Here is a 55674-nt window from a genome sequence, read left to right as displayed (position 1 = left end):
CCGGCTTGCAGCTTGCCGCATCCGGTCCCCATTTGCCCTCTGTCTCCAGCGGATAACCCGCGCGCAACGATGCAACGAAGCCGGCAGCGGTGAAATCCGCGCTGCCATTGCAGATGAATTGCGACAGCATGCGCCCGCCGCCGGAATAACCGGAACCGTAAAAGCGCTCCTCATCCACGCAGAACTTGCCTTTCACCATGGCAATTGCATCGCGAATGAAGCTCACCTCATCCAGCCCGCCGGGACGGGTGGTAACACCAGGAACATTCCAGGCATGGGTGCCGGGCAATTCGCCATTGAGGCTGCCCGCCAGCGCCACCACCATCAGGCCGTCGCGCTCGGCAAGCTTGTCCCAGCCGCTGCGGTTCAACTGGCCGTGCGGATTGCTGTTGGAGCCGTGGAAATCGAACACGACAGGCACCGGTTTTTTTCCGTCATAGGCCGATGGAACGAAATAAACGCCTTCGCGTTTCTGACCACTGGAGAGAATGGAAAAATCATGCCTGCCCGGTTCCACGCCGGGTTGAGCAAGCTGACCGCAGGTCGAGGCCGACGCTGCGACACTCGCGCTCGCGCAGATCGCAAGACCCAGAAACAGGGTACGGGCGGAGCGGAACAGCCGGGCAGCCCGGCCAAGGGCAAAGTCTTGATGCATTGACACGCCTTTATTGGGCACGGTTTCCCCGACGATACGTCGGACGCGCGTGGAATGTAAGGGATCAACTGTCGCGGCGTGCGAATAGACTTCGTCTGTGTCTCGCATGCAGCATTTCCGCTGCCAATATCACAGGCGTTTATTCAATGAAATGCTAAAATTGCGCATAAAAGCCATGCAGACACGCATAGACTTTCAAAATATTAATCGGCCGTTTGCACGCCGTGATCGGCGTGCGTGGCTACTAGTCTCGATTTATACTGTGAGATGGCGACGCGCCTCGGGCGTATCCAGCGTTTCGGCAAACCCCTCATGCACAATTTCGCCCCGGTCCATGATGTAGACATAGTCGGCAAGCTCACGGCAGAAATCCAGATATTGCTCGACCAGCAGGATCGCCATACCGGTGGAATCCCTGAGATATTTGATTGCGCGGCCGATATCCTTGATGATCGACGGCTGAATGCCTTCGGTCGGCTCGTCGAGAACGAGGATTTTCGGCCGCGTCACCAGCGCCCGGCCGATGGCGAGCTGCTGCTGCTGGCCACCGGACAGGTCGCCGCCGCGTCTGCCCAGCATGGATTGCAGCACCGGAAACAGGCTGAAAATATCGTCGGGAATGAAACGCTCCTTGCGCGGCAGCGGCGCATACCCGCTTTCAAGGTTTTCCTGCACGCTGAGCAGCGGAAAGATTTCACGCCCCTGTGGCACGTAGCCGACACCGCGCTTGGCGCGGTGGTAAGGTGCCAGCCCATCCAGTGCCGCCCCTTCAAAGCTGATCGACCCGCCACTGATGGCATGCTGGCCGGTGACCGCGCGCAACAACGAGCTTTTGCCCACGCCGTTTCGGCCGAGAACACAGGTGATCTTGCCCATCTCCGCTTTCAGCGACACGCCCCGCAGGGCTTGCGCTGCGCCATAGTGGAGGTTGATGTTTTCGACGTTCAGCATGGTGCAACTCCATTGATGCTTTGGTGGGCGGCGCTACCCCCCTCTGCCCTGCTGGGCATCTCCCCCACAAGGAGGGAAATCAGATGCCGTTCCCGCTCGTCCCATCGCCTACTGGTCTTGGGGCAGGGTGTTAGCCGCTTGCCGATCTCCCCCCTTGTGGGGGAGATGCCCGGCAGGGCAGAGGGGGGTAAAGCCGCAGACGCTTCCATCACCGCCCCAGATAATTCTCGATCACCTTCGGATCGCTGGACACAAAATCGATCGACCCTTCGGCCAGCACCGAGCCCTCGGCAAGACACGTCACCTTCACGCCCAGCTCGCGGATGAAGCCCATGTCGTGCTCCACCACCACGACCGAGCGGGTCTTGGCGATTTCCTTCAGAAGCACGGCGGTTTCGGCTGTCTCCGCATCCGTCATGCCAGCCACCGGCTCGTCCACCAGAAGCAGCTTCGGCTCCTGCGCGAGCAGCATGCCGATTTCCAGCCACTGTTTCTGGCCGTGCGAGAGGTTGGCCGCGAGATCGCCGCGGCGGTGGCTGAGACGCACGGCGGCGAGGATTTCCTCGATACGCGCCTTGTCCTCCGCTGTCAGCCTGTAGAACAGCGTGGCGAAGACGCCGCGTTTGCGGTTCAACGCCAGTTCCAGATTGTCCCAGACGGTATGGCTTTCAAACACCGTTGGCTTCTGGAATTTACGCCCGATGCCCAGCTGGGCAATATCCGCCTCGTCCTTTTTCGTGAGGTCGATGCTGTCTTCGAACAGCACCGTGCCGGTATCCGGCCGGGTCTTGCCGGTGATGATATCCATCATCGTGGTCTTGCCGGCACCATTCGGACCGATGATGGCCCGCAGCTCGCCCGGCTCAACCACGAAGGACAGGGAATTGAGCGCCCTGAACCCGTCGAAGGAAACGGAAACACCGTCGAGATAAAGCAGGCTTTTGGTTCTGTTTTCGGAAACCGTGTTCATATCAGCCTCACTCCGCCGCCTGTTGCGCCGCTGTTGCAGCACTGTCATTGCCCGGTTGTCCGGCCGCACTTGCCGCCCGCGCAACACGCTTTTCGCGCCGGCCGACCAGATAATGCTGCACGGTGCCGACGATGCCCTTGGGGAAGAACAGCGTCACCGCGATGAACAGCCCACCCAGTGCAAACAGCCAGAATTCGGGGAAAGCGCCGGTGAAATAGCTCTTGCCGCCATTGACCAGCAACGCGCCGATGATCGGCCCGATCAGCGTGCCGCGCCCGCCGACTGCGGTCCAAACCACCACCTCGATGGAGTTGGCGGGGGAGAATTCGCCGGGATTGATGATGCCCACCTGCGGCACGAACAGCGCACCGGCAATGCCCGCCATCATGGCCGAGACGACGAAGGTAAAGAGCTTGATGTTTTCCACCCGGAAACCGAGGAAGCGCACCCGGCTTTCGGCATCGCGCACGCCCACCAGCACTTTGCCGAATTTGGAATTGACGATGCCGGATGCAATCAGCAGCGAAAGCGCCAGCATCACGGCCGTCATCGCAAACAGCACGGCACGGGTACCATCCGCCTGAACGGAAAAGCCGAGAATATCCTTGAAATCGGTGAGACCATTGTTGCCGCCGAAACCCATGTCGTTGCGGAAGAAGGCAAGCAGCAGGGCGTAGGTCATGGCCTGCGTGATGATGGAGAGGTAAACGCCGTTGACGCGCGAGCGGAAGGCGAACCAGCCGAACACGAAGGCGAGCAGGCCGGGCACCACCAGCACCATCAGTGCTGCAAACCAGAACATGTCGAAGCCATGCCAGAACCACGGCAGTTCCTTCCAGTTGAGGAACACCATGAAGTCAGGCAGCACAGGATGGCCGTAAACACCGCGCGTGCCGATCTGCCGCATCAGATACATGCCCATGGCATAACCGCCGAGCGCGAAGAAGGCGGCGTGGCCGAGCGAGAGAATGCCGCAATATCCCCAGACCAGATCAAGCGCCAGCGCCAGCAGCGCGTAGGCCAGATATTTGCCGAGCATCGACATGATGTAGGTCGGGATGCGGAACGCGCTGTCAGCCGGCAACAGCAGATTGGAGGCGGGCACCAGCACGGCGATGGCCAGGATGATGCCGATGGCGATGGAAATGCGCCGATCGAGCGCGCGCAGGAGGAAGCCGGTAATCATGCTTCGATCGCCCTTCCCTTGAGTGCGAAGAGACCACGTGGCCGCTTCTGGATGAACAGGATGATGAGAACGAGCACGAGGATCTTGCCGAGCACGGCGCCCACCGTCGGCTCAAGGAACTTGTTGAGCACGCCGAGCGACAGCGCACCCACGAGCGTTCCCCAGAGATTGCCGACCCCGCCGAACACCACCACCATGAAACTGTCGATGATGTAGCTCTGGCCGAGATTGGGCGAGACATTGTCGATCTGCGACAGCGCCACGCCGGCAAGGCCGGCAACGCCGGAACCGAGCGCGAAGGTGAAGGCATCCACCCAGGGCGTGCGGATGCCCATGGAAGAGGCCATGCGGCGGTTCTGGGTCACAGCGCGCATCTGCAAGCCGAAGGCGGAGCGCTTCAAAAGCACCAGCAGCGCGAAGAAGACGGAAAGCGAGAAGCAGACGATCCACACGCGGTTCCAGGTGAAGTTGAGGTAACCAACGCTGAAGGAGCCGGACATCCAGCTCGGGCTGCCGACCTCACGGTTGGTCGGGCCGAAGATGGAACGCACGCCCTGTTGCAGGATCAGCGAGATACCCCAGGTGGCGAGCAGCGTTTCCAGCGGTCGCCCGTAGAGATAGCGGATGACGCCGCGCTCCATGATGAGGCCGACGCAGGCTGTGACCAGAAAGGCGGCCGGCAGGGCAATCGCCAGTGACCAGTCGAACAGGCCGGGGAAATGGCTGCGGATCAGCTCCTGCACCATGAAGGTGGAGTAAGCGCCGATCATCACCATCTCGCCATGCGCCATATTGATGATGCCCATGACGCCGAAGGTGATGGCAAGTCCGATGGCGGCGAGCAGCAGCACGGAACCGAGCGACAGGCCGTACCAGATGTTCTGCGCGTAGTCCCAGATGGCAAGGGAACTCTCGATGCTCGAAATCGCCTCGTCCACATCCGGCTTCAGGCTCGGATCAACCGTGGGCGTCGCCGCCATCAGAATGCTGATCGCATCGCGCCCGCCAAGCGCCTTGATGGTGGCGATCGCTTCTTTCTTCACCTCGAGGGGGCGGTCGGAAGAAAGCAGCGAGACAGCCCGCGCCTCCTCCATCCGCGTCCGCACCTCTTTGTCGGTTTCCTTGGATATGGCCGCTTCCAGCAATTCCAGATTTTCGGCACTGGGGGCTTTCAGAACCGCATCGGCGGCGGAAAGCCGCACCGAGCGTTCCGGACTGAGCAACGTCAGGCCGCCCATCGCGGCGCGGATGACGCGACGCAGATTGTTGTTGACCCTGATCTTGGTAACCGCCGCCTTCGGCGCTTCGCCAGCGCTTTCGCCGGTCAGCGGATCGATGAGCGTGAAATTGGAACCCGACGGCTTGGTCATGAACACCAGATTGTCGGCCTTGCGCACGTAAAGATCGCCTGATGCAAAAGCCTCAAGCGCCGGCACCACCCGCGCGTCGCCGGTGGCAGCAATCTGGCCGATCAATGTTTCGGCCTGCTTGAAGTCAGCCGTGCCGAGCTGGTCTATCAGCGCCTTCGGATCGCTCTGCGCGAGGGACTGGGCGGCGATCCCCAGGGTGAGCCAGAGGAAGATGGCTCCGAGAAAAGATCGGATCGTCATGTCGGGTTCCTTGGAGCGGTTTGCGACTCTGCGGTTGCGTGTGGCACGACCTGAATATGCGGCTTCACCCCCCTCTGCCCTGCCGGGCATCTCCCCCTCAAGGGGGGAGATCGACCCGTGGCAAGGTCCCGTCCATCTCGACGTTCAAGGATGAAATGGCGGGAGAGCATCTTGCCGATCTCCCCCCTTGAGGGGGAGATGTCCGGCAGGACAGAGGGGGAGTAATTCTGGCTCAGTTTGTAAACAATCCGCCCCTCCAAAGAGGGGCGGCGTTCGTTTCCTTATCAGCTACCCTTGCCGCCGCACTTGCCGGTGGCCACGTTGAAGTTGCCGCAAGACATCGGCTTGCGCCAATCCGAAATCAGATCCTTCGAGTCAGGCAGATAATCCGACCATTCGTCACCCACAACCTGTGGCGTCTGCTGCACGATTTCGAACTGCCCATCGGCCTGGATTTCACCGATCAGCACCGGCTTGGTGATGTGGTGGTTCGGCATGACGGTGGAGTAACCGCCAGAAAGGTTCGGCACGGAAACGCCGATGATGCTGTCAAGAACTGCGTCCGTATCGGTCGTGCCTGCGGTTTCGACGGCCTTAACCCAGGCGTTGAAACCGATATAGGCGGCTTCCATCGGGTCGTTCGTCACGCGCTTGTCGTTCTTGGTAAACGCATGCCAGGTTTTGATGAATTCGGCGTTGACCTCGGTATCGACAGACTGGAAGTAGTTCCAGGCGGCAAGGTGGCCGACCAGCGGCGCGGTATCGAGACCGGCAAGCTCTTCTTCACCGACCGAGAAGGCGACGACCGGAATGTCCTCGGCCTTGATGCCCTGGTTCGCCAGCTCCTTGTAGAAGGGCACGTTGGCATCGCCGTTGATGGTGGAGACAACGGCGGTCTTCTTGCCGGCCGAGCCGAATTTCTTGATGTCGGACACGATCGTCTGCCAGTCGGACTGGCCGAACGGGGTGTAGTTGATCATGATGTCCTCTTCCTTGACGCCCTTCGACATCAGGTAGGCCTTCAGGATCTTATTTGTGGTCTGCGGGTAGACATAGTCAGTACCTGCCAGAACCCAGCGCTCGACGCCTTCGGTCTTGGCGAGATAATCGACGGCCGGAATGGCCTGCTGGTTGGGCGCTGCACCCGTGTAGACGATGTTGCGGGAGGATTCTTCACCCTCATACTGCACCGGGTAGAACAGCAGGGAATTCAGCTCTTCGAAAACCGGCAGCACGGACTTGCGCGACGAAGATGTCCAGCAACCAAAAACGGCGGCGACCTTGTCCTGCGAAATCAGCTGGCGGGCCTTTTCGGCAAACAGCGGCCAGTCGGAGGCCGGGTCGACCACGACGGCTTCGAGCTTCTTGCCGAGAACGCCGCCCTTCTTGTTCTGCTCGTCGATGAGCATCAGCATGGCGTCCTTCAGCGTCGTCTCTGAAATCGCCATGGTGCCGGAAAGAGAATGCAGCACGCCTACCTTGATCGTATCGTCGGCGGCAAATGCGCCATGAAAGGCGGTGGTGGACATGATTGCGCCGAGCAGCGCGGCGCTAAGCGTCTTGCGGAATGTCATCGGAAGAACCCCTCTCCTTGTTTAGCCCTCATGGGGCTTCAGCGGCATCGTTGACCGCTGCTGGAAGGGACTATCGATCTCGCGGGCGAGAAACCGTATACGTCAATTGACGTAGGCGGGGTGGCGAAAGCTGCAGGGGGTGTTGGGGAGAGGGAAATCCCGGCCGGGGCAACCGATGTGAAACCTGGCGTTTCAACTTGCTTCTTTTCCGGCAGGGAAGACGAGAGCAGCAGCGGGTCGATGGTGCGAGGTCGGAGACAGACTGAGAAGTCGTCCCTTTATCCGGCGCTTCGCGCCACCTTCTCCCCGGCAGGGGAGAAGAAACGATCAGCAACGCTTCACATCAGGCGTGCGGCTTGTCGTCCCGCTCTTCGTCGCGGATCGCATCGTCATGATACCAGGAGCCGAAATCGACATGCGGCTGACGTGCCTCGCGCTCCAGATCGCTCAGCCCGATGTTACGGAACTTTGAGAGCCCCGCGCGTCCGCCGACCGGAAATTGAAAGATCGTTGCCGTTTCACGATGAAAGCCAGTTGCCATATCGAACATCTCACTTTGTTTGCATCGAAGCACTTTGGTTGTGAAGCAAACCCGTTAGCTCTGGTTTAGCTCCATCTGATTAAAAAAAAATCACGTTGCGAAAAATATAGGCATTAAATGGTCATTCAGCAAGAAAAACCATTCCGGAAGCGCCGGTTTTTGGGGCAAATGCCGATCCGTCGTTCGCAATCGAAACCATTGCACCGCAACAGGGCATTTTGAGCGATGCCACCCGCTATCTGTTAGGAATCACTGACGAAACATTAGGGTTAGATTTACCTGCCGCAGTGCAGCATGAGCGGTTAATGGCCATATCAGCCCCCTCGGCCCTGAGCATGCCTGAAAGATTTTTCGAAGAATTCGCAAAACATCGCCAATCTGGCACGCGGCATGCATCTATATTGCCAGCCCTTGAACGCGAATGTGCTTCCGGTGGCGAAAGCCACGGCAAGCCTCAAGGCTTCGCATTGTTACCTATGAGAGGTTCGTAATGACTAAGTTCAAACTCGAGTACATCTGGCTTGACGGTTATAAGCCGGTCCCCAACCTGCGCGGCAAGACACAGGTCAAGGAATTCGATGAATTCCCGACGCTCGAGCAGCTGCCGCTTTGGGGTTTTGATGGCTCGTCCACGCAGCAGGCCGAAGGCCACTCTTCGGATTGCGTGCTGAAGCCCGTCGCGATCTACCCCGATCCGGCCCGCACCAACGGCGTACTGGTCATGTGCGAAGTCATGATGCCTGACGGCGTCACCCCGCATGCATCGAACAGCCGCGCGACCATCCTCGACGACGAGGACGCATGGTTCGGCTTCGAACAGGAATATTTCTTCTACCAGGACGGCCGCCCGCTCGGCTTCCCCGAGCAGGGTTACCCGGCTCCGCAGGGTCCGTATTACACCGGCGTCGGCTTCAAGAACGTCGGCTCGGTTGCCCGCGAAATCGTTGAAGAACATCTCGACCTCTGCCTCGAAGCCGGCATCAACCACGAAGGCATCAATGCCGAAGTGGCCAAGGGCCAGTGGGAATTCCAGGTATTCGGCAAGGGCTCCAAGCGCGCCGCCGACCAGATCTGGATCGCCCGTTACCTGCTGCTGCGTCTTTGCGAACAGTACGGCATCGACGTCGAATTCCATTGCAAGCCGCTCGGCGATACCGACTGGAACGGTTCGGGCATGCATTGCAACTTCTCCACCAAGTTCATGCGTGAAGTTGGCGGCAAGGAGTATTTCGAAGCCCTCATGGCCGCTTTCGCCAAGAACTGGCAGGAGCACATCGACGTTTACGGTCCGGACAACCACCTGCGCCTGACCGGCAAGCACGAAACCGCTCCGTGGAACAAGTTCTCCTACGGCGTTGCCGACCGTGGCGCCTCGATCCGCGTTCCGCACTCCTTCGTCAACAACGGTTACCGTGGTTACCTCGAAGACCGTCGTCCGAACTCGCAGGGCTGCCCTTACCAGATCGCTTCCGTCGTTCTGAAGACGATTGCAGAAGTGCCGCTCGCAAAGTCGGCTGCTGCCTGATAACCCAAGACATGGCGTCGCCCGCAACCGGGCGACGCCATTTTTATGTCCACCGAACGGCCGGACCGGACAGGCGACCTTTCGCCCTCTGCCCTGCGTGGAATATTCTTGCCTATGCGCAAACTCGAAGACGTTGCGTGGCTTTGACCAACCGCATCGGCTTTTCCGAAACCGCGACACGGTTTTCGGTCCGATGCTCTAAAGCAAGAAGGTGAGCGATGGGCATTCTCAAAAAATTCTCTCTCGAAAACCGCATCGCCATCATCACAGGCAGCGGCCGCGGCCTCGGTTTCGAAATCGCCAGGGGCTTTGCCGAGGCTGGCGCCCATGTGTGGCTGACCGGCCGTAACGCCGAGGCGCTGGAACAGGCAGCAGGCACACTTCGGCAAGCCGGCGGAAAAGCCGATTATGCCGCTTTCGACATTGCCGATACCGCCGCCGGAACTGCCCTCGTCCACCGCATCATGGACGAATTCGGCCATCTCGATATCCTCGTCAACAATGTCGGCGCACGCGACCGCCGCCCGCTTTCCGAATTCAGCGACGAGGACGTGCTGGAGCTTATCCGCACCGACCTCACCTCCTCCGTCTCGCTGTCGCGAGATGCCGCGCAAGCCATGAATACCAACGGTTACGGCCGCATCATCACCATCACCTCCATTCTCGGCCACATCGTCAGGCCGGGCGATGCGATCTATCCCGTTGCCAAGCAGGGGCTAACCGGGCTGATGCGCGCAATAGCTGTCGAATATGGTGCGCGCGGCATCACCAGCAACGCCATTGCACCCGGCATGTTCGCCACGGAAACCAATGCGGCCCTTGCCGAAAACCCTGACATGGTCGCCTTTGCCAAGCTGCGCGTGCCGCTTGAACGCTGGGGCAGGCCGGATGAAATCGCCGGTGCAGCCCTGTTTCTGGCCAGCGACGCCTCCTCCTTCGTCAACGGCCATGTGCTGACGGTGGATGGCGGCATGTCGGTGCGGCTGTGAGAATGGCAAAACACCTTTTGCGGAAAGGGGCTGGATCCTAGGCATGGCCGCACGGCAACGCATCATCCCCGTCAGGCGCGAATATAACCGCTGGGTCGCCAACCAGACGCTGGAAGATTATGCGCTGCGCTTCACCGCCAAAAGCGCCCGGCAATTTTCGTCCAACCGCATCTCCCACACCGCCATCGGCGCTATTTCCTTTCTGGCGCTGGAAGCGATCGGCGGCGCGATCACGCTGTCATACGGCACCACCAACGCCTTTTACGCCATCATCGTCGCGGCCATTGCCATGCTTGCCGTCGGCCTGCCGATCAGCCGTTACGCCATCCGTCACGGCGTCGATATCGATCTCCTGACACGCGGCGCGAGCTTCGGTTACATCGGCTCCACCATCACCTCGCTGATCTACGCCGCCTTCACCTTCATGCTCTTCGCCATCGAGGCGTCGATCATGTCCGGCGCGCTGGAGCTGGCGCTCGGCATTCCGCTGTGGATCGGCTACATCATCTCCGCCGTCATGGTCATTCCGCTCGTCACCCACGGCGTGCGCCTCATCAGCCGTTTCCAGATCATCACCCAGCCCTTCTGGATCGTGCTGAACGTATTGCCCTTCATCTTCATCGCTTTGATGGACTGGGAAAAATACGACCTGTGGCGGGCGTTTTCCGGCATTCATCACGCCTCCGGTCCGCCGGGCACCGTGGCCCATTTCAATCTGGTGGAATTCGGCGCGGCGTCTGCCGTCATCCTCGCGCTGATGTCGCAGATCGGCGAACAGGTGGATTTCCTGCGCTTCCTGCCCGCCGAGGGACAGAGCCGCCTGCGCCATCGCATCGCGGTCTTTCTGGCCGGTGCTGGCTGGGTCGTCGTCGGCGTGCCGAAGCTGCTGGCCGGTTCCTTCCTCGTGGTCTTGACCTTCAGTTCCGGCGTCTCGGTGGACCGCGCCGCCGATCCGGCCCAGATGTACCTGACCGCCTTCGGCTACATGATCCCCAACCATACGGCAGCCATGCTGCTGATGGTCGCCTTCGTGGTGGTCTCGCAGCTGAAAATCAACGTCATGAACGCCTATGCGGGCTCGCTCGCCTGGTCCAACTTCTTCTCCCGCCTCACCCACAGCCATCCCGGCCGCGTGGTCTGGCTGGTCTTCAACGTGGTGATCGCGCTGCTGTTGATGGAACTCGGCATCTATCGCCTGCTGGAAGAAACGCTCGGCATTTTTTCCATCGTCGCCATGGCCTGGCTCTGCACCATCTCGGCCGATCTGTTCATCAACAAGCCGCTTGGCCTTGCCCCACCGGGCATCGAGTTCAAGCGCGCCCATCTCTACGATATCAATCCCGTCGGCGTTGGCTCCATGGCGCTTTCGGCCACCATTGCGCTGATGGCGCATTTCGGCACCTTCGGCGCACTCGCTGCCTCGCTTGCGCCCTATCTCACCCTCATCGTCGCCTTCATCGCCTCGCCGCTGATCGCCTGGGGCACGAAGGGCAAATTCTATCTGGCCCGCAAGCCGCGCCAGAAATGGCGCGAGCTGAGCGCCATCACCTGCTCCATCTGCGAACACCCGTTCGAGCCGGAAGACATGGCATGGTGTCCGGCCTATGCGGCGCCGATCTGTTCGCTCTGCTGCTCGCTGGACAGCCGCTGCCATGACATGTGCAAGCCGAAGGCCAAGCTCAACTATCAGGTCGCGACGGTCGCAAAATCTTTCCTGCCCCACCAACTGGTTGCAAAACTCGCCACAAGGCTCGGACGTTATGGCATGGCGGCGGCCATCGCCGTCACCGCCATTGGCGGCATATTGGCGCTCATCGCCCATCAGGTCGGCACCGCCTCGCCGGCAACGGCTGACGTGGTCAACCGCACCATCCTCATCGTATTTTTCGTCTTTGCCGTCATTGCCGGCATCGTCTGCTGGTTTCTGGTTCTTGCCCATGACAGCCGGGTGGTCGCGGAAGAGGAATCCTCACGCCAGAACACGCTGCTGTTGAAGGAAATCGCCGCACACAAGAAGACTGACGCCGCCCTTCAGGACGCCAAGGAAACGGCTGAGGCCGCCAACCGCGCCAAGAGCCGCTACGTGGTCGGCCTCAGCCACGAATTGCGCACGCCGCTCAACGCTGTTTTGGGCTACGCCCAGATCCTCGAACGCGATGAGACCATTCCCGCGCCGCGGCAATCGGCCATCAAGGTCATTCGCCGTTCCGCCGACCATCTCTCCGGCCTGATCGACGGGCTTCTGGATATTTCCAAGATCGAGGCTGGCCGCCTGCAGGTCTATTCCAACGAGATCAATATTCAGGATTTCCTCGACCAGATCGTCGATATGTTTCGCCCGCAGGCGCAGGCCAAGGGTCTGGAATTCCGGCATGAACGCGCCCATTCCCTGCCGCAATATGTCCGCACGGATGAAAAGCGTCTGCGCCAGATCCTCGTCAACCTGCTCTCCAACGCCATCAAGTTCACCGACGAGGGCAGCGTCACCTTCGATGTCGCCTATCGCAGCCAGGTGGCGAGCTTCACGGTGTCGGATACCGGGCGCGGCATTGCCGAAAAAGATCTTGCCCGCATCTACGAGCCTTTTCAGCGCGGCGAGGCCGAAAGCGTGCGCCCCATGCCGGGCCTTGGCCTCGGCCTCACCATCACGAGGCTTCTGACCAACACGCTGGGCGGCGAGATTTCCGTCTCCAGCGAAAAGGACAACGGCTCCACCTTCCGCGTCCGTCTCATGCTATCGGCCGTGCACCGGCCAAGTACCGCACCTGCGCCGGAAAAAACCATTCGCTCCTATTCCGGCCCACGCCGCACCATCGTGGTGGTTGATGATAACGAGGATCACCGCGAGCTGATGCGGCAGGTGCTTTCGCCGCTCGATTTCGTGGTGCTGACCGCCCAGAGCGGACCGGAATGCCTGACACTCATCGAAGGCGTGCAGCCCGACCTCTTTCTCATCGATATCTCCATGCCCGGAATGTCCGGCTGGCAGCTTGTGACGAAGTTGCGTGAAGCAGGCCAGACGGCTCCGCTCATCATGCTCTCGGCCAATATCGGTGACGGCACCGTAGCGGGTGCCGGAGAAGACAATCACAACGACGCCATCGCCAAGCCGGTCGACATCCGCCACCTGTGCGACAGGCTTGCGGTGCATCTCGGCCTGAAATGGATTTACGATACCGACCTTCCCCCGGCACCCATCCCCCAGCCGCCGGCGCAGATCGTTCATCCCGGCGCAATTCATATCAAGGATTTGCAGAGGCTCGGCGAAATAGGCTACATACGCGGCATAGAGGCGAAACTCGCCGATCTCGCCCGCAACACGGACAACCTGCCCTTCACGCAAGAGCTTGGCACCTATGTGCAGGCCTTCGATCTGGCCGGTTACGCCCATTTTCTAAAGCGGTTTGAAGAGAACGACAGGGGAGACGGCAAGGCATGAGCGGGCAAGGCGCAGCACTGCCGAGAGACATTGTATTGCTGGTGGATGACAGTCCCGAAGCGCTCGGGTTCCTCACCGATGCGCTGGAACAGTCAGGCTTTTCGGCGCTGATCGCCACATCCGGTCAGGCCGCGCTCAACATTGCCGAACGCATCACGCCCGATATCATCCTGCTCGATGCGGTCATGCCGGCCATGGACGGTTTCGAAACCTGCCGCCGCCTGAAGGCCAACGCCGCCGTGGCCCAGGTGCCTGTCATCTTCATGACCGGGCTGACGGAAACCGAACATGTAGTGCGGGCGCTCGAATCCGGCGGTGTCGACTATCTGACCAAGCCGATCAACATCGATGAGCTGCGCGCCCGTATCCGTGTGCATCTCTCCAATGCCCGCTCGGCGCAGAGCGCCCGCGTGGCGCTTGATGCCGCCGGACGCCACCTGCTTGCCGTGCGCGCCAACGGCGCGATCCACTGGTCCACACCACAGGCAACCCGGCTGGTCAACGCCGCCACCGGCCGTGATGATGGGCTGGAGATTGTCGTTGCCCATATTTCCGGCTGGCTGGCCGACAGGACAACGGTGGATTCCGCCCGCGATGCACCGCTGACGATCACCGAGGCCGGGCGGCCCGCTTTGCAGCTCTCCTTCCTCGGCGCAATGGGACCGGACGAATATCTCTTCCGTCTGACAGCCGCCAACGAGAAATCCGACGACCACCTGCTGAAGGACCACTTTGCCCTGACAACGCGGGAATCGGAAGTTCTGCTGTGGATTGCCAAAGGCAAATCCAACCGCGATATCGGCGATATTCTCGGCCTTTCCGCCAGAACCGTAAACAAACATCTGGAACAGATCTACGTCAAACTCGGTGTCGAAAACCGCGCCTCCGCCGCCGTCAAGGCCGCGCATATTTTGCATCAGGGGTGACGGCTGCATCTGATGTGACACGGTTGGAAAAACATATATTTTCCGCTTAAGCGTAGAGCATCGACTTTTTCGCCGAGCGAGTGCAGCATATTTCTTCTCCCTCGAGGAAAGAAACAAGCGGCAACGCCGCAATCCAAGTCCCCCCCAAGAAACATCACCTTCCATCCAACCCAAACCCCGCGCAGGGAGGTTCCCATGGACCATTTCATTATTCTTTCCGGCTGCTCCGGCGGCGGTAAATCAACCCTGCTTGCCGAGCTTGCTCACCGTGGTTTCGCGACCGTCGAGGAACCGGGGCGGCGCATCGTGACTGAGGAAACGAGAAATAACGGCACCGCCCTCCCCTGGATCGACCTGGAAGCCTTTGCCCGCCGGGCGATCGCCATGGCGCTGGAGGACCGGCAAAAGGCGCCAACGGAAGGCTTCGTCTTCTTCGACCGCGGCCTGATCGACGCCGGCTCAGCACTTCATCATATTTGCGGCGATGGCTTCATCGAAACGCTGCGGCACGCGCACCGCTATAACCCGCTGGTTTTCCTCACCCCGCCCTGGCCGGAGATCTACCGAGGCGACAGCGAGCGCAAGCATGGTTTCGAGGTGGCAGTGGAGGAATATCAACGCCTGCTGCACGACTATGCCCGTCTGGATTATGAGACGATTGTACTGCCGAAAGCCCCCGTCACGGAACGTGCCGATATCGTGCTGGAGAGGCTGGCGGCTGAAGCTGGCTGAAGGTGCGATCGGAGCCAAGTGTTTCGAGCCTTTCCCATCACCGTCACTCCGTCTTTGAGACGGAATCCGTCTGACGTGCGGCTCGGAAAGTGTTTTAGCCCAAGGACTTGGGCTGGCTGGGTGCTGACGCCGGAAATGCCTCGCACCAGAAAACAGAAAGCCCGGTCTTGCGACCGGGCCTCCATATTGCAGTCCAGTAAGACTTACGTCCCCTGCTGGATGTAGGTGAACTTGCCGTCCGGGCCCTTCTTCCACTCGTACATGACGTAACCGGGAAGCTTCGGGTCGCCCTTCTCGTCGAATGAGATATCGCCGAGTGCGGTCGGGAAGGTGCCCTTCTTCAGAGCTTCAGCAACCTTTTCCGGCTCAACGGAACCGGCAGCCTTGGCAGCACCGGCAATCGCCTGCAGGGCGGCGTAGGAGTAGAGCGTGTAGGCTTCCGGGTTGAAGCCGGCGGCCTTGAACTTCTCTACCAGTTCCTTGTTTTCAGGACGCAGCGTCGGATCGGGACCGAAGGTGTTCAGCGTACCTTCGACGGCGTCGCCGGCGATGGAAGCAAGTTCGTTCGAGACGATACCGTCGCCCGAGATGAGCTTCGCCTTCAGACCCTGGTCAGCCGACTGGCGGATGATCAGACCGGCCTCGGTGTGCAGGCCACCCCAGTAGATAACGGAAACGCCGGCTTCCTTCATCTTGGAGATCAGTGCGGAGAAGTCCTTGTCGCCGACATTCACGCCTTCATACATGGCTTCCGTCAGGCCGGCCGCATTGGCTGCCTTCTTGGTTTCGTCGGCAAGGCCCTGACCATAGGGGGTCTTGTCGTGAATGATGGCGATCTTGGCGTCCTTGTAGTGGTCGGCCAGATATTTGCCGGCAATGCCACCCTGCTGGTCGTCACGACCGCAGGTGCGGAAGGTGTTCCACAGGCCACGCTCGGTGAAAACAGGGTTGGTCGCAGCAGGCGTTACTTCGAGAATGCCGTTTTCGGCATAAACTTCGGAAGCCGGAATGGAAACGCCGGAGTTGAAGTGACCGACGACGAACTTCACGCCATCAGCAACGAATTTGTTGGCGACCGAGATACCCTGCTTCGGGTCGGAAACGTCATCGCCGAGAACGATCTTGATCTGCTCGCCGTTGATGCCGCCTGCAGCATTGATATCCTTCGCAGCCTGTTCAGCACCCTTCTGAAGCTGAGCGCCAAATGCGGCGTTCGGGCCTGTCAGCGGGCCGCCGACAGCGATCACGATATCGGCCCAGGCCGAACCGCTGAAGGCGACCATGGCGGTCAGCGCAACGGCGGAAAGAAGAGACTTCTTCATTACTATACTCCCAGTTCCTTTGGATGGGTTGACTACCAGGACCTGTTCAGTACCCACCTTAACCGAACAGGAAACGTTCCACTCACGCGAGTATCGTGCAGCCGGAGGAATCCGGCTGTCAATCTTTCTTTTTATATGAAAATGCCGACGTCCGATCGTAGAGCCAATAGTAGTTATTGACCATCTGGCTCGTCCTGCGCATGCGGAAACCGATGCTGGAAAAAGCCAGAAGAAGAACGACGTCAAACACGTAGTAGAAGCCGTTGATGAACGGCCCGTTGAAAAGCGCGAAATGCAGAAACCGCATCACGAGCCCCAAAGCCAGCGTATAGATCACCACACGCGGGAAATCGCCCCAGCCATCGGCGACGGATCTGCCCGTGCGCCACGCCGTCCAGAAACCAAGAAGAACAACCAGTGCGCGCAGAATATAACGCACGCCGCTATCGGTCTCGAATAAAAGGCCCTGCATCTTCTTTCCCCATCAGCGCCGGGATGCAAATGTCCGGCCCTGCCTTGTTTGTCGTCCCGCCGTTTTTCCGGCAGGCATTTTATTGTTTGCCACCGGCCATTTCCCCTTCGAAAACGGCCGGCGGCGGTTCGTTATCTTGCGCCGCAAAATTTCCGGCGCAAGTAAAATCTTTCAGTGCCGGCCGCCTTCGAGATAGGCTGCGCGTACCTGCGGATCAGCCAGCAATTCCCTGCCCGAACCGCTCATCGTGACCTTGCCGTTGACCATCACATAGGCGCGGTCGGAAAGCTTCAGTGCCGCAAAGGCGTTCTGCTCCACGAGGAAGACGGTCAGGCCCTCTTCCTGGTTGAGCTTCTTGATGGCCTCGAAGATGCCCTTGACGATCAGCGGGGCAAGGCCCAGCGACGGCTCGTCGAGAAGCAGCAGTTTCGGCCGTGCCATCAGCGCGCGGCCGATGGAGAGCATCTGCTGCTCGCCGCCGGAAAGCGTACCGCCACGCTGGCTCTGACGTTCTTTCAGCCGCGGGAACATGACGAAAATCTTCTCGACGTCCTCTTTGAAATATTTGAGGTTGTCGAGATTGGCGCCCATCTGCAGGTTTTCCAGCACCGTCATGCGCGGGAAAATCCGGCGGCCCTCGGGTGACTGGGCAATACGCTTGCGGGCGATGAGGTGCGTCGGCAGGCGGGTAATGTCTTCGCCGTCGAACGTCACCTGGCCAGTGCGCGCCTGCGGACTGCCGCAGATGGTCATCATCAGTGTCGATTTGCCGGCGCCGTTGGCGCCGATAAGGCTGACGATCTCGCCCTTGTTGACCTCGACATCGACACCGGCCAAGGCCCGGATGTTACCGTAGTAGGTTTCGACACCCTGTACTTTGAGAAGCGGTTCACCGGACATCAGGCCACTCCTCCGTCGAGTTCTTCCGCAATCACGTCTTCCACTTCATCATCCTCGACACCCAGATAGGCGGCGATGACCTTCGGGTCGTTCTTCACATGGTCCGGCGAACCGTCGGAAATCTTCTGGCCGTATTCGAGAACCACGACGTGATCGGAAATCTGCATCACCACCGACATGTCGTGCTCGATCAGAAGCAGCGACGTGCCTTCGTCGCGGATACCGCGCAGTAGCGCATTGAGCGCCAGCGATTCCTTCGGGTTGAGACCGGCCGCCGGTTCATCGAGGCACAGAAGTTCCGGCCCCGTGCACATGGCGCGGGCGATTTCCAGGCGGCGCTGCGCGCCATAGGGCAGATCGCCGGCCGGGTCGTCGGCGCGGTCGGTCAGATCGGCCTTGTCCAGCCAGTATTTGGCCTTATCGATCGAACTGTTGACCGCCCTCTTGTAGGCGGGCAGGCCGAGAAGACCGAGAATGGTGTAGCCCGATGCCTTCATAAGCGCATTGTGCTGCGCCACCAGCAGGTTTTCCAGAACCGTCAGACCCGAAAACAGGCGGATGTTCTGGAAGGTACGCGCCACCTTCGCCTTCTTGGTGATCTCGAAATCCGGCAGGCGCTCCAGAAGATGCGCCTCGCCGTTTTGCTGACGCATGGTGATCATTCCCATCGTCGGCTTGTAGAAGCCGGTGATGCAGTTGAAAACCGTGGTCTTTCCAGCACCGTTCGGACCGATCAGCGCCGTGATCTCGCCGCGCTTCGCCTCAAAGGAGAAGTCATTGATGGCCATCAGGCCGCCAAACCGCATCGAGAGATGTTCGACCTTGAGGATCGTGTCGCCAGTTAGATTGGGTGTCATGTTTGTCGTTCCGGAAGCCATCAACCGTGACCTTCCTTGGTAAAGCTGCCGGAGACGGCCTTGCGTTCCCTGAGGAAGGCCGTCGGTTCTCGTGAGCCGACAAAGCCGCGCGGCTTGAACAGCATGACAATGACCATGGCGAGACCGAACAGGAGCATGCGGTAGAGTTCCGGCGTGAAATCAGGCCCGAAGACATGCTTCAGGAATTCCATTTCGCGCAGCAGCTCCGTGCCGCCGACCATGACGAGGGCGGCAATGGCGATGCCCGTGAGCGAACCCATGCCGCCGAGAACGACAATGGCGAGGATGACGGCCGATTCCAGGAAGACGAAGCTTTCCGGCGATACGAAACCCTGACGGGCGGCGAAGAACGAGCCAGCGAAACCGCCAAACATCGCGCCTGTCGCAAAAGCGGTAAGCTTGGTGATGACGGTATCGATGCCGAGCGAGCGGCAGGCGATTTCGTCTTCACGCAAAGCTTCCCACGCCCGGCCGATCGGCATGCGGCGCAGCTTGATGGTGACGTAAGCCGTCAGCATGCACAGAAGCAGGATCACGTAGAACAGGAAGATCTTGTAATAGGCCGACGACATCGTCAGGCCGAAGGCCTTGGCGAAATTGTTCGGCGCGCCGACATCGAAGGACCAGATGCCGAAGATAGACGCCTTGGCGATGCCGGAAATGCCGAAGGTGCCCTTGGTCACATCCGTCCAGTTCAACAGCACGAGACGGATGATTTCACCGAAGGCGAGCGTGACGATGGCAAGATAGTCGCCACGAAGTCTGAGCACCGGGAAGCCGAGAATGATGCCCCAGAAGCCCGCGAGAATGCCGGCCACCGGCAGAAGCACCCAGAAGGAAAGGCCGAGATGGCTTGACAGCAGCGCGTAGGAATAGGCGCCCACCGCATAGAATGCCACATAACCGAGATCGAGCAGGCCCGCGAGGCCAACGACGATGTTGAGGCCCCACGCCAGCATCACATAGATCAGGATCTGGATGCCGAAATTGTCGACGAATTTCAGCGAGCCCTGAAAACCGAACAGCTGCACGGCGACGACGGGATAAAGCAGCAGCAGGACAAGCGCGAGCTTCAGGAAGTGTTTGTGGAAAAAGCCTTTTTCCTCGGAGATTTCCAGAATGCCGCTTTTGGCCTTGGCAAGCTTGCGGCGATCCATCGACGGCCGGATGAAGCCGACCATCAGGAAACGGCCGATGGCGGCGACGCCGACGAAGATCGACAGAAGCCCCCAGCGGGTGCCCCAGATAAGCTGGTTGTTGATGTCCTGATAGGTGACGATACCGACGTAAAGAATGAACATGCCGAGCGAGACGATGCCCGCAAAGATGCCTTCCTTCACCGCCGTTGCCATCAGGCTCGGGCTGGAAGTGTCGTTTTCGGAAGCGATATTGGTCATGGGATCACACCTTCTCGACTTCCGGACGACCGAGAATACCGGTCGGCTTGAAGATCAGCACGAAAGCCAGGATGCCGAATGCCGCGACGTCCTTGTATGCAATGGAGAAATAGGCGGACCAGAGAGATTCGATGAGGCCGATCAGGAGACCGCCGAGAACGGCGCCCGGAAGCGAACCGATACCGCCGAGAACCGCTGCGGTGAACGCCTTGACGCCCGGAATGAAGCCATCGTTGAAGGATGCGACACCGTAATACATCAGATACATCGTACCGGCGACCGCCGCGAGTGCGGCACCCATGATGAAGGTGATCGAGATCGTCTTGTCGACATCCACACCCAGAAGGGCCGCCATCTTGCGGTCCTGTTCCGTGGCGCGCTGCGCCCGGCCGAGCGGAGTCTTGTTGACGATGTACCAGAAGGCGAACAGCAGCACCGACGTCACCGCCATGATGATGAACTGCTTCAGCGAGACGGTGATGGAGCCGAAATGGTAGCTGTCCGTCACCATTGACGGGATCGGCTTGTTACGCGGACCCTGTGTCACCTGGATGAAGTTGGACAGTGCGATCGACATGCCGATGGCGGTGATCAGCGGCGCAAGGCGGAACGAGCCCCTGAGCGGACGGTAGGCCACGCGCTCGATCACCCAGTTCCACAGGCCGGTCATCAGCATGGCGACGACCATCATCAAAATCAGAAGAAGCGCCACCGGAATACCGGCAAAAAACGATGTTGCGATCAGAAAAACGATCAGCGCGGCGAAACCGCCAAGCATGAAAATATCGCCATGGGCGAAGTTGATCATGCCGATGATGCCGTAGACCATCGTATAGCCAATTGCGATGAGGCCGTAGATCGATCCAAGAGTCAGCCCGTTGATGAGCTGCTGGATAAAATACTCCATGTCTTTCCCCTGGGCATGACCTCTAATGAGCCACGCCTCGTTTATGTTAATTATAGGGAGAACCTTTTCGATTAGCCCCCACCTGCAAAATGCATATCGTGTTCGCTAAAAATGTGAAGTCAAAAACGGGCGATCCTGCACAAAATTTGGAATTTCCACATTCGTTGCCGTTTTCCCGATCAGAATAGCCAGGATTTCGGCAGTAAGTGCTAAAAAATTGGCGTTCGAATGCTTATTTCAGTGTTGCCTGACGCATTGTTTGACGGGTGGCGGGCAAAAGAGTAGCGAAATAGAGGGGTAAAGGATCCCCGGCACGAAATGGCAACGGCAACAAGATGATCGACATATTGACGAAAGCGGCGCTGGACGCCGGGCAGGCAATCATGGCGGTCCATCGCGCCGGGCCACACGTATCGTACAAGGACGATTGCTCACCCGTGACCGAGGCAGACCAGCGGGCGGAGGTGATCATTCTGCAGGCACTGGCTGCGCATTTTCCCGAAATCCCGGTCATTGCCGAAGAAGCGGTCTCGAACGGCATTCTGCCGGAGACAGGCACGGAATTTTTTCTGGTCGATCCCCTGGATGGGACCAAGGAATTCATTTCCGGCAAGGATGATTTCACCGTCAATATCGCCCTGATCAGAAACGGCGTGCCGGTTGTAGGCGTGGTTTACGCCCCCTGCCGCGGCCAGGTCTGGACCGGCAAGGACAACAGCGCCGAAAAGCTCGCAATATCAGGCGAAGGCGCGATCCTCGCGCGCCACCCCATCCGCGCACGCCAGCGCGGCGCCTCCCCCGTGGCGCTGATCAGCCGCTCGCACTGTACCGCGAAAACGGAAGCCTTCGTGGCCGAACACGGCCTGAAAGACTGCATTTCCGTCGGTTCCTCACTGAAATTCTGCATGCTGGCGGAAGGTGCTGCCGATATCTATCCCCGCTTCAGCCGCACCATGATGTGGGATACGGCGGCAGGCGACGCCGTACTGCGCGCCGCCGGCGGCAGAACGCTGGATTGCGAGGGGCGGCTGCTTGCCTATGAGGTGAGAGGCGATGGTGAAGATGCACTCGCCAACCCGGATTTCATTGCCGAGGGCGCAATGGCAGCGACGGTGGAAATTGCGACATAAGCCTGCGAGGAGACCGCTAGACCTCCTTCGGTGATCAGGCGTTTTTAGGCGTTCGCTTCGGTGTCTGCGGCTTACCCCCCTCTGCCCTGCCGGGCATCTCCCCCACAGGTGGGGAGATCGAATCGTGGCAAGGTCTCGCAGATCTCAATGTTTGAGAATGAAGCGACGGTAAAGCCGCTTGCCGATCTCCACCCTTGTGGGGGAGATGCCCGGCAGGGCAGAGGGGGGTAAGCCGCATACGCCGAGCCCCAAAATCAGTTCCTCCATATCGATCATACCGGCGTTGAACCGGTATCTCGGAAAATAATTTCATCCCCGCTCATCCCCGCCCCGCCGCGCCGCATCACAATCGCCGGCGAACAGCCACGGAGCGCGGAAGAGACATCATGACTGAACAGACGGCGAGACTTAGGCTTCCTTATATCCTGCCCTCGCAGGCACAGAAACACGTCACCCACAACGAAGCGCTGCAGCGGCTGGACGCGATCGTCCAGCTGGTCGTCAAGGACGTGGTCGCCGCCCCGCCCGACAATGCGCCGGAGGGAGACTGCTTCCTGCTCTCGCTTGACTCCGCTGGCGACTGGGCGGGAAAGGGCGGGAAGCTTGCCTTCAGGCAGGACGGTGCATGGCTGCTGATAGCGCCGCAACCCGGCTGGACGGCATGGTTTGCCAGCGAGGGTAAACATCGCGTCCTACGGGAAAGCGCATGGCGGGACGTGCCGCTGCCTGCCGCGGCGACCCTCGAAAGGCTTGGCATTGGCACACAGGCCGATGTCACCAACCGTCTGGCGCTTGCCGCCCCCGCCAGCCTCTTCACCCACACAGAAGAGAACGGCAACCACCGCATGGCGATCAACAAGGCGGCAAAGGCCGATACCGCCTCGCTGCTGTTCCAGTCCGGCTGGAGCGGCCGGGCGGAAATGGGCCTTGCAGGCAATGACGGTTTTTCGATCAAGACCAGCGCCGACGGCATTTCCTGGCAAACGGCCCTTTTGTGCAGCGGCGACGGCAGGGTCACGATGCCGAACCGGCCCGTGGTTCTGGCAAGCCTGCCTTCGGGCACGACGAGGCCGGCCAACGGCTCGGCTTCGGGGTTTTCAATGCTCTTCATCGATGAGGGTGGTTTCGTTCTCGGCGACGCGGTCGGCACAGGCGGCGGAAGGGAACTCGTCGTTCCCGTGAAAGGTCTCTATCTGGCCACCCTGTCGCTTGCCGTGGTGTCCTCATCCGGGCACCGGGTTTCGCTTGCCGTCAACGGCGCGGCTGGCGGCCTCACTGTAGCGGGCAACGCCTCCAATGCCGACGCCTCGCAGTCGACGACCCTTATCCTGCCCCTCAATGCCGGCGATCGCCTGCGGCTGGTGCATGAGGGAACCGCGGAATTCGCCCACGGCAGCGGGAAAACGTGCCTTTCGCTTGCGGCGCTGTGAGGAAAACAACCGATGGACGATAAAAAACACGATTTTTGGAAAAATTTTTTCCCGACAAAATAAGGCGACTCGAACAGATCGGGCGAAACCGTTCAAATTCTTAATAAATTGTCACGAACTGCTTAGGCAATTTTTAAAGGTACGGGGCTAAAGTTCCCGTCATATGGTCTTGAGTTTGTATAGAGTGTCCAATGACCGAAATGATACGCCCACGAGTTAAATATGTCATCGGCCCCGATGGCAGCCCTCTGACGATTGCGGATCTTCCGCCGTCAAATACCCGTCGATGGGTTATTCGCAGAAAGGCAGAGGTCGTCGCCGCCGTGCGCGGAGGACTTCTGAGCCTTGAGGAAGCCTGCGAGCGTTATACGCTCACCGTCGAAGAATTCCTGTCCTGGCAGTCGTCGATTGCCGATCATGGCCTTGCCGGCCTGCGCACGACGCGCATTCAGCAATATCGCCACTAAACCAGTGCGCCGGCGCGGCAACGCGCCCAAACCGGACTTCCAAAACGCCCCGTCGTATCGACGGGGCTTTCGGTTTGATTTTGGATTTCCCCTGAAAATTGCCAGACACAGCCGGTGACTGTCACCGGTTTGTGTCCACTGCGTTCGCTATCCCGCTGTTTCAATTCAGGCGCAGGCCGTTACAGTGGAAAAAACGAAAAGCAATGCGAAGGCAGAGATCATGGATATCAAGACAACCGAAACCGGATCGCGCGGCGAATATTCGGCAACCATCGACGGCCACAAGGCCGAGATGACCTATTCGCGCACCTCCCCTTCCCTCATCATCATCGACCATACCGGCGTGCCCGATGCACTGCGGGGCAAGGGTGTCGGCCAGGCGCTCGCGGCCCATGCCATCGATGAAGCGCGCAAGGGCGGCTGGAAAATCATTCCGCTCTGCCCCTTCTTCAAGGCCCAGACGCTACGCCACCCTGACTGGGCAGATGTCATTCAGGGGTAACTAGCCAGACGGGCTGAGGCTCGGGACAAAACCTCAAGTTTGTTTTTTAGCGAAAGCGGAGCCCACACGCTCCGTCACCCCGGCCAAGAGCCGGGGTCCAGCCAGCTCAAATCCTTGAGCTTAAGGGAATCTTCCGCCGCGCAGACGCGCGTCGGCTGGATGCCGGATCAGGCCCGGCATGTCGACGGATAATTTTCAGGCTGCCAGCAATCACGCCACCTTCAGCGGCGGTGTTCCTGCATGTATGCTCCTTCGAACTTCGGCCCGAAATTCCGGCGTATCCTCGGCGCCATGCACTGCCACGGCATGTTGAACCGCCGCTTCCATGAGCTCCTCCGGCGTATCGGCTGAGATGGCGATCGAGCATTTGCTGTCGCTCGGGAATTCGCGGCAATCGATATATTGGCGGGCCATTTGTTTCCTCCCCGCTTCTGGCCCACCCGCGTCCGCGCTGGGCGCGCGTGGGACAAGCCTCCGGCTCTTGGTCGGAACTTCACCAAATTACGCCTTTCCCCGGCCCCGGACAATCGAAAACGCAGGGATCCCCTGCATCCCTGCCCCGCAAGAAACCAGCAGGGCAAGACGCTGCGATGCGCCAAAGCAAAAGGCCGCCAACGAGGGGCGGCCTTCCAGAAAAAAGCATGGGCATCCTGTCATTGAAAGCCGCCTCCTGATCCACCGGCAGCCGTCAATGAGGACGATCCTTATATGATCTTGCGCCAATACCTAGGCGCGGGCGCGGATCGCTCCGTCGCGGTTTTCCAGTGCCGCCGCCTTTTCATATTCGGCCTGCACCTCTTCCAGAGAAGCCTCTGCGGCTTCCTGCTGGGTCTTCAGCTCCCGGATCGAGACCTGAAGATTGTCCGCACGCTGACGCGCGGCCTTGGCGAAGGTCGGATATGCGAAGTGGGTCGGATCGGTAATGCCAGACTTGCTCTCTTCCAGCGATATCTGATGCACCAGTTCCTTTGCCATCCGCTCAAACTCGGACATCATCTGCTGCAACTGGTTAAGTTGCCGGCGTTTTTCATTAACCTGAAATTCTTTCAGGCGAACCAGGCTGTCACGCGACTTCATACGCAATACTCCATGGATAGCGAGACCCGGATCAAAAAGGCACTATGCCCCCTCGATCGGCCCGTTTAACCCGCCCGCTCAACCGGCCCGGTTAACCCGTTGTGCCGGAATGATTCCCAAAAGTTACCCGGCGTTAATAAAAAAACGCCGCCGTTAACCTTTCGTTTACGGGCATCGTTAATGATAAACACGATCATTTAAGGGTCGGTAAATGCCAGGTCCAAAAAAACGGGCCCGACGATGTAAGAGTCGATTGAATCACTTAGCGAGATATCCTCACGTTAAGCTTCAATTTTGGCGATGGTGGATTCACGTGCAAAAACAGCGAAATGCCAACTTTGCTTAATAAATTCGATACACCTTGCCAAAGGCAATTAGAATTTGTTAACCATTTGGTGGCAGCCTGCAAATCAGGCAACGTCTGGATCCGCATCGCGCGAGGCAATGATTTACCAATCTGCGGGCGGCAAAGGGGATAATTATGCGGGTTCTACTTATTGAAGACGACAGCGCAACAGCGCAGAGCATCGAACTGATGCTCAAGTCGGAAAGTTTTAACGTCTACACGACCGACCTCGGCGAGGAAGGCGTGGACCTCGGTAAACTCTACGATTACGACATTATTCTTCTCGATCTCAACCTGCCCGATATGTCGGGTTACGAGGTCTTGAGAACCTTGCGCCTTTCCAAGGTCAAGACACCCATCCTCATCCTCTCCGGCATGGCCGGCATCGAGGACAAGGTTCGTGGTCTCGGCTTCGGCGCAGACGACTACATGACGAAGCCGTTCCACAAGGACGAGCTTGTTGCCCGTATTCACGCAATCGTCCGCCGTTCCAAGGGCCATGCGCAATCGGTCATCTCCACCGGCGAGCTGATCGTCAATCTCGATGCCAAGACGGTTGAAGTGGGCGGCCAGCGCGTTCACCTGACCGGCAAGGAATATCAGATGCTTGAGCTGCTTTCGCTGCGCAAGGGCACGACGCTGACCAAGGAAATGTTCCTGAACCACCTTTATGGCGGCATGGACGAACCGGAACTGAAGATCATCGACGTCTTCATCTGCAAGCTGCGCAAGAAGCTCGCAAATGCTGCAGGCGGCGCAAACTACATCGAAACCGTCTGGGGCCGCGGTTATGTCCTGCGCGAGCCTGATGGAGCCACGGAATTTCTCGAAACCGCCTGATCCCCTTCAGGATATGGCAGTTTTTAAAAGACCCGCTGGCGACAGCGGGTTTTTTGTTGCGATTTCATGATTGGATAGTGCCATGGACCATTCTATCCCCACCCTCAGAACGGAACGCCTGATTTTGCGCCCGCAGATCATGGCGGATTTCCCCGCCTATAGAGACTTTATGGCGTCAACCCGCTCCATCGGCGTCGGCGGACCATATGACCTGCCGTCAACCTGGGGCGTTTTTTGTCACGATCTCGCCAACTGGCATTTTTTCGGCCACGGGGCGCTGATGATCGAACTTGGCGAAACCGGGCAATGTATCGGCCAGGTCGGCATCAATCACGGCCCGCTATTTCCCGAAAAGGAACTGGGCTGGCTGCTTTATGGCGGCCAGGAAGGCCACGGTTATGCTGCGGAAGCGGCCTCTGCACTGCGCGACTGGGCATTCGAGACCCTGAAATTGCAGACGCTGGTCAGCTATGTCTCGCCGCGCAACAGCAAATCAGCAGCAGTTGCACAGCGCCTCGGCGGTGTTATCGACCCATCGGCACCACGGTCTGATCCCGAAGACCTTGCCTATCGGTATCATCCGCAAAAAGTGGCCTGAAGGGTCGGGACGTCGCGCAACGGTTCATCGAGACGTCCCGAACACCTGTCTTAATGCATTTCCACGTTCAGGAAGCCGACAATCGCCTCCGCGATCTGCCGGTGGATTGCCAGGCGGTTCCTGCCACCGCCGTCACGGCAGACGAAACCTTCCCCCGGTGAAAGCTCCTCGACGATTTTTTCGCCGTTTGGCTTGCATGTCTGCATGAAGCTGAAATGGCTGGCATCCGGTATTTCGCGATAAACCGTGGTCGCCTTTGGCAGATTGCGGGCGATATATTCCGAATCAGCCTTGATAGCGGCAATCTCGGGCGTTTCCACACCGGCGGCCAGAACCAGAACCGGTACATCGACACGTTTCAGCGTTTCCGGCAGGAAACCGGCAGCCGGGCCAGCGTCGAGCGCAATCACCGCGCGGATGCGAGCATCGCGCAAATCCATCGAAAGGCGTGGATCGGCCTTGCCACCGTTAACGATTCCGACCTTGGCCAGCAACCGTGGTGCCTTGCATTGCGGCAGAACCTTCTCCGCATTGCAGTCTTTTAGCGCGCGATCGGCGCTGTAGCGGGCGCCAGTCAGCTCCATGGCGGTCCAGCCTCCGAGAGAATGGCCGATGACCGCGATGCGTGCCCTGTCGATTTTTCCAGCGAGTTGATCGTTATCGAGCAACGCCGTCAACGTTCGGCTGATGTCGCGCGGGCGTTCCCATAACGGCACGATCTCCATCGCATTCTCTTCAGTGAATGATTCGCCCGCGTGATCCGGCGCGGCCACGATATAACCCTGCTGAACAAGCTCACCGGCGATCCAGTTCAGATTGCGCCAGCTTCCGCCAAATCCGTGTGACAGCAACACCAGAGGACGGGAACCGGCCAGAAACGACGCATCAGGTTGAACCTCGAGACCATAAAAGGCAGCGTTTTCGCCCACTGTCTCAGTTTTTCCCGATGGTGCGGACGGATACCACAATGACAGGTTCAGCATTCGCGTGCCCGAATCATCGGGCAATTTTAGCTGTCTGAAACCAATAGCGTTCTCCGCCATCACGGGCGCAGCGGTGGAGAGGATGGCGATGGCGACCACAAGAAAATAGCGCATGTGAAGCTCCAAAAATTGATCTTGGATCAACCCTTGGTTCAAACCGCCACCGTCCGAGACCTCGAACAGGTTTCAGGACGCCCTGAAACGCGATTGAGACGGCACGGTGGGAATGCGCAGTACTAAACCCCCACCACCCGCTCGAAAAGCCGGATGGGATTGCCCCGGAATGTCGAATCGCGAAACAGGCGGAAGCCGAAACGGGCGGCGATGACGAGCGAGGGGGTGTTGAGCGGGTCGATCATGCAGACGGTCCGCTGCGAAATTCCGCTGCGATCAAACCACCCTGTTGCCGCCGCCACCGCCTCGGTCGCGACGCCCTTGCCGTTCAGATCAGCATCGATTTTCCACATCGCTTCTGGCACGCCATCGAAATCGGTGCCGTTTCCACGGCGCATATGGGCAAAGCCCACCTCGCCGACGATACGCCCGGAGCTTGCCTCCTCCACGACAAAGGGACCGAAGCCGAAGACCGACCAATGGCCGATGAAGCGCAAAAGACGGGCAAAGGCGATTTCGGGGTCCAGCGACGTAATCGATGTGACCCCTTCGATGGGCCGGACATCCGCGCTCCAGAACGCACAATAAAGCGCTTCATCCGCGATGGCGTGCGGCCGCAGGACGAGGCGCGCGGTTGTCAGACGTGTCATGAACCTCTTCCCCAAAAGCAAAAAAGGCCGGCGCGTCGGAAAACGCTACCCGGCCCTTTCGCAAAACTACCTCTGCAACTGAACGATCACGCGGCAACCGTCTTTGCGGTAAACACGATGCGATCCTCATGCACCTTGTATTCCACGGCCATATCGGCCTCCTCCGCCAGAAGCAGCGTGTAATAGGGCTGCACGGAATGGGCGTCGACCGCCTCTTCCAGCCTGCCTTCGTAGATCTCGGCGAATTTGGCCGGAATGCGCATCATCTTGCCCTTGACGGTGATTTCGAATTTGGCGTCACCCTCCGGATCTTCCAGCACCACATCCACATTACCCCCGCGCGGGATCGCGCTGTAGGACACGAGAAAGAGGTTGAGCAAAAGTTTGACACGATTTTTCGCGACGATGGCGCGCGGGCCGTTCCAGGTCACTTCGGCCTTCTTTTCGGCGGCAGCGAAATCCTTGGCGGCTTTTTCAGCCTCGCCGGTATCGATCGAAGCGCCAGCGGAGCCGGACGCGCCGAAAGCAAGGCGGGCGAACTTCAGCCGCACGGATGCGTTAAGAGCGGATGTGCGGATGAGATCCAGCGCATCGTCATCGGTGCCGCCCTCGTCCAGCAACTCGAGGCCGTTATTGATGGCGCCGACAGGAGAGATCACGTCATGGCACACACGACTGCACAGAAGAGCTGCCAGATCGGGACCGGACAGCGTGATATTGAGTTTGCTCGTCATAAAATTCTCTCCTGCGCAAGGGAGGCGCGGACGGTGTGGAAATTGTTAAGCCATAATGACACCATATTTGGTAAACCGATTGTTAATAGGATGGTTTCAAAATGCCAAATGCCTTAACAGGCCACCCTGGAGCGCCCTGCGTCCGTTCGGACGTATAAAGGATGCTCTGGAACTTTGAATCTTCGCATGGGCCCTGCCGAAAATCGATTCGGATTTTCGGGCTGATGCACCAACGAACAGACGGACGGACATGACGATGCGCCTTACGAAAACCCGCACCATTGCACGCCTCGGACTGGGAAAGATTTTTGCGCTCCTTGCCAGCCTTTTGATGTGGGCCGCACCGGCCTCGGCCCAGAACAGCGATCAATATTCTTTTCAGGAAGTCGTGGATGCAGGCCACGGATTCTTCGGTGAAACCACCGGCGGCCTCGCCAAGGTGGTGGAACGCGCCTTCCAGCAATACGGTCTTCCGAACGGTTATATTCTGGGGCAGGAAGGTTCCGGCGCTTTCGTCGCGGGCCTCACCTATGGCGAAGGCACGCTTTATACCAAGAATGCCGGCCAGCATCCCGTCTTCTGGCAAGGCCCGTCGCTCGGCCTCGATTACGGCGGCCAGGGCACCCGCGCCATGATGCTGGTCTACAACCTGCCTTCGGTCGATTCGCTTTATCGCCGTTACGGCGGCGTCAGCGGCTCGGCCTTCATCGTCGCCGGCGTCGGCATGACCTATCTGAAAAGCAGCGATGTCACGCTGGCACCCATTCGCACCGGCATCGGCGCGCGCCTCGGCATCAATGTCGGCTACCTGAAGCTCACCCAGGAACCGACCTGGAACCCCTTCTGACGCTGAGATGGGGAGGCACTCTTGCGGCTCCCCGCGCAATTGCCTTGGCGATACCCCTCCCAACGGTTGCAATAATAGCGTAACGTGCTCTCGCGCTCCTCTTTCCGAATGCGCGCGTATCTGAGTTTCGGAGACTGTCTCGCGTGATTGAATATGCCATTCTTTTCGGATTGGGTTTTCTCACCGCAACCCTGCTGGCCTTGCTGATCGCGCCCGCGATCCATCGCCGCATCGTTGCCTATACGGAAAACCGGCTGCGCGCGACAATGCCCATCAGCCCCCAGGAAGTTCGCGCCCAGAAGGACATGGCACGCGCGCTCTATGCCGCCGAAAACGCCAAGGTTCGTCAGGAACTGGACACCGAACGGGAAAAGAACACCTCGCTCCGCCTCGCCAACGAGGCAGCATCCAGCGACGCCTATCGCCTCGGCGAGCAGAACCGCGGCCTTTTGCTGAAAATCGAGGAATTGACGCTGGAAATCGGCGAATTGCGAGGCGCACTCGACGCCAGCGAGGAACGCGCGAGCGCAATACAGGCAAACCTTCTGGAGCAGGAACAGGCCGCAAATGCGCGTGCCGGCCAGATGTCTGAGATCACCGCTCGCCTCACCAATCTGACCCGCGAGCTGGATGATTCGAAAATCCTCGCCGCCACCCGCGATCTGGAGGCCGAGCAGGCAAAACAGACCGCCTCGCGTTTCCGCAAGGAGGGCGAAACGGCGACCCGCGAATTGCAGGATGTCGCTGCCCGCAACAAGGAGGCCATGACGGCGGTTGCGCGCGAAAGCCGCAAGGTCACCCGGCTGGAAGAACAGATCGCCAGTGTCATGGCAAAAAATGCCGATCTCGACACCATGCTGACCCTGCGCAATCAGGAGGTTGCCCGCCTGAAGGAACAGCTTGCCGCAACCGGCGGCCGCGCCGACGACATGATCATTCGTCTGCCCAACCCCGCCGTACTGAACGGGGAAACCGCAAACCAGCCGCAGAAGGCGCCCGTCCCGCCCGAAATCGCGCCCGTTGTCGTGGCAGACATTCCACCGGTCTCAACCGCCATGGAACCGGCAGCGACCCCGCCGGAAGGTCTGGAGCAGGAGATCGAGGATATCCGCAATCAGGGAACGGCACTCACCGAACGCCTGCTAAATGTGCGCGGCACCGGCAACGACGAACCGATCCGTCGCGAAATCGCCCGCATCGCCGCCCAGATGATCGCGCTCACCGCAGCACAGGAGGGCGAGAAATCGCCGATCCCGGGGCTGCTTGCGAAAGCCACCGCCTCGACCGGCCGCGAGAGCCTTGCGAAGCGGGCGAGTGTGTTGATGGAGAAGCGGAAGGGTTGATACCTCTAGGCCTTTACGTGTGCGGCTTACCCCCCTCTGCCCTGCCGGGCAGAGGGGGGTAAGCCCCACGCGCAAAGGGTAAACCTAAACCCGCCCTATCGCCCCCGCCATCTGATAAAGCGCCAGCCCCGAAGCCGTCCCCGCATTCAAACTGTCCAATTGCGGCGACTGCGCAATCCCGGCGGTATGGAACCGAGACAGTACCGATTGCGGCAACCCCTCGCCTTCCGTGCCGATGACCAGCGCCATGCGCTCCGAACGTGGAATATCGCGAATCTCGGTCTCGCCATTCGGCGAAAGGCTCCAGATCGCAAAACCGGCCTGCGAAAGCCGCTCCAGCATCTGCACCGCACCACCGCCGCGATGATAGGGAACCGAGAGAACGGAACCGACGGACACCCGGAGCGCCTTGCGATAGAGCGGATCGCATGAAGTCTCGTCCAGAAACACCGCATCGGCATAAAAGGCCGCGGCGTTGCGGAACATCGCACCCAAATTGTCGTGGTTGGAAATGCCGCAGCCCACCAGCACCAGCGACGAGGCGGGAAGCGCGTCCGTCAACCCGTCCAGCGTAATGTCACGCACCCGGCGGCCGAGCGCCAGAATGCCGCGATGCAGGTGAAAACCGACAATGCCATCCAGCACCGGCGCTTCCGCCACATAGACCGGCACATCGGGCGGAAAATCGGCAAGGATATCCGCGACGCCGGAAAGCCGGTTCTTGAGGATGAGAATGCTTTCCGCCGCAAAGGCACCATCCGCCTTGTGGGCGGCGGCCAGCATGCGCAACACAACCGTGCCTTCCGCGATGAAACGGCCCTGGCGACCGGTGAGATCACGCTCGCGAATATCGCGAAAGGCGGCAATGCGCGGATCGGCCGGGTCTTCGACCGGGATCAGAGCCCGACCGTCCAGGAGCGCATGCACGCCCGCCGGATCAATATCCTCACTGGGCATCGACCGTCACATCGGCGAGAAACCGGCCGGCCGCGACGTTGAAGACCAGCGCCTTGCGGGTGCCGTTGGCAAGCTTGCCGTAAAACAGCATGTCACCGCCGGAATAGCTGACATTGTCGATTGTAAAGCCCTGCGGCAGGCTGGCGGTCACGGCAAGCGGTCCGTTGCCGGTGGGAACCGCCAGATTTTGCGGTACGCTCTGCGTTACAACGGTTTTCGATGGTCCTACCGCCTTGTAGACAACCGCGCCGAACACAGCCATAAGGCTGATGAACATCACGGAGCCCGACACGATCTGCAAACGGATCATCTTGCGGCGAACTTTATCCATGGCCGGATCAAGCGGCTTGTCTTCCTGTTCGTCTTGCTCGATGTGCGTCATCGGGTTCCCTAGAATGCTGATTGATCGGAAAAATAAGAATGAACGACCCCTTTAAACAAGGCGGAGACGCAAGGAAAGTCCTGATTGCCGGCGAAGACGCCGAAGGCCGCATCGATGTGTGGCTGGCGGGCGAAGTTGGCGGCGATCTGTCGCGCAGCCGCCTGAAAGCCCTGATCGAGCAGGGTGCCGTTTTATTGAACGGCACGCCGGTGACCGAGCCGAAAAAGAAGGTGCACCCGCACGACCGCGTCGAGATCGTCATGCCGGAGCCGGAAGACCCCGAACCCAAGGGCGAGGATATCCCGCTCGATGTGGAATATGAGGACGACGACCTGATCGTGCTCGTCAAACCCGCCGGTCTCGTCGTGCATCCCGGCGCCGGAAACTGGACCGGAACGCTGGTCAACGCCCTCATCTATCATTGCGGCGACAGCCTCTCCGGCATTGGCGGCGTGAAGCGCCCCGGCATCGTGCATCGGCTGGACAAGGAAACCTCCGGCGTCATGGTCGTGGCGAAAAACGACAATGCACACCGCCATCTCGCCGCGCAATTTGCCGATCACGGCCGCACCGGCCCGCTGGAACGCGCCTACAAGGCCGTCGTCTGGGGCCGACCGCGCACGCTGCGCGGCACCATTGACGCCGCACTCGGCCGCGGCGCCGACCGCACCAAACGCGCCGTCAAGCGCGAGGACACGGACGATGCCCGCGAGGCGATAACCCATTACGAGGTTATGGAACGTTTTCATGAAAAGGCGGATGCGTCCTGCCTCGCCTCGATGGTGGAGTGCCGCCTGGAAACCGGCCGCACCCATCAGATCCGCGTGCACATGGCCCATATCGGCCATCCGCTGATCGGCGACCCCGAATATGGCGCGGCCTTTCGCACCAAGGCGAACCTGCTTGAGGAACCGGCAAGAAGCACCGTCAACCGCTTTCCGCGACAGGCGCTGCATGCCTATCTCCTGGCCTTCGAACACCCCCGCACCGGCGAGGTGATGGAATTCGAAACAGACATGCCTGATGATATGGAAGAACTGCTCGTCGCCCTGCGGAGCTGAAAATGCCGCACGGCGAGGTCAAAAAAACCACGCCGTGCATCTTGCCGGAAGCCACGGAAAATAAAAAGAGATTAGCGGATAGCGATATTCCCCACATGGTCTTTCTTGTAGACCGCCCCAATTCCGCTTCAATCGTCGCACCTCTTCGAACCCCGGAAAGCTTGAAATCGTCACCGCGAATGCCGTGGCCGGACCTCTGGCTTGCCGAAAGACAGACGTTGCAAGGAACGCCGTTTTATCCGCAGAGCTGAACGGAACCGGCATGACGACGGGATCTATCGCGCATGAACACCGATGAACGCCAGTTTATCTTTCAGGAATTACGAAGCGTCGAAGGCTATATCGACCCACCCGACGCGCTTGTCTTCAAGGCGCTGCTGCAGGCGCAGACAAGGGACGGCCTGAAGGGCGGCATGGCGGAGATCGGCGTCTATTATGGCCGCTCCTATTTTCTGCTGCGCAAATTTGCGCAGCCGCAGGAAAAGGTTCTGGGCGTCGACCTGTTCGAACTCGACCCACCCTCGGACGGAAGCCTCGACCAATATGACCGCCTCATGGAAAACGGCAGGCGGTTGGGTTTTGCGATGGATGAGGACTTGATCATCAAGGGCGACAGCACCCGGCTCGCACCCACCGATATTACGTCGCGGACCGGTCCCGTCAGGTTCTTCAGCATCGACGGCGGGCACCACCTGCACCATGTGCTGGCGGACGCGAAACTGGCGCTGGAGGTGATCGCCCCGTACGGCGTCATCGTCTTCGACGATACCTTCAACCCCGCATGGCCGGAAGTGACCGTTGGCGTCGCCGATTTTCTGCGCACCCACGGCCACAGCCTCGCCTGCTTCGCCATGACGAAATACAAGACCTATGTCTGCCGCCGGGAATTTCACGCTGTCTACGCGGACGCGATTGCCTCTGGCCCCGACTTGCAGACACTCGATCATGTCGAAACGGAGTTTCTCGGCTCCCGGGTCGTTCGCCTGCACAACCCCACCCGCCGGCGGGTCATGTATGAGTTGATGGTGCGCTCCGGTCTCGGTGGTTTTTCGGAACGAATTTACCGTTCGAAAGTTAAACAGGTCAAAGAAGGTGTCGCCGGGACATAACGCATGTGTGAACGCTGTGTTCGCTTGAAACGCGGCGGGTGCATACATATTTGTTACGTGGGTTCGTGCGGGGTCGGTAACGACCCGCCACTAGCGGTGTGCCTTGGGCGAGTAATCGCCAATCGATGAGGGTGCCGTTCCAGACCATAGATAAGGGGGTGCTTTATGGCCCGCAATAGTTTGCCTACAATTACGGCCGGCGAAGCCGGTCTCAATAGATATCTCGACGAAATCCGTAAATTCCCGATGCTGGAGCCGCAGGAAGAGTACATGCTTGGCAAGCGTTACGCCGAGCATGGCGACCGCGACGCCGCTCACAAGCTCGTCACCAGCCACCTGCGCCTTGTTGCCAAGATTGCCATGGGTTACCGCGGTTACGGCCTGCCGATTGGCGAAGTCGTGTCCGAAGGCAATGTCGGCCTGATGCAGGCGGTGAAGAAGTTTGATCCGGAACGCGGTTTCCGTCTGGCCACCTACGCCATGTGGTGGATCAAGGCTTCGATCCAGGAATATATCCTGCGTTCGTGGTCGCTGGTGAAGATGGGTACGACTGCCAACCAGAAACGCCTGTTCTTCAACCTGCGCCGGCTGAAAGGCCGTATCCAGGCGATCGACGATGGCGACCTGAAGCCGGAACACGTCAAGGAAATCGCCACCAAGCTGCAGGTTTCCGAGGAAGAAGTGATCTCGATGAACCGCCGCCTGCATGGCGACGCATCGCTGAATGCGCCCATCAAGGCATCCGAAGGCGAATCCGGCCAATGGCAGGACTGGCTGGTGGACGACCATGAAAGCCAGGAAGCCGTGCTGATCGAGCAGGACGAGCTGGAAACCCGCCGCCGCATGCTGGCCAAGGCCATGGGCGTGCTGAACGATCGTGAACGCCGCATCTTCGAGGCCCGCCGCCTTGCCGAAGACCCGGTAACGCTGGAAGAACTCTCATCCGAGTTCGATATCAGCCGCGAACGCGTGCGCCAGATCGAGGTTCGCGCCTTCGAGAAGGTTCAGGAAGCGGTCCAGAAGGAAGCCCTCGAAGCCGCCCGCGCGCTGCGCGTGGTGGATGCGTAAGGCTCGGTCTTTTTAAGAGAGTGGGGCTGAACTTATCGGCTACGTCATCCTCGGGCCTGTCCCGAGGATGACTGCGGAGTAATTGGCTCGACTGCCATCCCATCTCACTCCCCTTGGTGTCCGGCGTGACGAGAGAGTGAGATTCGTTGCCAGTAAATTTCTAAGCCCGCAGATCGCGAGATCTGCGGGCTTTTCATTTGCAGGACATAAGGAAGAAATGAGGGGACCGGCTTTAGCCGATCCCCAAGATCATCACTGACCGGTAGCGGGCTTTGCAGCCGCCCATTCGCGCAGCGCCGTGTCGAAGGCGGCGATGCCGTCATTGCCCTTTTGCAAGGTCAGAAGCGCACGGCGGCCGTTGCGGTAGGAAACCGGGATGTCGATCCAGTTGCGGCTCTTCAACAGCTCCAGATTGGTCTTCATCGCATCCGGGAAGTCGTTGAGCGCGATCATGTGGAAATCGTCGGTGATCTTGGCCGGAACCGCGATCAGGGCGTTACCACGATCCTGCTCCGTGCTCTTCATCGCGATACGCTGGACGCTGTCGATCGCGCCGCCTTCGAAGCCGGGCGAAACCGAGAAGACGATCTCGATCAGATGGCTTGCTGGAAGCGAAGGATCGGTGTTGCGCTTGAAGGTGATGAGCGCGCTGAGGCCACGGCCAGGAACCGTGATCTGGCCCTGCACCGTTGCGGACGGACGACCCTCATTGTCGTTTTCCTGCTGCAAGGACCAGGAAACGCTGCCCTGAATGGCGGTCGGAACCGTCTGGCCCAGCACTTCCTCGTAGAGGAACATGCGGTCGCCCGTGGCGGCAGCGGCCGCAGCAGGCGGCTGTGCCGGCGGCGTACCAGCCGGAGTACCCGCAGCCGTATTGGCCGGAGCCTCGCCTGCAGGCGGCGGCGCGACATTCTGCTCATAGACCGACTGGCCTTCCGCCGTGACGGGCTGGCCATTGGCGCCCGGCGCCGGCCCCTCGTCGCGCTCGGTCCCGTCGGCCAGAAGCCGCTGGGTGAACTTCGTGCCGGTGACGGACCCGTCATCGGCATGCGGCTGCGCCTGATGGTTGGTAGGGTTTGTCGTCGGCTGCTGCCCGCTGGCAGGCGGCTGCTGGGCAGCTGGCGGTGTGGATGTCGGCGTCTGCGCCGTATTGGCTGGAGGCGTCTGGGTGCCGCCATCCTTCTGTGCCGATTGCACCAGGCCACCGACCATGTCGTTCAGCGCATCACGGTTCAACCAGAGCGCATAACCACCACCGGCAAGAAGCCCGGCGCCCACAAGCGCAAGTACCAGCGAGGCATAATTCCGGCGCGGCTTCTTCTTGACCATGTAAGCGGGCGTCGCGGTACCAGCACCGAGAGCGGGCATTTCGTTCGTCGTTGCCCGGTTGGAAGATGACGCGCCGTCATAACCGATCAGCTCGTCCAGATCGTCCCAGGGCGTGCGCTCCTTGTTGTCCTTGGAGGCACGGTCATCGAAGGGATCGTTATCGGCGCGCGGCAACGCAGGCGTGGCCTTCGGCGGGATCGCGAGATCCGTATCCTCGAAATAGGACGAGAAGTCCTCGACGACAGCAGCCTTTTTCGGGGCCGTGTCTTCAGTCTGCCGGGGTTCGGAAAAATCGTCGTGCCCGCCAAAAATCGGATCGTGATCGGCAGCAGCGCGGTAACCGGCATGCTCGTCACCGTCGCGCCGCTCAGGCTCGAAGCTGACATCCGGGGCCTGATACTGCTGCGCGGAATAACCGGCGACGACGGAATGGTCGTCCCTCTCGTGGTGCACTTCGGTCTCGGCAGCCGGGCGAACATCCTCGCCCTGCGCTTCTTCGAGCTTGCGCCAGTCATCCTCGTCAACCGGCTGCGCCCAATGGGGCGGCACGGAATCATCGGCATGGGGGGCCGCCGCTTCAGGCGCGATATCGTCAACGCGCTCGTCCTCCGGCTGATAGGCCGGCTCTTCATGCGCGCGGGTGAAATAGGTACCGGCTTCCTCATGAGGACCGGCTTCATGAACCGGCGCGACACGGGCCGGTTCGGGTGCGTCGTAAAGCTCCTCCGGCTCACGCGCGCCGTAATGCTGCTCCTCATGCGGGATTAAAGCGGCGACGGGTTCCTCGGGGAGAGGCTCCTCTTCGCGGGCCGGTTCTTCATAAACCGGCTCTGGCTGGACAGGATAAACCGGCTCCGAATGTGCGGGCACAACCGGAGCAGGCTCTTCCTCCACCGGCTCGTACCGCTCGGCGGCATGAACGGCAGGCTCTTCGGCAACGTCCTGCGGATGATAGACAGCATCCACCTCTTCCGCCACGGGGGAGAAAGCATCATCCTCCTCCAGTGCCGGCAAGGCCTCGGCATATTCACTGTCCACCTCGGCTATGGCGGCGTCCAGCTTGGCGATCTGCCGGCGCAACAATTCTTCCGGCGGACGTGGCTTCATATTCTCGAGCTGGCGCACAACCGCACTGCGCGCCTTGTCGTAAACCTTCGCCCGGTTTTCGGGAGTATTGTTCGCCAAGCCATCCACGGCCTTGCGAATGACTGCTACAAAATCCGCCATAAGCACTTTCTCGTCGTGACCGGCGACGTACCGGCCCGATATGGTTTATGAATCTAGATCGCCGAGGACATTAGTCCTCAAACGGATCAGTCACAAGTATGGTGTCGTCACGCTCCGGACTTGTCGACAGAAGCGCGACAGGCGCCCCGATCAGTTCTTCCACCTGACGGACATATTTAATTGCCTGAGCAGGCAAATCCGCCCATTTTCGGGCGCCGACGGTAGATTCTTTCCAGCCTTCCAGCGTGACATAGATCGGCTCGACACGAGCCTGCGCACCCTGGCTTGCGGGAAGATGATCGATTTCCTGCCCGTCGAGCTTGTAGCCGACGCAGATTTTCAGCTCGTCCAGACCGTCGAGAACGTCAAGCTTGGTAAGCGCGATGCCGGTGATGCCGTTGGTGGCGACCGACTGGCGCACCAGCGCTGCGTCAAACCAGCCACAACGGCGCTTGCGGCCGGTGACGGTGCCGAACTCATGGCCCTTTTCGCCCAGGAACTGGCCGATTTCGTCATGCAGCTCGGTCGGGAAAGGACCTTCGCCAACGCGGGTCGTATAGGCCTTGGTGATGCCGAGAATATAACCCAGCGAACCCGGACCCATGCCCGAACCGGCAGCGGCCTGACCGGCAACCGTGTTGGAAGAGGTGACATAGGGGTATGTGCCGTGGTCGATATCGAGCAGCGAGCCCTGCGCGCCTTCGAACAGGATGCGCGCACCGGCGCGGCGCTTCTTGTCGAGCAGCAGCCATACGGTTTCGCTGAACGGCAGGATGCGTTCTGCAACCGAGCTCAACTCTTCCATGATGGTTTCGTGCGAAACTTCAGCAGCGCCGAAGCCGCGACGCAGCGCATTGTGATGCGTCAGGATGCGATCGACCTTGGCGGACAGCGCCTCCATGTCGGCCAGATCCATGACGCGGATGGCGCGGCGGCCGACCTTGTCTTCGTAGGCCGGGCCGATGCCGCGGCGCGTGGTGCCGATCTTGGTGCCGCTGTTGGAGGCGGCGTCTTCGCGCATGCCATCAAGTTCGCGGTGCAGGGAAAGAATGAGCGTGGCATTGTCTGCAATGCGCAGGTTTTCCGGCGTGACCTTTACGCCCTGCACTTCCAGACGGCCGATTTCAGCGATCAGCGCATGCGGATCGACCACGACGCCGTTGCCGATGACGGCGAGCTTGCCCGGACGCACGACGCCGGAAGGAAGAAGCGAAAGCTTGTAGCTGATGCCATCGATGACAAGAGTATGGCCGGCATTGTGGCCGCCCTGATACCGCACGACGACATCTGCCCGCTCGGACAGCCAGTCGACAATCTTGCCTTTGCCTTCGTCGCCCCACTGCGAGCCGACCACCACAACATTCGTCATTTCTTGCTTTCCTGCTCATGGCGCTTGCGCGCCCGATAACCCGATGGGAAACCCAAACCCGCGAATGTATACTGCGTTGTTTTACGGAAAGCGACCCTGTTTCTTATGGTGAATTTTGCTTTTTCCGTGACAAAACGTCGAATTCCGCATTATCTCGCCCCGTGGGGGGACAAGCGCGGACACAAGGCCGCTATTCACCCCTTAGCCTTTTCCCGCCCCTTGAAGAAGCGAAACATCAGCGTGCCTTCGAAAGCCTATCTCGCCCTCATCATCGCCACGCTCTGCTGGGGTGGCAATACCGTTGCCGGAAAGCTCGCCGTCGGCCACATCAGCCCCATGGCGTTTACCTTCCTGCGCTGGGTTTTGGCCGTCGCCATCATCTTCGCCATTTCCGTACCGCAGCTCATCAAGGACTGGCCGGTGGTAAAAAAACGCCTGCCTTACTTCTTCGTGCTCGGCAGTGTCGGTTACACCGCCTTCAACGTCTTTCTTTATACCGCGCTTCAGCACACCTCCGCCATCAATGCCGCCGTCATCCAGGCGGGCATTCCCATGGTCATATTCGTGCTGAACTTCATCCTGTTCCGCACTCGCGTGCTGTTCGGCCAGATCGCCGGTTTCTGTCTCACCATTGCCGGCGTGGCGCTTCTCGCCTCGCATGGTGATCCGGTCTCGCTGCTGCAACTGGAGATGAATGCTGGCGACGCCATCATGCTGCTGGCGGTGCTGGTTTATGCCATCTACACCGTCATCCTGCGCTGGAAACCAATCGTGGACTGGCGCACGCTGATGGCGATCCCAGCCTTTTTCGCCCTCCTAACCTCAGTCCCGCTGGTCTTTTGGGAAATCTCACGCGACAACGTTGTCTGGCCCGATCAGAAGGGTTGGGTGCTGGTGGTCTATGCCGCCATCTTCGCGTCGCTCATCGCCCAGATCCTGTACATCAAGGGCGTGGAGCAGATTGGCGCCAATCGCGCCGGCCTTTTCATCAACCTCGTCCCCGTCTTCGGCACGCTTCTCTCCGTCATCGTCCTCAGCGAAACCCTGCATCCCTACCAGATCGCGGCGCTGGTGATGGCGCTGGCCGGCATTGCCGTGGCGGAACGAAAAAAATCGCCGGCTTCCTGATCCCGTAAGGGTCTGGAAAACCGGCGCAGTCTGGCAGGCATGAAAAGTTCGGGTTAGAGCGCGGTTTCGCGCTCAACCGGAGAGAAAGCGGCGTTGCCGAGCACGATATCGCCCTTGTCTGTGGTGACAACAAGCACCTTTTCGAGCGATCCGTCATCATCAAGCAAAAAGGCAAGGCGCAGTGCTGCGGAAGACCAGCCGGCACCGGCCAGTGCCGTGCGCTTGATCGCGGCACAATCGCCACAATCATTGGCGCTTACCGAAGGCGTTGCCGGAACATCGGCTGAAAAGTCGGAGAAATAATCATCGAGTGCGCCCATGGTGGCGTTCACATCGCGGTTGACGCGCAGCAGTTCATCGCGGCGCTCGCCGGTCAGCGGCGCGGCAATCGTCGAAACGCACTGGCCGGCGGACAGAACGCAGCCATCGAAACCGCCGGGCGCCGAAATACCGATCTGTGTTACGGCGCTCTTTTCGGCTGCGGCAAAGCTGCGGGCAAAACCGGCGGCACCAGCCGCATCGGCATGAGTGGACATGGAAGCAATGGCAATTCCGCAGATGGCGGCAGCAATAATCTTCTTCAGCATTTTCATACCCCGTTTGACGATCCGCCGGCTTGTGCCGGTCTCGATTTCTGTTTTCCGCAGCGGCCCCGTCCTTGCAGGTTGTCCGCTCCTTGTCTGTGATCCCACAATGGCACAGCACTGTTTTCAGCCGCTTTAAGCCGATTGCTACAATTTTATCGGTTTTCATTTTTGTACAGGGGGCAGGCTCTCCGGAAACATAGCCCGCGCCCGTCGCCCCGAAACCGAGGCAACGCTTAGAAGCGATAAAGGGGCCGCATCGCTGCGGGAGTATCAAATGGTGTAGTAGGGTTTTGCAGACGATGCGGCCCCGGCTTCAACATGTGACCCGCCCGCCAAACCGGTTCTTGTTTGGAGGATGAGCACATGCCGGCCGCCTCAACCGTGACATCGGGAAACTCCCCGGTTTTGGCCGCCTGCCCCGCCCACCTTGCGCCGCGCGCACGCTGGATGACCGGGATGGGATAAGCATAAGCGGCTTTGTGAGACCGGGGATGTGCGGGGATGCCGGCAATGCCATTTCCGGAAAAAAACGCCACTCACCCCATGGTTTTGCCGCATCCCGGACACAGGAATTTTCAGCGGGTTAACAAGCGCTTGATCGGCGGCATTTGAATTAACCTTGTCTTAAAACCCGACGTTAATGGTTAGCAATTTAAGAATAGCGGAACGAAAGGGTTCCGCGATGCGTGGCGTGTTTGCCGTTGTTTTACTGATGACTGTTCTGGCCGGTTGCGCAACCGCACCGTCGCAGGTCACCAATGCCTGTGCGATTTTCGAGCAGCGGAACGGCCTCTTCAACAATTGGCGACGTGACGCGAGGGCAGCCGAACGGGAGTTCGGCGTGCCGGTGCCGGTGATGATGGCAACGATCTACACCGAATCCGCCTTCCGCCCCTATGCCCGCCCGCCGCGCACCAAACTCTTCGGCTTCATTCCCTGGACGCGCCAGTCCACCGCTTACGGTTATGCCCAGGCGCTGGACGGTACATGGGAAGTCTACAAGCGCGAAACCGGCCGCTGGTCGGCAAGCCGCACGGATTTCACCGACGCGATCCATTTCGTCGGCTGGTATCACGCCAAGAGCCGCCGCGAAAACGGCATTGCGCTGAACGATCCCTATAACCTCTACCTCGCTTATTATTCCGGCCATGCCGGTTACGCCAAGGGAAGCTGGCGCAACAATTCCGCCGTCCAGAAAGCCGCGCGCCGCTCCGCCAACATGGCGCTGCGTTACGAGGCGCAGTTGCAGCAATGCGGATATCGTTGAGGCGGGTGTAGCAGGATCGTTCTGCATGGATGCGATGCGGAAAGGCGGATCACCTACCCTCACCGTCACCCCGGACTAGATCCGGCATGCCGGTGAGGAAGGAGGCCGGGCAGAAAGCTACTCTCCATAAGGCGCTAGAAACTCCCGCACCGCCTCGATCTCGTTCGAACGGATTTCATGCCCGCCCGGATGCCACACCGTTTTCACCGTGCCGCCCTGCGCTTCAAGGCTCTTTTCCAGCGCCTTCGTCAGCGGCACCGGGCAGATGGGATCGCGTTCTCCGGCCGTGATCAGCACCCGGCGCGAGGATTTGGCCGCAGCCGCCTGCGGCTCGAACGGGATGAGCGGATGCATCAGCACGGCGGCATCAAAAAGCTCCGGCTGTTCGATCAGCACATTTGCGAGAATATTCGCGCCGTTGGAGAAACCGAGACCGATAACCGGACCAGCCTGATAGTGCTCCCGGTTGGCTTTGACGAAATCCGCCAGCTTGGCTGTTGCCCGCTCTAGATCGGCCATGTCGTAAACGCCCTCACCCGTGCGCCGGAAAAACCGCGCAGCGCCATGTTCGGCGACATCGCCGAGCGGCGAGACAATCGTGGCATTCGGCAACAGGCCCGAGCCAAAATCGAAGAACTGATTTTCATCACCGCCGGTGCCGTGCAGCACGACGAAAAGCGGTGCACCCGCAACGCCGGCACGGGATTTATGGAAATATGCATCTTTGGTCATTGGATAATCCTTTCTGAAAGGAGAAATTCAGCGATACCGAACTCACTCTGCCGCAAGGCATTGGGCATCACATGTCGAGCGAGAGGTTTCAGCGTGTCGTCTTCTCCCCGGACGGGGAGAAGAAAAGAGTGGCAAACGTCCTGCCAAAGGATGGCCAGGTCCGATAGGGTTAAACCGCCTTCTCGTCACCCAGCGGCTCCAGCTGCTTTTCCAGCTGGGCGCGCAGATGCGCGTGCTGGGTCGGCAGCTTCAGCGCCTCGCCGAGATGCGCCGTATCCTCATCGCGGTCGAAACCGGGCTCGTTGGTGGCCACTTCGAACAGCACGCCGCCGGGCGTGCGGAAATAGATCGCCCAGAAATAATCGCGGTCGATCACCGGGGTCACCTGATAGCCGGTATCCATCAGCGCCTTGCGGACTTCGAGCTGTTTTTCGCGGTTTTCGACCGCAAATGCGATGTGGTGCACCGAACCCGCGCCGAGGCGCGCGCCGGAGATGTTCGGCATGGTTTCGATGTCGATGACATCAGCACCGTTGCCGCCGGGCATGCCGAGACGCAGCACGCCATCCTGGCGGTCCACTTCCTCATACCCCATGAACTTCAAAAGCTCGGCGGTTGCCCCTTCGTCACGAAGGCGCAAGGAGGCGCCCTGAAAACCGTGGATCGCCTGATCCGCACTGACCCCATTGCCGGTCCACTGCGCACGGGCATCATCCTTGATCTCGACCAGTGCGAAACCATCACCATCGGGACCTGCAAAATGCAGGCGCTTATTGCCGAATGCCTCGTCAGCCTTCAGACCGTCCACGCCGGCCTTGGAAAGACGATCCTGCCAGTAGCCGAGCGAGCCTTCCGGGGCGGAAAACAGCGTTGTGCCCACTTCGCCGGTGCCGGGACGACCACGGGCAATGTGCGGGAACGGAAAATAGGTCATGACGGAGCCGGGCGTGCCGACCTCATCGCCATAATAGAGATGGTAGACATCCGGCGCATCGAAATTGACCGTCTTCTTCACCCGGCGCAGGCCGAGCGTATCGGTGAAAAAGCCGTTGTTCTGGCGCGCACTACCGGCCATGGAGGTGACGTGGTGCAGGCCCTTGATCTGGTTCAACATGATAAACCCCTTTTCGCCCTGGCGGCCCGTTAATCGGGCCAGCCGTGTTCATGGCGTGAAGATGGGGTAAGAAGTGCTGCGGGCATAGACCGGCAACAGGAACGGATTGTTCCCGATTGGTGAACGATAAAACCGACTGTTCAGCCCAGTCGATAGAGGCATGCCTCAATGATCGTCGGCGAGGCCCATGCTCCAGTAACCGACGGCGCGCAGCGATGCCTTGGGGAAGGCGATCTCATCAGTGAGGAAGGATTTCGCCGCCCTCGCCTCGGCCTTCTCGCAGGCAACGAAAACATGCAGGCCGTCATGCTCGCCCGTCCAGGCATGGCCGCGCAACGCCTGTTCGATAAGGCCCGATGTGCCGGCGGGCTTGCCGCGCCGATAAAGCCATGTCCATTCGACATTGGCTGCGCAGACGATCTCCTGCCGTTCCGCCTCGTTGTCGATCTCGGCATAGACGCTGAGCGTCTTGCCAACAGGCATTTCCGCCGCCATGCGCAGCATCACCGGCAGCGCGGTCTCGTCGCCGGCAAAGACGTAACGCTCCGCTTCCGGGCAAGTGCCGCTCGGACCGATGATGCCGAGAACGTCGCCCGGCTTTGCCGTCGCACCGAAATTTGCGCCCGGCATGTCATCGCCCTCATGCATGACGAAATCGATATCCACCTCACCGCGGCCGACATCGCCGGAGCGGATGGTATAGACGCGCCGCGTCAGAAGATCGTCGCCCGCCGGCCAGACGATCGCGCCGGTGGGCGCGAGGTAAGGCCAGACCGCAGCGCGCGCCTGATCGGGAACGAGCAGCAGACGAACATGCATGCCGCCGGTGACAAGCCTTTCAATACCGCTTTCGACGGACACCACGAGACGGCGCATATGCGGCGTCAGATTATAGGCGCGGGCAACCTTGCCGACGAAGAGATTGGGTAGCTCGCGCTGATAGGCGCCGTGTCCGCTCCAACGGAAATCGAGTCCCGTCTTGCCGGAAAACTCAACGATATGCTCAGCCACCATGGCCTTGACCGACGTCAATATATGTTCCGAAACGCAGCTTACCCGGGCGGCGAACCGGCCACCTTCGGCGCTGAAGCTGCCATGGCCATATTCCGCCTTGAAACGCACCGTCGTCCCTTCCCGCTCCATCTCCATATGCTCCGAAAAATGATCCTCGAAAGCATCGACGATCGATGCGGGATCGGGCAGCGAGACAGAGGTTTCTGCAGACAGGAGAGACACGGGCACAAATCCTTCACTTTGTAGTCGAGTATTCTTAAACCGGACCCGACTGCGCTGTAAAGATGTTTGCTGCACTCCCCGTCATGCCCGTCTTGAGCCGGCATGACGGAGGAGGCTGGAAGGTTGCTTAAGCAGTTTCCGGCAATTGCCAGTCGATAGGCTCGCGGCCATGGGATACCAGGAAGGCGTTTGCCTTGGAAAAATGGCCATTGCCGAAAAAGCCGTTATGGGCCGAAAGCGGCGAAGGGTGCGGCGAGCGCAGCACGAGATGTTTTTTCTGGTCCACGAAAGCCGCCTTCTTCTGGGCATAGGAACCCCAGAGCAGGAACACCACATGCTCGCATTCGTCATTGACGGCGCGGATGACGGCATCGGTGAACTTTTCCCAGCCCTGCCCCTGATGCGAGGCAGCGCGCGATTCTTCCACCGTCAGCACGCTGTTGAGCAAAAGCACGCCCTGTTTCGCCCAGCTTTCCAGAAAACCGTGACTGACGGGGCGGATGCCCAGATCGCTCTGCAATTCCTTGTAGATATTGACGAGCGAGGGCGGAATGCGCACACCGGGCTGCACCGAAAAGCAAAGCCCATGTGCCTGGCCAACCCCATGATAGGGGTCCTGCCCCAGAATGACGACCTTGACCCTGTCGAGCGGGGTCAGATCCAGCGCCCGGAAATATTCGGCACCCTTGGGAAAGATGTGCTTGCCAGCAGTTTTCTCGGCAAGCAGGAAATCTTTGAGCTTCTGCATGTAGGGGCTGGCGAATTCGGTGGAAAGAACACGTTTCCAGCTGTCTTCGAGTTTGACGCCTGCCTCTGCCATGTTGTGCCTCTTTGTTACTTGAACCGGTTGCCGCGCTGCAGCACTTCGATCTTGTAGCCATCCGGATCGCAAATGAAGAAATATTTCGCGAAAGGCTGACCTCTATGGTCGGCTTCGATGATCTTGCCCGGAGACAGGCCAAGCTCGATGAAACGCTGATGTTCGGCATCCACATCGGCAACGCTGACCGCGAGATGGCCGTAGCCGTCACCCAGCGCATAGGGCACTTCGCGACCCCGGTTGACAGTCAGCTCCAGCTCGAAATCGCCTTCGGCATTGCTGAGATAGATCAGCGTGAAATTTTCGAACTCGGCACGTTCCGCAATCTCAAGCCCGAAAGCCTGCTTGTAAAACTCCACCGAACGCTTTTCTTCCAGCACCCGGACCATCGAGTGGATCAGCTTGGCCATGGTGTTTTCCTTCTGCTTCTTATCTCGTCGTCGTCCGGTTGTGCTCCGGACATTGCGGACCAAGGGGATAAAGACAGAGTGCCGTGCTTTCAACCCTAAAGACGGATTAAGGAGCAGGGGAAACCGCCCGATCACGGCAAATGTGATGGCGAAACAGTTGGCGCATGACCTGGACATGCGGGCTTTCCGGTCAAAATGGCCCTTACATTTCGCCCCGCCGCTCTATCCTGAGTAGAGAACTCATGATACCGGCATATCCATGCGCCTTCTGTACCTCTGTCTTGGCTGGCTTATGGTCGCGACCGGCATCGTCGGCGCGTTTCTTCCCGTTTTGCCCACCACGCCATTTCTGCTGCTGGCGCTTTGGTGCTTTTCCCGCTCCTCACCGAAACTCGAGGCGTGGCTTCTGACCCACCCCCGATTCGGCCCGTCGCTTCGGCAATGGCGCGAACGCGGCGCAATTGCCCGCAAGGCAAAGATTGCGGCCCTGTCGGCCATGTGTGCGAGTTATGCCGCCTTCTGGTTCCTGAGCGACCCGCCGGCTCTGCGCGCGGCAATCGTTGCCGCCGTCATGCTCGGCTCTGCACTATTCATCGTCACCCGGCCGGAAAGCTGAGGCGACATCACCTTTAGAGCCTTGTCGCATTTCCTGACGGAAAACCGGGTTCCACTTTTCCTGGAAATACTCTAGCGATGCCTCGACTGCGGCAGCACATAAGGAATATGCCGCGCCGGCAGACGTCCGACGACGCCGCCAATGCCATAGACCCTTGCAATCGTCTCGTCGCTGATCGTGTCCAGCGATGGACCGCTCGCCGTTACCCGGCCGCCATGCATGACGATAAGTTGATCGGCAAATTCTGCCGCAAGGTTGAGGTCGTGCAGGATGGCAAGCACGAGACCGCCGCCAATAGCGAAATCCCGCGCCGTTTCCAGCACCGCGATCTGGTGGCCGATATCGAGACTGGCCGTCGGCTCATCGAGAAAGAGAGCCCGCACCTCGCCGTTTTCCACGGGATAGGGCACCTGGGCGAGAGCGCGGGCAAATTGCACGCGCTGCTGCTCGCCGCCAGACAGCATGTTGTAGGAGCGCTGCTCGAACCCGCGAAGCCCGGCCCTGGCGAGCGCCCGGCGGGCCTGCTCTTCCGGCGCGCGCGACCCTTGCGCGACAGCGCCCATGCGCACGATTTCGAGCGCGGTGAAAGGAAAGGCAAGCTGGGTATTCTGCGGCAGCACGGCACGGATGCGCGCAAGCTGAACCGGCGTAAACAACGGCAGGGCAACATCGTTATAGGTCACTGAACCGGCCTCGGCACGCATCTCGCCGGACAGAACCTTCATCAGCGTCGATTTGCCGGCACCGTTCGGACCGATAATGACATTGACCTTGCCGGGCTTCAGATCGACGCAGACCTCGTCGAGCAGACGGCGGCCGGAGCGGATGAGGGTGAGGTTTTCGGCCTGGATCATGACATGTTCCGCATGGAAAATCCGCCGCGGCCAAGCAGCAGGAACAGGAAGACCGGCGCGCCGATCAGCGCGGTGACCACGCCGATGGGCAGTTCCGCCGGTGCCGCAACCGTGCGGGCAAAACTGTCGGCGAGAAGCAGAAGTGCGGCCCCGCCAAGTGCAGAGGCCGGCAGCAGGAAGCGGTGAGATGGGCCAATGGCAAGCCGCAGCAGATGCGGCACGACGATACCGACAAAACCGATGGAGCCGGCAGCCGCCACGCTTGCCCCGCAGGCAGCGGCAACGGCCAGAATGACGACTCGCTTCAGCCGCTGCACGGGAATGCCCATGTGAAAGGCCGCCGCATCGCCAAGGATCAGCGCATCCAGCCCCCTTGCGACAAATGGAATGATGGCAAGCACGACGATGATGAAGGGCAAGGTGGCGAGAACCTTGGCAGGGGTGGCCCCACCAAGCGAACCGAGAGACCAGAAGGTGATGTCGCGAAGCGCCCGGTCATCGGCAACAAAAATCATCAGGCCGGTCAGCGCACCGCTGATCGCCGCAACCGCAATGCCGGCCAGAATAAGCGTCGTCGTGGAGGTGGCGCCATCCCTTGTGGCAATGACGTAAAGCAGCCAGGTGTTCAAAAGCCCGCCGAAAAACGCCATCAGCGGCAGAAAATGCGGGCCGAAAAATACGGCGACGGTTGCAAGCGCACCTTCCCCAAGAGAAATGGCCGCAACCGCAAAAAGTGCTGCACCCGAGGTGACACCGACAATGCCGGGATCGGCCAGCGGATTGCGGAAAAGACCCTGCATCATGGCGCCCGAGACGCCAAGCCCAGCACCGATCAACATGCCGAGCGCCGTGCGCGGCAGTCGCACCGCCTCGAGAATGACTTTATCACGCGCATCGAGTTGATCCGCGCTGCCAGTCAGATAGGCCCAGAGTTCGGAAATGCCCACACCCGTGGGCCCGCTGACGAGCGACACGCCGCAGGCAAACAGCAGGATGCCAACGAGCACGGCAAGGGTAACGACCCCCTGACGGGATCTGTCACCGGCAACCCTGCCCTCCGTGGAACTCAAGGCAGCAAGGCTCACGGCTTCACCACATCAGGGTAGAGCTTGTGCGCCAGTTCACGACCGGCGGCGGGCGTGCGCGGGCCAAAACCGATGAGGTAAAGCCCGTCCATGCTGATCAGCGCCTTCTCCGCAGCAGCCGGCGTGGACTGGAACGCGGGCAGCGCGAAAATCTCATCCGCCTTGCCGGCATGGTCGCCGCGCGCCATGGTCAGAACCACATCGGGCGCGGAGGCGATGACCGCCTCATCCGTCAACGGCTTGTACCCGCTGATTTCCTGCGCGGCATTGATGCCGCCGGCCATTTCGATGATCGCCGCCGCTTCGGTGCCCTTGCCCGCCGCCATGATGCGACCGCCGGCGCTGGAGAGCACGAAGAGCACACGCTTCCTGTTCTTTTCCGGCACGGCTGAGACGTCCTTGGCGAGCACATCAAGCCCGGCTTTGGTTTCCGCGGCCAATGCCTTTGCCTTGTCGGCAAGACCAACTGCCGCACCGACATCTTCGATCTTCCTGGGGATGGCGTCGCCGCTCGGCGGGGTATCGACGGTGATGAAAGGCACCGCACTGGCCTTGAGGATGGCAACGACATCCGCCGGGCCGGACCCGTCTTCAGACAGGATGAGATCGGGCTTCTGCGACAGAATGCCCTCCGACGAGAGCGCCCGCATATAGCCGATATCGGGCTTGGACAGCACGTCCGCCGGATAGCTGCTGGTGCTGTCACGCGCAACGATGCGGTCGCTCGCGCCAAGCGCATAAAGGATTTCCGTTACCGTGCCGCCGACTGCAACGATGCGTTTCGCCTCCGGATTGCCCTTGTCCGAAGCTCTAGCTCCGGGCGCGGCAACGGCGATGACGGCGGGCACGAGGGCGGCGAAAACGAACGAGCGAAGGCTTAAATTCAACATGACGCTATCCTGAAACACAAGCTGGCACGGGCGGATACGGGATTGCCCATCTTATTTAACTTGAGTTATTTGCACATGTTTATAGAAGGCGCAATCGATAAGTGGAGTAAAATTGTTCGCTTTATCGTCAGCCTCTTTCCATCCACGCTTCGGCTGGATATCCTGACTGCAACTGTAAACTTAAAGGGAGACTTCCATGTTTATCGCAATGAACCGTTTTCGCGTCGTACCGGGCTATGAGGATACTTTTGAATCCATCTGGCGCGAGCGTAAATCGCACCTGAGCGAGCTGCCGGGCTATATCGAATTTCACATGCTGAAAGGCCCGAAGGCGGATGACCACACGCTTTATGCCTCGCACACCGTCTGGGCCACCAAGGACGATTTCCTGAGCTGGACCAAATCCGAACAGTTCCGTGCCGCCCATGCCAAGGCCGGTGAGAACCGTGGCAAGGTCGAATATCTTTCCGGCCCGCATTTCGAAGGTTTTGACGTCATCATCCACGAAGACAAGAATGGCGAACGCCGTTCGATTGCCGCCTGAGGCTCGCCGATGAGCATTGCAGCCCAAAAGACCGATGACCGGCAGGCCCGCGCTGCCGCAGCACTTGCCGAAAAGCCTGACGGCATCGTGGAAGCCATTGCCGCCAAGGCAGAGGTGACATCAGCCGAAATTCTGGCGATCCTGCCGCAAGGTGCGGCCGTTTCGGCTGGTTCCGATCAGTTCGACGCGATCTGGAACGAGATGCGCGGCTGGGGCGAAGTCCTGATGATCGTCCAGACCGGCGATATCGTGCTGGAAGTGCCGGGCGACCTGCCGGAGGGCAGCGAAAGCCACGGCTGGTTCAACATCCACGGGGACAGCCCCATCGGCGGCCACATCAAGAAGGACAATTGCACTGGCATCACCTTCGTCGATCGCGGCTTTCATGGCCGACGCTCCTGTTCCGTCTGGTTCATGAATGCCGCCGGCGGCGCCATGTTCAAGATTTTCGTCCGTCGCGACGAAAACAAGGAACTGCGTGGCGATCAGCTGGCCAAGTTCGAAGCGCTGCGGGACAGTTTCCGTGGCTAAGTGAATGGGAGGCTGCTGGTGTGGCCTCCCTCCTTCCTCATCAATCCGCGATGGCTCAGCCCCACTCGTGAGGAAACATTCACCGGTTCATCGCCCGTTCAGTGCCGTTTTTTATCATCCGCTGAAATTCGATCAGCAGCACGGGGCAAGCACCATGAACGACCGCCAGCCACTTCTTTCGCGCCGGAATTTCGCAGGGCTCCTCGCGCTTGCACCGCTTTTTGCAGCGGGCGGTGCGGCTGCCGCACCCGCAAGCCTGCGCGGCAGCGTTTCCTATCGCGAGCGGATCGCCCTGCCGCCGGGCGCGACTGTTACGGTGCGCCTCATCGATGTCTCGCTGGCGGACGCGCCCTCGCAGACGATCGCCGAAACCACCATACGCCCGCGTGGGCAGGTGCCGGTACCCTTCGTTTTGCGTTATGACGACCGCGACATCCGTGGCCGCCGCTCCTATGCGCTCAGCGCCGAAATCCGCGAGGGCGACCGGCTGCTCTTCACCACAACGCGCCGTTACTCGGTTCTGGCCGGTGGGCGTGACGACACCGATCTCGTTCTGGAACGGGTGGCGGCGGCTCCAGGCAGGCCGGAGCCGCAGGCTGGCATTGAGGGGCGCTGGCTGGTGCAGGAAATCCGAGGCGAAAGGGTTCGCGGCCGCCGCGAGGCAACGCTGGAAATTTCCCGCGAGGGCCGCGTTTCCGGCAATGCCGGCTGCAACGGCATCGGCGGCGAGGTGAAGATAAGCCGCAACCGCGTCGATTTCGGCCGGATGATTTCCACCCAGATGGCCTGCGCTCCTGACATCATGCGCCAGGAAAGGCAGTTCATCGAAGCGCTTGAAGGCGCCCGCTCCTTCCGGCTCGAACCGCGCCGCGGCTCGCTGGAGCTGATCGACGGTCGCGGCCGCCCGGCCATGCGCCTGCGCCGCGCCTGAGAGCGGTAACGGCAGGCGGCAACGCCTGCCGCCGCCGTGCTGGCCGTGGAACATTCCATGTCGCTTCCGGCACGGCGCGGCCCCTTTTCCCGTCTTATGACTTTGCTGCACTCGTCTTGGCGCTTTGCTCCGCCACAGAGCTGCGCTATGGAACGCGCCAACTGCGCCGGTTCAAAGTCTTTGAGGGAAAACGAATGACAACCTATGTTCTGACAGTAGCCTGCAAATCGACCCGCGGCATCGTCGCCGCGATTTCCGGTTATCTGGCGGAAAAGGGCTGCAACATCGTCGACAGTTCGCAGTTTGACGACCTCGAGACCGGCAAGTTCTTCATGCGCGTTTCCTTCATTTCCGAAGAGGGCGCGACGATGCAGGCCATCACCGAGGGCTTTCAGCCGGTGGCGGAAAAATTCGGCATGGAAGCCCGCATCTATAGCGACGGCCAGCGCATGAAAACACTTCTGATGGTGTCCCGCTTCGGCCATTGCCTCAACGATCTGCTCTACCGCTGGAAGATCGGCGCGCTGCCGATCGATATCGTCGGCGTCGTCTCCAACCATTTCGAATATCAGAAAGTGGTGGTCAACCACGATATTCCCTTCCACCACATCAAGGTAACGAAGGAAAACAAGCCGCAGGCCGAAGCGCAGCTGATGGACCTGATCGAGACCAGCGGCACCGAACTGGTGGTGCTGGCGCGTTACATGCAGGTGCTGTCCGATAACATGTGCCGCAAGATGTCGGGCCGTATCATCAACATCCACCACTCCTTCCTGCCATCCTTCAAGGGTGCCAACCCCTACAAGCAGGCGTATGACCGCGGCGTAAAGCTGATCGGCGCGACAGCCCATTACGTCACCGCCGATCTGGACGAAGGCCCGATCATCGAGCAGGACACGGTGCGCGTCACCCATGCCCAATCTGCCGAAGACTACGTCTCTCTTGGCCGTGATGTGGAAAGCCAGGTACTGGCCCGCGCCATCCATGCCCACATCCACCACCGCACCTTCATCAACGGCAACCGCACCGTAGTCTTCCCGCCAAGCCCGGGCAGCTACGCTTCGGAACGGATGGGCTAATACGCCACGAAAACAACGTGGAATTATTTTTACCGACCGGCAACCGAGCATCCCATGTGACCGTTTCTTCACTGTAGCCCAACAGCGAGGTCTCTCACATGAAAAAACTCGTCATTGCCGGCGCCGCGTTTCTCATCGCGGCGGGGTCCAGCTTCGCCCAGCAGCCGCCACCACCGCCGGGACCAGCGGACGCTGGTTCAAGGGCGGATGCGCCGCCGCCACCTCCTCCGCCCGGCCCTGGTGGTCCGAGGGAAGCAGGCTGGCGGGACGGCCCGCATGGCAAGAGAATGCCACCCCCGCCCTCCAAGGCAGCGCATTTCAGGATTGAAGACGGCGAGCGCAAAATCGACGTCAAATGTGCCGATGACGAGCCGATGAAGGCCTGCGCTGACATCATGATGCAGATTATCGACAAGATGAACGAATAGGACTGCGAGTCTCATCCAAGGGGACGGCGCAGCAGTGCAGCTTCAGGAAAACTCTACCCGGGCCCTTAAGCCCCGCCCTCCCGCGCCGTCCTCCAGCGTCAGTCGCCCGCCGAACAGCCCGGCGATCTCCTCGATGATCGCAAGGCCGAGGCCGGCGCCGGGGGCGGCGTTGGCTTCGCCGCGGGCGAAGCGCTGGCGCACCATGGCGCGTTTTTCCGTGGGTATGCCGGGGCCGTTATCTTCCACTTCCAGCCAGACGGCACCCGCTTGCCTGCCGACGCGCACGGTGACTTCCGCACCACGCCCCGCGTAGTTGATGGCATTGGAAACGAGATTGCCGATCAGTTCACCGATAAGGAGCGGCTCGGCGAGAATTGTCGCTTCGCCCTCGCCTTCGAAACCGAGATCGATGCCGGCGTCGGCCGCGCGTGGCACGAAATCTGCCGTCACGTTTTGCGCCACCGCCACGAGGTCGATCTCGGAAAAATCGTGTTTTTCGCTCGAACCGGCGGCATCGATATTGGCCATGCGTAGCAGTTGGGCGAGGATGTGTTCGGCATGGGCCACCGAAGCGCCGCCCTTGCGGGCCGCCGCCTGGGCGTCTTCGAGACTTGCGGCGCGGGCGGAAAGCGCAAGCTGGGTGCTGATGATGGCAAGGGGCGTGCGCAATTGATGGCTGGCATTACCGGTGAAATGCCTGAGCGCATCGAGCGCCGATTGCAGCCGCACCATGAAGGAATTGACCGTTTCCACCAGATTTTCCACCTCCACCGGCACGGATTGCCGGATTGGATGCAGGTCGTTGGGGCTGCGCTCGGCAATCGCTTCGCTGAGCCGGTAAAGCGGCCGGAGCGAAATCGTCACCGCGATCCAGACAATGATCGC

Annotated in this window: 57 protein-coding genes (2 of these 57 only partly in view); 25 read left to right on the top strand and 32 right to left on the bottom strand. The window is 60.0% G+C overall.

Features of this window, described 5'->3' with window-relative positions:
- From ACQZ63_RS15170 to ACQZ63_RS15140, 7 genes are all read right to left on the bottom strand, one after another.
- Positions 1 to 655: the 5' portion of a CE1 family esterase gene (locus tag ACQZ63_RS15170; protein WP_019565111.1), read on the bottom strand. 599 nt of this gene lie to the left of the window's left edge; 655 of the gene's 1254 nt are visible here — the first part of the coding sequence; the start codon lies at positions 653 to 655; the stop codon falls past the left edge of the window.
- A gap of 255 nt (positions 656 to 910) precedes the next feature.
- Positions 911 to 1606 (bottom strand): urea ABC transporter ATP-binding subunit UrtE, encoded by a 696-nt coding sequence (gene urtE, locus ACQZ63_RS15165; protein WP_038492022.1) that lies wholly within the window; start codon positions 1604 to 1606, stop codon positions 911 to 913.
- A 208-nt stretch (positions 1607 to 1814) separates the two neighbouring features.
- Positions 1815 to 2576, bottom strand: coding sequence for an urea ABC transporter ATP-binding protein UrtD (urtD, locus tag ACQZ63_RS15160; protein ID WP_111804604.1), 762 nt, complete (start codon positions 2574 to 2576; stop codon positions 1815 to 1817).
- 7 nt (positions 2577 to 2583) lie between these two features.
- The gene (urtC, locus tag ACQZ63_RS15155) at positions 2584 to 3762 is read right to left on the bottom strand and encodes an urea ABC transporter permease subunit UrtC (RefSeq protein WP_003513919.1); all 1179 of its coding nucleotides are present in this window, start codon (positions 3760 to 3762) and stop codon (positions 2584 to 2586) included.
- Entirely contained in the window at positions 3759 to 5372 is a 1614-nt protein-coding gene (gene urtB, locus ACQZ63_RS15150; RefSeq protein WP_113556499.1) for an urea ABC transporter permease subunit UrtB, read from the bottom strand. Before urtB ends, urtC begins: the two co-directional genes overlap by 4 nt.
- A 284-nt stretch (positions 5373 to 5656) precedes the next feature.
- A complete protein-coding gene (gene urtA, locus ACQZ63_RS15145; protein ID WP_003513924.1) occupies positions 5657 to 6946 on the bottom strand; it encodes an urea ABC transporter substrate-binding protein in 1290 nt (429 codons plus the stop codon).
- A gap of 343 nt (positions 6947 to 7289) precedes the next feature.
- Entirely contained in the window at positions 7290 to 7496 is a 207-nt protein-coding gene (locus ACQZ63_RS15140) for a DUF2735 domain-containing protein (RefSeq protein WP_003513926.1), read from the bottom strand.
- A gap of 481 nt (positions 7497 to 7977) precedes the next feature.
- Between ACQZ63_RS15140 and ACQZ63_RS15135 the strand changes: the two genes are divergently transcribed.
- The 5 genes from ACQZ63_RS15135 to ACQZ63_RS15115 all read left to right on the top strand — a co-directional run bounded on the left by ACQZ63_RS15135 (position 7978) and on the right by ACQZ63_RS15115 (position 15098).
- On the top strand, positions 7978 to 9012 hold the full coding sequence (locus ACQZ63_RS15135) for a glutamine synthetase beta-grasp domain-containing protein (protein ID WP_003510168.1): 1035 nt from the start codon (positions 7978 to 7980) through the stop codon (positions 9010 to 9012).
- 218 nt (positions 9013 to 9230) lie between these two features.
- On the top strand, positions 9231 to 10001 hold the full coding sequence (locus ACQZ63_RS15130) for an SDR family oxidoreductase (protein ID WP_113556487.1): 771 nt from the start codon (positions 9231 to 9233) through the stop codon (positions 9999 to 10001).
- A 43-nt stretch (positions 10002 to 10044) separates the two neighbouring features.
- Entirely contained in the window at positions 10045 to 13440 is a 3396-nt protein-coding gene (locus tag ACQZ63_RS15125; RefSeq protein ID WP_112154309.1) for a hybrid sensor histidine kinase/response regulator, read from the top strand.
- Positions 13437 to 14366, top strand: a complete 930-nt coding sequence (locus ACQZ63_RS15120; RefSeq protein ID WP_013636721.1) for a response regulator — start codon at positions 13437 to 13439, stop codon at positions 14364 to 14366. The genes ACQZ63_RS15125 and ACQZ63_RS15120 overlap by 4 nt, the downstream gene beginning before the upstream one ends.
- 195 nt (positions 14367 to 14561) lie before the next feature.
- The gene (locus ACQZ63_RS15115; protein ID WP_113556488.1) at positions 14562 to 15098 is read left to right on the top strand and encodes an AAA family ATPase; all 537 of its coding nucleotides are present in this window, start codon (positions 14562 to 14564) and stop codon (positions 15096 to 15098) included.
- A 203-nt stretch (positions 15099 to 15301) separates the two neighbouring features.
- Here ACQZ63_RS15115 and ACQZ63_RS15110 read toward each other — a convergent pair whose 3' ends face one another.
- The 6 genes from ACQZ63_RS15110 to ACQZ63_RS15085 form a co-directional block, all read right to left on the bottom strand.
- The gene (locus tag ACQZ63_RS15110; protein ID WP_003513936.1) at positions 15302 to 16420 is read right to left on the bottom strand and encodes a branched-chain amino acid ABC transporter substrate-binding protein; all 1119 of its coding nucleotides are present in this window, start codon (positions 16418 to 16420) and stop codon (positions 15302 to 15304) included.
- 118 nt (positions 16421 to 16538) lie between these two features.
- Entirely contained in the window at positions 16539 to 16892 is a 354-nt protein-coding gene (locus tag ACQZ63_RS15105; protein WP_003513938.1) for a DUF6867 family protein, read from the bottom strand.
- Between the two features lie 171 nt (positions 16893 to 17063).
- Complete coding sequence (locus ACQZ63_RS15100) at positions 17064 to 17792, bottom strand: ABC transporter ATP-binding protein (RefSeq protein WP_003513939.1); 729 nt, start codon at positions 17790 to 17792, stop codon at positions 17064 to 17066.
- A complete protein-coding gene (locus ACQZ63_RS15095) occupies positions 17792 to 18670 on the bottom strand; it encodes an ABC transporter ATP-binding protein (protein ID WP_019565106.1) in 879 nt (292 codons plus the stop codon). The genes ACQZ63_RS15100 and ACQZ63_RS15095 overlap by 1 nt, the downstream gene beginning before the upstream one ends.
- Positions 18670 to 20022, bottom strand: coding sequence for a high-affinity branched-chain amino acid ABC transporter permease LivM (gene livM / locus ACQZ63_RS15090; RefSeq protein WP_370647612.1), 1353 nt, complete (start codon positions 20020 to 20022; stop codon positions 18670 to 18672). The genes ACQZ63_RS15095 and livM overlap by 1 nt, the downstream gene beginning before the upstream one ends.
- A gap of 49 nt (positions 20023 to 20071) precedes the next feature.
- Entirely contained in the window at positions 20072 to 20974 is a 903-nt protein-coding gene (locus tag ACQZ63_RS15085) for a branched-chain amino acid ABC transporter permease (RefSeq protein WP_003513958.1), read from the bottom strand.
- Positions 20975 to 21309: 335 nt separating this feature from the next.
- On the opposite strand from ACQZ63_RS15085, the gene cysQ reads away from it, so the two are divergent.
- The 4 genes from cysQ (at position 21310) to ACQZ63_RS15065 (ending at position 24503) form a co-directional block, all read left to right on the top strand.
- Positions 21310 to 22104 carry a 3'(2'),5'-bisphosphate nucleotidase CysQ gene (cysQ, locus tag ACQZ63_RS15080; RefSeq protein ID WP_111796460.1) on the top strand — a complete coding sequence of 265 codons (795 nt, stop codon included), beginning with the start codon at positions 21310 to 21312 and terminating at the stop codon, positions 22102 to 22104.
- 386 nt (positions 22105 to 22490) lie between these two features.
- The gene (locus ACQZ63_RS15075) at positions 22491 to 23534 is read left to right on the top strand and encodes a DUF2793 domain-containing protein (protein WP_111796458.1); all 1044 of its coding nucleotides are present in this window, start codon (positions 22491 to 22493) and stop codon (positions 23532 to 23534) included.
- Positions 23535 to 23725: 191 nt separating this feature from the next.
- The gene (gene sciP, locus ACQZ63_RS15070; protein WP_003513963.1) at positions 23726 to 24001 is read left to right on the top strand and encodes a CtrA inhibitor SciP; all 276 of its coding nucleotides are present in this window, start codon (positions 23726 to 23728) and stop codon (positions 23999 to 24001) included.
- 220 nt (positions 24002 to 24221) lie between these two features.
- Complete coding sequence (locus tag ACQZ63_RS15065) at positions 24222 to 24503, top strand: GNAT family N-acetyltransferase (protein ID WP_065687540.1); 282 nt, start codon at positions 24222 to 24224, stop codon at positions 24501 to 24503.
- A gap of 210 nt (positions 24504 to 24713) precedes the next feature.
- Here ACQZ63_RS15065 and ACQZ63_RS15060 read toward each other — a convergent pair whose 3' ends face one another.
- Positions 24714 to 24917: a DUF1059 domain-containing protein gene (locus tag ACQZ63_RS15060; RefSeq protein ID WP_003513967.1), complete on the bottom strand. Its 204-nt coding sequence runs from the start codon at positions 24915 to 24917 to the stop codon at positions 24714 to 24716.
- Positions 24918 to 25229: 312 nt separating this feature from the next.
- Complete coding sequence (locus tag ACQZ63_RS15055) at positions 25230 to 25580, bottom strand: flagellar export protein FliJ (RefSeq protein WP_003513968.1); 351 nt, start codon at positions 25578 to 25580, stop codon at positions 25230 to 25232.
- A gap of 481 nt (positions 25581 to 26061) precedes the next feature.
- Here ACQZ63_RS15055 and ctrA point away from each other — a divergent pair, with 481 nt between their 5' ends.
- Entirely contained in the window at positions 26062 to 26766 is a 705-nt protein-coding gene (gene ctrA / locus ACQZ63_RS15050; RefSeq protein ID WP_003491823.1) for a response regulator transcription factor CtrA, read from the top strand.
- A gap of 82 nt (positions 26767 to 26848) precedes the next feature.
- Positions 26849 to 27364: a GNAT family N-acetyltransferase gene (locus tag ACQZ63_RS15045; RefSeq protein WP_111784155.1), complete on the top strand. Its 516-nt coding sequence runs from the start codon at positions 26849 to 26851 to the stop codon at positions 27362 to 27364.
- 50 nt (positions 27365 to 27414) lie between these two features.
- On the opposite strand, the gene ACQZ63_RS15040 is transcribed toward ACQZ63_RS15045, so the two are convergent.
- The 3 genes from ACQZ63_RS15040 to chpT form a co-directional block, all read right to left on the bottom strand.
- The gene (locus tag ACQZ63_RS15040; protein ID WP_162686681.1) at positions 27415 to 28461 is read right to left on the bottom strand and encodes an alpha/beta hydrolase family protein; all 1047 of its coding nucleotides are present in this window, start codon (positions 28459 to 28461) and stop codon (positions 27415 to 27417) included.
- A gap of 122 nt (positions 28462 to 28583) precedes the next feature.
- Positions 28584 to 29111: a GNAT family N-acetyltransferase gene (locus ACQZ63_RS15035; RefSeq protein WP_113556489.1), complete on the bottom strand. Its 528-nt coding sequence runs from the start codon at positions 29109 to 29111 to the stop codon at positions 28584 to 28586.
- An 86-nt stretch (positions 29112 to 29197) separates the two neighbouring features.
- Positions 29198 to 29845: a histidine phosphotransferase ChpT gene (chpT, locus tag ACQZ63_RS15030; protein ID WP_003513974.1), complete on the bottom strand. Its 648-nt coding sequence runs from the start codon at positions 29843 to 29845 to the stop codon at positions 29198 to 29200.
- 250 nt (positions 29846 to 30095) lie between these two features.
- On the opposite strand from chpT, the gene ACQZ63_RS15025 reads away from it, so the two are divergent.
- Both ACQZ63_RS15025 and ACQZ63_RS15020 read left to right on the top strand, forming a co-directional pair.
- Positions 30096 to 30692 (top strand): DUF1134 domain-containing protein, encoded by a 597-nt coding sequence (locus ACQZ63_RS15025; protein ID WP_003513975.1) that lies wholly within the window; start codon positions 30096 to 30098, stop codon positions 30690 to 30692.
- Between the two features lie 143 nt (positions 30693 to 30835).
- On the top strand, positions 30836 to 32035 hold the full coding sequence (locus ACQZ63_RS15020) for a coiled-coil domain-containing protein (RefSeq protein ID WP_113556490.1): 1200 nt from the start codon (positions 30836 to 30838) through the stop codon (positions 32033 to 32035).
- Between the two features lie 84 nt (positions 32036 to 32119).
- Here ACQZ63_RS15020 and ACQZ63_RS15015 read toward each other — a convergent pair whose 3' ends face one another.
- Positions 32120 to 32992, bottom strand: a complete 873-nt coding sequence (locus ACQZ63_RS15015) for a TrmH family RNA methyltransferase (protein ID WP_113556491.1) — start codon at positions 32990 to 32992, stop codon at positions 32120 to 32122.
- The gene (locus tag ACQZ63_RS15010) at positions 32982 to 33374 is read right to left on the bottom strand and encodes a hypothetical protein (RefSeq protein ID WP_003513978.1); all 393 of its coding nucleotides are present in this window, start codon (positions 33372 to 33374) and stop codon (positions 32982 to 32984) included. Before ACQZ63_RS15010 ends, ACQZ63_RS15015 begins: the two co-directional genes overlap by 11 nt.
- A gap of 38 nt (positions 33375 to 33412) precedes the next feature.
- Between ACQZ63_RS15010 and ACQZ63_RS15005 the strand changes: the two genes are divergently transcribed.
- The 4 genes from ACQZ63_RS15005 to rpoH all read left to right on the top strand — a co-directional run bounded on the left by ACQZ63_RS15005 (position 33413) and on the right by rpoH (position 36612).
- Positions 33413 to 34435 (top strand): RluA family pseudouridine synthase, encoded by a 1023-nt coding sequence (locus ACQZ63_RS15005; RefSeq protein ID WP_080797816.1) that lies wholly within the window; start codon positions 33413 to 33415, stop codon positions 34433 to 34435.
- A gap of 2 nt (positions 34436 to 34437) precedes the next feature.
- Positions 34438 to 34686, top strand: coding sequence for a hypothetical protein (locus ACQZ63_RS15000; RefSeq protein ID WP_003513980.1), 249 nt, complete (start codon positions 34438 to 34440; stop codon positions 34684 to 34686).
- A 33-nt stretch (positions 34687 to 34719) separates the two neighbouring features.
- The gene (locus ACQZ63_RS14995; protein WP_112402913.1) at positions 34720 to 35544 is read left to right on the top strand and encodes a class I SAM-dependent methyltransferase; all 825 of its coding nucleotides are present in this window, start codon (positions 34720 to 34722) and stop codon (positions 35542 to 35544) included.
- A gap of 165 nt (positions 35545 to 35709) precedes the next feature.
- Positions 35710 to 36612, top strand: a complete 903-nt coding sequence (gene rpoH, locus ACQZ63_RS14990; protein ID WP_003491840.1) for an RNA polymerase sigma factor RpoH — start codon at positions 35710 to 35712, stop codon at positions 36610 to 36612.
- Between the two features lie 252 nt (positions 36613 to 36864).
- On the opposite strand, the gene ACQZ63_RS14985 is transcribed toward rpoH, so the two are convergent.
- Entirely contained in the window at positions 36865 to 39168 is a 2304-nt protein-coding gene (locus ACQZ63_RS14985; protein WP_162763684.1) for a ribonuclease E domain-containing protein, read from the bottom strand.
- 70 nt (positions 39169 to 39238) lie between these two features.
- Complete coding sequence (locus ACQZ63_RS14980) at positions 39239 to 40537, bottom strand: adenylosuccinate synthase (RefSeq protein WP_003513983.1); 1299 nt, start codon at positions 40535 to 40537, stop codon at positions 39239 to 39241.
- A 240-nt stretch (positions 40538 to 40777) separates the two neighbouring features.
- On the opposite strand from ACQZ63_RS14980, the gene ACQZ63_RS14975 reads away from it, so the two are divergent.
- Complete coding sequence (locus ACQZ63_RS14975) at positions 40778 to 41665, top strand: DMT family transporter (protein WP_026330752.1); 888 nt, start codon at positions 40778 to 40780, stop codon at positions 41663 to 41665.
- Between the two features lie 53 nt (positions 41666 to 41718).
- Here the strand turns inward: ACQZ63_RS14975 and ACQZ63_RS14970 are convergent, their stop codons facing one another.
- Positions 41719 to 42252 carry a transglutaminase-like cysteine peptidase gene (locus ACQZ63_RS14970; RefSeq protein ID WP_112514629.1) on the bottom strand — a complete coding sequence of 178 codons (534 nt, stop codon included), beginning with the start codon at positions 42250 to 42252 and terminating at the stop codon, positions 41719 to 41721.
- Between the two features lie 682 nt (positions 42253 to 42934).
- On the opposite strand from ACQZ63_RS14970, the gene ACQZ63_RS14965 reads away from it, so the two are divergent.
- The gene (locus ACQZ63_RS14965; RefSeq protein WP_013636743.1) at positions 42935 to 43519 is read left to right on the top strand and encodes a transglycosylase SLT domain-containing protein; all 585 of its coding nucleotides are present in this window, start codon (positions 42935 to 42937) and stop codon (positions 43517 to 43519) included.
- A 117-nt stretch (positions 43520 to 43636) separates the two neighbouring features.
- Here ACQZ63_RS14965 and ACQZ63_RS14960 read toward each other — a convergent pair whose 3' ends face one another.
- From ACQZ63_RS14960 to ACQZ63_RS14940, 5 genes are all read right to left on the bottom strand, one after another.
- On the bottom strand, positions 43637 to 44251 hold the full coding sequence (locus ACQZ63_RS14960) for an alpha/beta hydrolase (protein WP_113556493.1): 615 nt from the start codon (positions 44249 to 44251) through the stop codon (positions 43637 to 43639).
- 169 nt (positions 44252 to 44420) lie between these two features.
- On the bottom strand, positions 44421 to 45365 hold the full coding sequence (locus ACQZ63_RS14955; RefSeq protein ID WP_112751984.1) for a VOC family protein: 945 nt from the start codon (positions 45363 to 45365) through the stop codon (positions 44421 to 44423).
- 165 nt (positions 45366 to 45530) lie between these two features.
- Positions 45531 to 46607 carry a siderophore-interacting protein gene (locus tag ACQZ63_RS14950; RefSeq protein WP_113556494.1) on the bottom strand — a complete coding sequence of 359 codons (1077 nt, stop codon included), beginning with the start codon at positions 46605 to 46607 and terminating at the stop codon, positions 45531 to 45533.
- A gap of 121 nt (positions 46608 to 46728) precedes the next feature.
- Positions 46729 to 47421 carry a uracil-DNA glycosylase gene (ung, locus tag ACQZ63_RS14945; RefSeq protein WP_025594362.1) on the bottom strand — a complete coding sequence of 231 codons (693 nt, stop codon included), beginning with the start codon at positions 47419 to 47421 and terminating at the stop codon, positions 46729 to 46731.
- A gap of 14 nt (positions 47422 to 47435) precedes the next feature.
- On the bottom strand, positions 47436 to 47831 hold the full coding sequence (locus tag ACQZ63_RS14940) for a VOC family protein (protein ID WP_112682212.1): 396 nt from the start codon (positions 47829 to 47831) through the stop codon (positions 47436 to 47438).
- 259 nt (positions 47832 to 48090) lie between these two features.
- Here ACQZ63_RS14940 and ACQZ63_RS14935 point away from each other — a divergent pair, with 259 nt between their 5' ends.
- A complete protein-coding gene (locus ACQZ63_RS14935) occupies positions 48091 to 48447 on the top strand; it encodes a YbaN family protein (RefSeq protein WP_003514002.1) in 357 nt (118 codons plus the stop codon).
- A gap of 71 nt (positions 48448 to 48518) precedes the next feature.
- On the opposite strand, the gene ACQZ63_RS14930 is transcribed toward ACQZ63_RS14935, so the two are convergent.
- The 3 genes from ACQZ63_RS14930 to ACQZ63_RS14920 are packed head-to-tail and all read right to left on the bottom strand — an operon-like array spanning position 48519 to position 51276.
- The gene (locus ACQZ63_RS14930; RefSeq protein ID WP_065702604.1) at positions 48519 to 49301 is read right to left on the bottom strand and encodes a heme ABC transporter ATP-binding protein; all 783 of its coding nucleotides are present in this window, start codon (positions 49299 to 49301) and stop codon (positions 48519 to 48521) included.
- Positions 49298 to 50386, bottom strand: a complete 1089-nt coding sequence (locus tag ACQZ63_RS14925; protein WP_080797800.1) for a FecCD family ABC transporter permease — start codon at positions 50384 to 50386, stop codon at positions 49298 to 49300. The genes ACQZ63_RS14930 and ACQZ63_RS14925 overlap by 4 nt, the downstream gene beginning before the upstream one ends.
- The gene (locus tag ACQZ63_RS14920) at positions 50383 to 51276 is read right to left on the bottom strand and encodes a heme/hemin ABC transporter substrate-binding protein (protein ID WP_065662143.1); all 894 of its coding nucleotides are present in this window, start codon (positions 51274 to 51276) and stop codon (positions 50383 to 50385) included. The genes ACQZ63_RS14925 and ACQZ63_RS14920 overlap by 4 nt, the downstream gene beginning before the upstream one ends.
- A 196-nt stretch (positions 51277 to 51472) precedes the next feature.
- Between ACQZ63_RS14920 and ACQZ63_RS14915 the strand changes: the two genes are divergently transcribed.
- The 5 genes from ACQZ63_RS14915 (at position 51473) to ACQZ63_RS14895 (ending at position 54789) form a co-directional block, all read left to right on the top strand.
- Positions 51473 to 51820 (top strand): antibiotic biosynthesis monooxygenase family protein, encoded by a 348-nt coding sequence (locus ACQZ63_RS14915; protein WP_003514016.1) that lies wholly within the window; start codon positions 51473 to 51475, stop codon positions 51818 to 51820.
- A 9-nt stretch (positions 51821 to 51829) separates the two neighbouring features.
- Positions 51830 to 52351 (top strand): heme utilization cystosolic carrier protein HutX, encoded by a 522-nt coding sequence (gene hutX / locus ACQZ63_RS14910; protein ID WP_013636749.1) that lies wholly within the window; start codon positions 51830 to 51832, stop codon positions 52349 to 52351.
- 154 nt (positions 52352 to 52505) lie between these two features.
- A complete protein-coding gene (locus ACQZ63_RS14905; RefSeq protein WP_013636750.1) occupies positions 52506 to 53282 on the top strand; it encodes a YbaY family lipoprotein in 777 nt (258 codons plus the stop codon).
- A gap of 194 nt (positions 53283 to 53476) precedes the next feature.
- Positions 53477 to 54361 (top strand): formyltetrahydrofolate deformylase, encoded by an 885-nt coding sequence (purU, locus tag ACQZ63_RS14900; RefSeq protein ID WP_003514019.1) that lies wholly within the window; start codon positions 53477 to 53479, stop codon positions 54359 to 54361.
- Positions 54362 to 54459: 98 nt separating this feature from the next.
- Positions 54460 to 54789 (top strand): hypothetical protein, encoded by a 330-nt coding sequence (locus ACQZ63_RS14895; RefSeq protein ID WP_003514020.1) that lies wholly within the window; start codon positions 54460 to 54462, stop codon positions 54787 to 54789.
- Positions 54790 to 54831: 42 nt separating this feature from the next.
- Here the strand turns inward: ACQZ63_RS14895 and ACQZ63_RS14890 are convergent, their stop codons facing one another.
- On the bottom strand, positions 54832 to 55674 hold the 3' portion of the coding sequence (locus tag ACQZ63_RS14890) for a sensor histidine kinase (RefSeq protein ID WP_065687504.1). 534 nt of this gene lie beyond the right edge of the window; 843 of the gene's 1377 nt are visible here — the last part of the coding sequence; its start codon lies off the right edge, out of view; the stop codon is at positions 54832 to 54834.

It is taken from the genome of Agrobacterium sp. CG160-95 (assembly GCF_053521725.1).
Note: the sequence above shows the minus strand (reverse complement) of the source record. Positions and strands in the feature narration are given on the sequence as shown.

Coding starts and splice junctions, on each gene's coding strand:
- urtE (WP_038492022.1), bottom strand. CDS start 1,606: ATGCTGAACGTCGAAAACATCAACCTCCACTATGGCGCAGCGCAAGCC.
- urtD (WP_111804604.1), bottom strand. CDS start 2,576: ATGAACACGGTTTCCGAAAACAGAACCAAAAGCCTGCTTTATCTCGAC.
- urtC (WP_003513919.1), bottom strand. CDS start 3,762: ATGATTACCGGCTTCCTCCTGCGCGCGCTCGATCGGCGCATTTCCATC.
- urtB (WP_113556499.1), bottom strand. CDS start 5,372: ATGACGATCCGATCTTTTCTCGGAGCCATCTTCCTCTGGCTCACCCTG.
- urtA (WP_003513924.1), bottom strand. CDS start 6,946: ATGACATTCCGCAAGACGCTTAGCGCCGCGCTGCTCGGCGCAATCATG.
- ACQZ63_RS15140 (WP_003513926.1), bottom strand. CDS start 7,496: ATGTTCGATATGGCAACTGGCTTTCATCGTGAAACGGCAACGATCTTT.
- ACQZ63_RS15135 (WP_003510168.1), top strand. CDS start 7,978: ATGACTAAGTTCAAACTCGAGTACATCTGGCTTGACGGTTATAAGCCG.
- ACQZ63_RS15130 (WP_113556487.1), top strand. CDS start 9,231: ATGGGCATTCTCAAAAAATTCTCTCTCGAAAACCGCATCGCCATCATC.
- ACQZ63_RS15125 (WP_112154309.1), top strand. CDS start 10,045: ATGGCCGCACGGCAACGCATCATCCCCGTCAGGCGCGAATATAACCGC.
- ACQZ63_RS15120 (WP_013636721.1), top strand. CDS start 13,437: ATGAGCGGGCAAGGCGCAGCACTGCCGAGAGACATTGTATTGCTGGTG.
- ACQZ63_RS15115 (WP_113556488.1), top strand. CDS start 14,562: ATGGACCATTTCATTATTCTTTCCGGCTGCTCCGGCGGCGGTAAATCA.
- ACQZ63_RS15110 (WP_003513936.1), bottom strand. CDS start 16,420: ATGAAGAAGTCTCTTCTTTCCGCCGTTGCGCTGACCGCCATGGTCGCC.
- ACQZ63_RS15105 (WP_003513938.1), bottom strand. CDS start 16,892: ATGCAGGGCCTTTTATTCGAGACCGATAGCGGCGTGCGTTATATTCTG.
- ACQZ63_RS15100 (WP_003513939.1), bottom strand. CDS start 17,792: ATGTCCGGTGAACCGCTTCTCAAAGTACAGGGTGTCGAAACCTACTAC.
- ACQZ63_RS15095 (WP_019565106.1), bottom strand. CDS start 18,670: ATGGCTTCCGGAACGACAAACATGACACCCAATCTAACTGGCGACACG.
- livM (WP_370647612.1), bottom strand. CDS start 20,022: ATGGCAACGGCGGTGAAGGAAGGCATCTTTGCGGGCATCGTCTCGCTC.
- ACQZ63_RS15085 (WP_003513958.1), bottom strand. CDS start 20,974: ATGGAGTATTTTATCCAGCAGCTCATCAACGGGCTGACTCTTGGATCG.
- cysQ (WP_111796460.1), top strand. CDS start 21,310: ATGATCGACATATTGACGAAAGCGGCGCTGGACGCCGGGCAGGCAATC.
- ACQZ63_RS15075 (WP_111796458.1), top strand. CDS start 22,491: ATGACTGAACAGACGGCGAGACTTAGGCTTCCTTATATCCTGCCCTCG.
- sciP (WP_003513963.1), top strand. CDS start 23,726: ATGACCGAAATGATACGCCCACGAGTTAAATATGTCATCGGCCCCGAT.
- ACQZ63_RS15065 (WP_065687540.1), top strand. CDS start 24,222: ATGGATATCAAGACAACCGAAACCGGATCGCGCGGCGAATATTCGGCA.
- ACQZ63_RS15060 (WP_003513967.1), bottom strand. CDS start 24,917: ATGGCCCGCCAATATATCGATTGCCGCGAATTCCCGAGCGACAGCAAA.
- ACQZ63_RS15055 (WP_003513968.1), bottom strand. CDS start 25,580: ATGAAGTCGCGTGACAGCCTGGTTCGCCTGAAAGAATTTCAGGTTAAT.
- ctrA (WP_003491823.1), top strand. CDS start 26,062: ATGCGGGTTCTACTTATTGAAGACGACAGCGCAACAGCGCAGAGCATC.
- ACQZ63_RS15045 (WP_111784155.1), top strand. CDS start 26,849: ATGGACCATTCTATCCCCACCCTCAGAACGGAACGCCTGATTTTGCGC.
- ACQZ63_RS15040 (WP_162686681.1), bottom strand. CDS start 28,461: ATGCGCTATTTTCTTGTGGTCGCCATCGCCATCCTCTCCACCGCTGCG.
- ACQZ63_RS15035 (WP_113556489.1), bottom strand. CDS start 29,111: ATGACACGTCTGACAACCGCGCGCCTCGTCCTGCGGCCGCACGCCATC.
- chpT (WP_003513974.1), bottom strand. CDS start 29,845: ATGACGAGCAAACTCAATATCACGCTGTCCGGTCCCGATCTGGCAGCT.
- ACQZ63_RS15025 (WP_003513975.1), top strand. CDS start 30,096: ATGACGATGCGCCTTACGAAAACCCGCACCATTGCACGCCTCGGACTG.
- ACQZ63_RS15015 (WP_113556491.1), bottom strand. CDS start 32,992: ATGCCCAGTGAGGATATTGATCCGGCGGGCGTGCATGCGCTCCTGGAC.
- ACQZ63_RS15010 (WP_003513978.1), bottom strand. CDS start 33,374: ATGACGCACATCGAGCAAGACGAACAGGAAGACAAGCCGCTTGATCCG.
- ACQZ63_RS15005 (WP_080797816.1), top strand. CDS start 33,413: ATGAACGACCCCTTTAAACAAGGCGGAGACGCAAGGAAAGTCCTGATT.
- ACQZ63_RS15000 (WP_003513980.1), top strand. CDS start 34,438: ATGCCGCACGGCGAGGTCAAAAAAACCACGCCGTGCATCTTGCCGGAA.
- ACQZ63_RS14995 (WP_112402913.1), top strand. CDS start 34,720: ATGAACACCGATGAACGCCAGTTTATCTTTCAGGAATTACGAAGCGTC.
- rpoH (WP_003491840.1), top strand. CDS start 35,710: ATGGCCCGCAATAGTTTGCCTACAATTACGGCCGGCGAAGCCGGTCTC.
- ACQZ63_RS14985 (WP_162763684.1), bottom strand. CDS start 39,168: ATGGCGGATTTTGTAGCAGTCATTCGCAAGGCCGTGGATGGCTTGGCG.
- ACQZ63_RS14980 (WP_003513983.1), bottom strand. CDS start 40,537: ATGACGAATGTTGTGGTGGTCGGCTCGCAGTGGGGCGACGAAGGCAAA.
- ACQZ63_RS14970 (WP_112514629.1), bottom strand. CDS start 42,252: ATGCTGAAGAAGATTATTGCTGCCGCCATCTGCGGAATTGCCATTGCT.
- ACQZ63_RS14965 (WP_013636743.1), top strand. CDS start 42,935: ATGCGTGGCGTGTTTGCCGTTGTTTTACTGATGACTGTTCTGGCCGGT.
- ACQZ63_RS14960 (WP_113556493.1), bottom strand. CDS start 44,251: ATGACCAAAGATGCATATTTCCATAAATCCCGTGCCGGCGTTGCGGGT.
- ACQZ63_RS14955 (WP_112751984.1), bottom strand. CDS start 45,365: ATGTTGAACCAGATCAAGGGCCTGCACCACGTCACCTCCATGGCCGGT.
- ung (WP_025594362.1), bottom strand. CDS start 47,421: ATGGCAGAGGCAGGCGTCAAACTCGAAGACAGCTGGAAACGTGTTCTT.
- ACQZ63_RS14940 (WP_112682212.1), bottom strand. CDS start 47,831: ATGGCCAAGCTGATCCACTCGATGGTCCGGGTGCTGGAAGAAAAGCGT.
- ACQZ63_RS14935 (WP_003514002.1), top strand. CDS start 48,091: ATGCGCCTTCTGTACCTCTGTCTTGGCTGGCTTATGGTCGCGACCGGC.
- ACQZ63_RS14930 (WP_065702604.1), bottom strand. CDS start 49,301: ATGATCCAGGCCGAAAACCTCACCCTCATCCGCTCCGGCCGCCGTCTG.
- ACQZ63_RS14920 (WP_065662143.1), bottom strand. CDS start 51,276: ATGTTGAATTTAAGCCTTCGCTCGTTCGTTTTCGCCGCCCTCGTGCCC.
- ACQZ63_RS14915 (WP_003514016.1), top strand. CDS start 51,473: ATGTTTATCGCAATGAACCGTTTTCGCGTCGTACCGGGCTATGAGGAT.
- hutX (WP_013636749.1), top strand. CDS start 51,830: ATGAGCATTGCAGCCCAAAAGACCGATGACCGGCAGGCCCGCGCTGCC.
- ACQZ63_RS14905 (WP_013636750.1), top strand. CDS start 52,506: ATGAACGACCGCCAGCCACTTCTTTCGCGCCGGAATTTCGCAGGGCTC.
- purU (WP_003514019.1), top strand. CDS start 53,477: ATGACAACCTATGTTCTGACAGTAGCCTGCAAATCGACCCGCGGCATC.
- ACQZ63_RS14895 (WP_003514020.1), top strand. CDS start 54,460: ATGAAAAAACTCGTCATTGCCGGCGCCGCGTTTCTCATCGCGGCGGGG.